54 protein-coding genes and 1 pseudogene (2 of these 55 only partly in view) are annotated in these 57,671 nt (G+C 38.5%); 26 read left to right on the forward strand and 29 right to left on the reverse strand.

What is annotated here, in order from left to right; all coding sequences use genetic code 11:
- Together CIK86_RS17705 and CIK86_RS17710 are read right to left on the reverse strand one after the other, a co-directional pair.
- Window positions 1-1,780, reverse strand: a pseudogene (locus CIK86_RS17705) (EAL domain-containing protein); it reaches 305 nt to the left of the window's first position.
- Window positions 1,781-1,945: 165 nt separating this feature from the next.
- Window positions 1,946-3,733, reverse strand: a complete 1,788-nt coding sequence (locus tag CIK86_RS17710; RefSeq protein ID WP_086997437.1) for a PDZ domain-containing protein — start codon at window positions 3,731-3,733, stop codon at window positions 1,946-1,948.
- Window positions 3,734-3,959: 226 nt separating this feature from the next.
- On the opposite strand from CIK86_RS17710, the gene CIK86_RS17715 reads away from it, so the two are divergent.
- From CIK86_RS17715 to ilvN, 8 genes are all read left to right on the forward strand, one after another.
- Window positions 3,960-5,474 (forward strand): GGDEF domain-containing protein, encoded by a 1,515-nt coding sequence (locus tag CIK86_RS17715; RefSeq protein WP_086997440.1) that lies wholly within the window; start codon window positions 3,960-3,962, stop codon window positions 5,472-5,474.
- Between the two features lie 216 nt (window positions 5,475-5,690).
- Window positions 5,691-7,034, forward strand: a complete 1,344-nt coding sequence (gene ppnN, locus CIK86_RS17720; protein WP_011330093.1) for a nucleotide 5'-monophosphate nucleosidase PpnN — start codon at window positions 5,691-5,693, stop codon at window positions 7,032-7,034.
- 8 nt (window positions 7,035-7,042) lie between these two features.
- Entirely contained in the window at window positions 7,043-7,816 is a 774-nt protein-coding gene (gene xni / locus CIK86_RS17725; protein WP_086997443.1) for a flap endonuclease Xni, read from the forward strand.
- 69 nt (window positions 7,817-7,885) lie between these two features.
- Window positions 7,886-8,269: a DUF3192 domain-containing protein gene (locus CIK86_RS17730; protein ID WP_011330091.1), complete on the forward strand. Its 384-nt coding sequence runs from the start codon at window positions 7,886-7,888 to the stop codon at window positions 8,267-8,269.
- A gap of 12 nt (window positions 8,270-8,281) precedes the next feature.
- On the forward strand, window positions 8,282-9,964 hold the full coding sequence (locus tag CIK86_RS17735) for a hypothetical protein (protein WP_086997446.1): 1,683 nt from the start codon (window positions 8,282-8,284) through the stop codon (window positions 9,962-9,964).
- Window positions 9,965-10,151: 187 nt separating this feature from the next.
- A complete protein-coding gene (locus CIK86_RS17740; protein WP_011330089.1) occupies window positions 10,152-11,159 on the forward strand; it encodes an isocitrate dehydrogenase in 1,008 nt (335 codons plus the stop codon).
- 438 nt (window positions 11,160-11,597) lie between these two features.
- Complete coding sequence (locus tag CIK86_RS17745) at window positions 11,598-13,322, forward strand: acetolactate synthase 3 large subunit (protein WP_086997449.1); 1,725 nt, start codon at window positions 11,598-11,600, stop codon at window positions 13,320-13,322.
- Entirely contained in the window at window positions 13,322-13,822 is a 501-nt protein-coding gene (gene ilvN, locus CIK86_RS17750) for an acetolactate synthase small subunit (protein WP_011330087.1), read from the forward strand. Before CIK86_RS17745 ends, ilvN begins: the two co-directional genes overlap by 1 nt.
- 152 nt (window positions 13,823-13,974) lie before the next feature.
- Here the strand turns inward: ilvN and CIK86_RS17755 are convergent, their stop codons facing one another.
- The 16 genes from CIK86_RS17755 to CIK86_RS17830 form a co-directional block, all read right to left on the reverse strand.
- The gene (locus tag CIK86_RS17755; protein ID WP_008166804.1) at window positions 13,975-14,250 is read right to left on the reverse strand and encodes an HU family DNA-binding protein; all 276 of its coding nucleotides are present in this window, start codon (window positions 14,248-14,250) and stop codon (window positions 13,975-13,977) included.
- 209 nt (window positions 14,251-14,459) lie between these two features.
- A complete protein-coding gene (locus CIK86_RS17760; protein ID WP_011330086.1) occupies window positions 14,460-14,999 on the reverse strand; it encodes a DUF3833 domain-containing protein in 540 nt (179 codons plus the stop codon).
- 1 nt (window position 15,000) lies between these two features.
- Entirely contained in the window at window positions 15,001-15,492 is a 492-nt protein-coding gene (locus tag CIK86_RS17765; protein WP_254910750.1) for a chalcone isomerase family protein, read from the reverse strand.
- 53 nt (window positions 15,493-15,545) lie between these two features.
- Complete coding sequence (locus tag CIK86_RS17770; protein WP_011330084.1) at window positions 15,546-16,046, reverse strand: DUF2878 domain-containing protein; 501 nt, start codon at window positions 16,044-16,046, stop codon at window positions 15,546-15,548.
- A complete protein-coding gene (locus tag CIK86_RS17775; RefSeq protein WP_086997509.1) occupies window positions 16,024-17,286 on the reverse strand; it encodes a cyclopropane-fatty-acyl-phospholipid synthase family protein in 1,263 nt (420 codons plus the stop codon). The genes CIK86_RS17770 and CIK86_RS17775 overlap by 23 nt, the downstream gene beginning before the upstream one ends.
- Window positions 17,287-17,330: 44 nt before the next feature.
- The gene (locus CIK86_RS17780; protein WP_086997452.1) at window positions 17,331-18,068 is read right to left on the reverse strand and encodes a DUF1365 domain-containing protein; all 738 of its coding nucleotides are present in this window, start codon (window positions 18,066-18,068) and stop codon (window positions 17,331-17,333) included.
- Entirely contained in the window at window positions 18,061-19,317 is a 1,257-nt protein-coding gene (locus CIK86_RS17785; RefSeq protein WP_086997456.1) for an FAD-dependent oxidoreductase, read from the reverse strand. The genes CIK86_RS17780 and CIK86_RS17785 overlap by 8 nt, the downstream gene beginning before the upstream one ends.
- Window positions 19,314-20,024 (reverse strand): SDR family NAD(P)-dependent oxidoreductase, encoded by a 711-nt coding sequence (locus CIK86_RS17790; RefSeq protein ID WP_086997459.1) that lies wholly within the window; start codon window positions 20,022-20,024, stop codon window positions 19,314-19,316. Before CIK86_RS17790 ends, CIK86_RS17785 begins: the two co-directional genes overlap by 4 nt.
- A gap of 2 nt (window positions 20,025-20,026) precedes the next feature.
- Window positions 20,027-20,455 (reverse strand): nuclear transport factor 2 family protein, encoded by a 429-nt coding sequence (locus CIK86_RS17795; protein ID WP_086997462.1) that lies wholly within the window; start codon window positions 20,453-20,455, stop codon window positions 20,027-20,029.
- A gap of 1 nt (window position 20,456) precedes the next feature.
- Entirely contained in the window at window positions 20,457-21,863 is a 1,407-nt protein-coding gene (phrB, locus tag CIK86_RS17800; protein ID WP_086997465.1) for a deoxyribodipyrimidine photo-lyase, read from the reverse strand.
- On the reverse strand, window positions 21,863-22,816 hold the full coding sequence (locus CIK86_RS17805; RefSeq protein ID WP_086997468.1) for a DUF523 and DUF1722 domain-containing protein: 954 nt from the start codon (window positions 22,814-22,816) through the stop codon (window positions 21,863-21,865). Before CIK86_RS17805 ends, phrB begins: the two co-directional genes overlap by 1 nt.
- A gap of 24 nt (window positions 22,817-22,840) precedes the next feature.
- Window positions 22,841-23,515, reverse strand: a complete 675-nt coding sequence (locus CIK86_RS17810; protein ID WP_086997471.1) for a ChrR family anti-sigma-E factor — start codon at window positions 23,513-23,515, stop codon at window positions 22,841-22,843.
- The gene (locus tag CIK86_RS17815; protein ID WP_011330075.1) at window positions 23,508-24,131 is read right to left on the reverse strand and encodes a sigma-70 family RNA polymerase sigma factor; all 624 of its coding nucleotides are present in this window, start codon (window positions 24,129-24,131) and stop codon (window positions 23,508-23,510) included. Before CIK86_RS17815 ends, CIK86_RS17810 begins: the two co-directional genes overlap by 8 nt.
- Before the next feature lie 69 nt (window positions 24,132-24,200).
- The gene (locus CIK86_RS17820; protein ID WP_011330074.1) at window positions 24,201-24,779 is read right to left on the reverse strand and encodes an LON peptidase substrate-binding domain-containing protein; all 579 of its coding nucleotides are present in this window, start codon (window positions 24,777-24,779) and stop codon (window positions 24,201-24,203) included.
- 219 nt (window positions 24,780-24,998) lie between these two features.
- Window positions 24,999-25,271, reverse strand: a complete 273-nt coding sequence (locus CIK86_RS17825; RefSeq protein ID WP_086997473.1) for a hypothetical protein — start codon at window positions 25,269-25,271, stop codon at window positions 24,999-25,001.
- Between the two features lie 216 nt (window positions 25,272-25,487).
- Window positions 25,488-25,829, reverse strand: coding sequence for a hypothetical protein (locus tag CIK86_RS17830; protein ID WP_086997476.1), 342 nt, complete (start codon window positions 25,827-25,829; stop codon window positions 25,488-25,490).
- Between the two features lie 169 nt (window positions 25,830-25,998).
- On the opposite strand from CIK86_RS17830, the gene CIK86_RS17835 reads away from it, so the two are divergent.
- Both CIK86_RS17835 and CIK86_RS17840 read left to right on the forward strand, forming a co-directional pair.
- Window positions 25,999-26,628, forward strand: coding sequence for a hemolysin III family protein (locus tag CIK86_RS17835; protein ID WP_086997479.1), 630 nt, complete (start codon window positions 25,999-26,001; stop codon window positions 26,626-26,628).
- A 283-nt stretch (window positions 26,629-26,911) separates the two neighbouring features.
- Window positions 26,912-27,541, forward strand: coding sequence for a trimeric intracellular cation channel family protein (locus CIK86_RS17840; protein ID WP_011330070.1), 630 nt, complete (start codon window positions 26,912-26,914; stop codon window positions 27,539-27,541).
- Between the two features lie 287 nt (window positions 27,542-27,828).
- On the opposite strand, the gene CIK86_RS17845 is transcribed toward CIK86_RS17840, so the two are convergent.
- Window positions 27,829-28,311, reverse strand: a complete 483-nt coding sequence (locus CIK86_RS17845) for a thioesterase family protein (RefSeq protein ID WP_086997482.1) — start codon at window positions 28,309-28,311, stop codon at window positions 27,829-27,831.
- Between the two features lie 231 nt (window positions 28,312-28,542).
- Between CIK86_RS17845 and CIK86_RS17850 the strand changes: the two genes are divergently transcribed.
- Entirely contained in the window at window positions 28,543-29,319 is a 777-nt protein-coding gene (locus tag CIK86_RS17850) for a hypothetical protein (protein ID WP_217896491.1), read from the forward strand.
- A gap of 9 nt (window positions 29,320-29,328) precedes the next feature.
- Complete coding sequence (locus CIK86_RS19315) at window positions 29,329-29,460, forward strand: putative transporter small subunit (protein ID WP_011330067.1); 132 nt, start codon at window positions 29,329-29,331, stop codon at window positions 29,458-29,460.
- 158 nt (window positions 29,461-29,618) lie between these two features.
- Here CIK86_RS19315 and CIK86_RS17855 read toward each other — a convergent pair whose 3' ends face one another.
- Complete coding sequence (locus CIK86_RS17855; protein ID WP_086997486.1) at window positions 29,619-29,924, reverse strand: MGMT family protein; 306 nt, start codon at window positions 29,922-29,924, stop codon at window positions 29,619-29,621.
- Entirely contained in the window at window positions 29,914-30,816 is a 903-nt protein-coding gene (locus CIK86_RS17860) for a LysR family transcriptional regulator (RefSeq protein WP_086997489.1), read from the reverse strand. The genes CIK86_RS17855 and CIK86_RS17860 overlap by 11 nt, the downstream gene beginning before the upstream one ends.
- Window positions 30,817-30,940: 124 nt before the next feature.
- Here CIK86_RS17860 and CIK86_RS17865 point away from each other — a divergent pair, with 124 nt between their 5' ends.
- From CIK86_RS17865 to CIK86_RS17875, 3 genes are all read left to right on the forward strand, one after another.
- Entirely contained in the window at window positions 30,941-32,023 is a 1,083-nt protein-coding gene (locus CIK86_RS17865) for an efflux RND transporter periplasmic adaptor subunit (RefSeq protein WP_086997493.1), read from the forward strand.
- Window positions 32,024-32,025: 2 nt separating this feature from the next.
- The gene (locus CIK86_RS17870) at window positions 32,026-35,118 is read left to right on the forward strand and encodes an efflux RND transporter permease subunit (RefSeq protein ID WP_086997495.1); all 3,093 of its coding nucleotides are present in this window, start codon (window positions 32,026-32,028) and stop codon (window positions 35,116-35,118) included.
- A gap of 231 nt (window positions 35,119-35,349) precedes the next feature.
- Window positions 35,350-37,887 (forward strand): bifunctional diguanylate cyclase/phosphodiesterase, encoded by a 2,538-nt coding sequence (locus CIK86_RS17875; protein WP_254910751.1) that lies wholly within the window; start codon window positions 35,350-35,352, stop codon window positions 37,885-37,887.
- A gap of 71 nt (window positions 37,888-37,958) precedes the next feature.
- Here the strand turns inward: CIK86_RS17875 and rluF are convergent, their stop codons facing one another.
- The 4 genes from rluF to CIK86_RS17895 form a co-directional block, all read right to left on the reverse strand.
- On the reverse strand, window positions 37,959-38,942 hold the full coding sequence (rluF, locus tag CIK86_RS17880; protein WP_086997498.1) for a 23S rRNA pseudouridine(2604) synthase RluF: 984 nt from the start codon (window positions 38,940-38,942) through the stop codon (window positions 37,959-37,961).
- An 85-nt stretch (window positions 38,943-39,027) separates the two neighbouring features.
- Window positions 39,028-40,122: a DUF418 domain-containing protein gene (locus tag CIK86_RS17885; protein WP_086997500.1), complete on the reverse strand. Its 1,095-nt coding sequence runs from the start codon at window positions 40,120-40,122 to the stop codon at window positions 39,028-39,030.
- 11 nt (window positions 40,123-40,133) lie between these two features.
- Window positions 40,134-41,348 (reverse strand): HDOD domain-containing protein, encoded by a 1,215-nt coding sequence (locus CIK86_RS17890; protein ID WP_086997503.1) that lies wholly within the window; start codon window positions 41,346-41,348, stop codon window positions 40,134-40,136.
- Window positions 41,349-41,471: 123 nt separating this feature from the next.
- Entirely contained in the window at window positions 41,472-42,440 is a 969-nt protein-coding gene (locus CIK86_RS17895; protein WP_096317079.1) for an IS30 family transposase, read from the reverse strand.
- Between the two features lie 219 nt (window positions 42,441-42,659).
- On the opposite strand from CIK86_RS17895, the gene CIK86_RS17900 reads away from it, so the two are divergent.
- The gene (locus tag CIK86_RS17900; RefSeq protein WP_086995870.1) at window positions 42,660-43,580 is read left to right on the forward strand and encodes a hypothetical protein; all 921 of its coding nucleotides are present in this window, start codon (window positions 42,660-42,662) and stop codon (window positions 43,578-43,580) included.
- 77 nt (window positions 43,581-43,657) lie between these two features.
- On the opposite strand, the gene CIK86_RS17905 is transcribed toward CIK86_RS17900, so the two are convergent.
- From CIK86_RS17905 to CIK86_RS17915, 3 genes are all read right to left on the reverse strand, one after another.
- Window positions 43,658-44,086 (reverse strand): Replicative DNA helicase, encoded by a 429-nt coding sequence (locus tag CIK86_RS17905; RefSeq protein WP_086995867.1) that lies wholly within the window; start codon window positions 44,084-44,086, stop codon window positions 43,658-43,660.
- Window positions 44,087-44,306: 220 nt separating this feature from the next.
- Window positions 44,307-44,729 carry a hypothetical protein gene (locus CIK86_RS17910; protein WP_254910733.1) on the reverse strand — a complete coding sequence of 141 codons (423 nt, stop codon included), beginning with the start codon at window positions 44,727-44,729 and terminating at the stop codon, window positions 44,307-44,309.
- 250 nt (window positions 44,730-44,979) lie between these two features.
- Window positions 44,980-45,408 carry an Lrp/AsnC family transcriptional regulator gene (locus tag CIK86_RS17915; protein ID WP_086995864.1) on the reverse strand — a complete coding sequence of 143 codons (429 nt, stop codon included), beginning with the start codon at window positions 45,406-45,408 and terminating at the stop codon, window positions 44,980-44,982.
- 191 nt (window positions 45,409-45,599) lie between these two features.
- Between CIK86_RS17915 and CIK86_RS17920 the strand changes: the two genes are divergently transcribed.
- The 4 genes from CIK86_RS17920 to CIK86_RS17935 are packed head-to-tail and all read left to right on the forward strand — an operon-like array spanning window position 45,600 to window position 50,215.
- On the forward strand, window positions 45,600-46,805 hold the full coding sequence (locus CIK86_RS17920) for an aspartate aminotransferase family protein (protein WP_011330053.1): 1,206 nt from the start codon (window positions 45,600-45,602) through the stop codon (window positions 46,803-46,805).
- Window positions 46,806-46,854: 49 nt separating this feature from the next.
- Window positions 46,855-47,889, forward strand: a complete 1,035-nt coding sequence (gene astA / locus CIK86_RS17925) for an arginine N-succinyltransferase (RefSeq protein ID WP_011330052.1) — start codon at window positions 46,855-46,857, stop codon at window positions 47,887-47,889.
- Window positions 47,890-47,895: 6 nt separating this feature from the next.
- Window positions 47,896-49,362: a succinylglutamate-semialdehyde dehydrogenase gene (gene astD, locus CIK86_RS17930; RefSeq protein WP_086995861.1), complete on the forward strand. Its 1,467-nt coding sequence runs from the start codon at window positions 47,896-47,898 to the stop codon at window positions 49,360-49,362.
- A 49-nt stretch (window positions 49,363-49,411) separates the two neighbouring features.
- Complete coding sequence (locus tag CIK86_RS17935; protein WP_086995857.1) at window positions 49,412-50,215, forward strand: DUF1338 domain-containing protein; 804 nt, start codon at window positions 49,412-49,414, stop codon at window positions 50,213-50,215.
- A 440-nt stretch (window positions 50,216-50,655) separates the two neighbouring features.
- On the opposite strand, the gene CIK86_RS17940 is transcribed toward CIK86_RS17935, so the two are convergent.
- Window positions 50,656-51,936 (reverse strand): flavohemoglobin expression-modulating QEGLA motif protein, encoded by a 1,281-nt coding sequence (locus tag CIK86_RS17940; protein WP_011330049.1) that lies wholly within the window; start codon window positions 51,934-51,936, stop codon window positions 50,656-50,658.
- Between the two features lie 144 nt (window positions 51,937-52,080).
- Between CIK86_RS17940 and CIK86_RS17945 the strand changes: the two genes are divergently transcribed.
- The 6 genes from CIK86_RS17945 to CIK86_RS17975 form a co-directional block, all read left to right on the forward strand.
- Window positions 52,081-52,338: a DUF3081 domain-containing protein gene (locus tag CIK86_RS17945; protein WP_086995854.1), complete on the forward strand. Its 258-nt coding sequence runs from the start codon at window positions 52,081-52,083 to the stop codon at window positions 52,336-52,338.
- Window positions 52,338-52,640, forward strand: a complete 303-nt coding sequence (locus tag CIK86_RS17950; protein ID WP_086995851.1) for a hypothetical protein — start codon at window positions 52,338-52,340, stop codon at window positions 52,638-52,640. Before CIK86_RS17945 ends, CIK86_RS17950 begins: the two co-directional genes overlap by 1 nt.
- Window positions 52,641-53,078: 438 nt before the next feature.
- Window positions 53,079-53,654: a transcriptional regulator BetI gene (gene betI, locus CIK86_RS17960; protein ID WP_086995886.1), complete on the forward strand. Its 576-nt coding sequence runs from the start codon at window positions 53,079-53,081 to the stop codon at window positions 53,652-53,654.
- Between the two features lies 1 nt (window position 53,655).
- A complete protein-coding gene (gene betB / locus CIK86_RS17965; RefSeq protein WP_086995889.1) occupies window positions 53,656-55,119 on the forward strand; it encodes a betaine-aldehyde dehydrogenase in 1,464 nt (487 codons plus the stop codon).
- A gap of 12 nt (window positions 55,120-55,131) precedes the next feature.
- The gene (gene betA / locus CIK86_RS17970; protein ID WP_086995844.1) at window positions 55,132-56,799 is read left to right on the forward strand and encodes a choline dehydrogenase; all 1,668 of its coding nucleotides are present in this window, start codon (window positions 55,132-55,134) and stop codon (window positions 56,797-56,799) included.
- A 156-nt stretch (window positions 56,800-56,955) separates the two neighbouring features.
- On the forward strand, window positions 56,956-57,671 hold the 5' portion of the coding sequence (locus tag CIK86_RS17975) for a BCCT family transporter (protein WP_086995841.1). Its footprint extends 502 nt past the window's final position; the window shows 716 of its 1,218 coding nt (coding positions 1-716); the start codon lies at window positions 56,956-56,958; its stop codon lies off the right edge, out of view.

The raw sequence follows: 57,671 nt of genomic DNA on the forward strand, positions 1-57,671 counted from the left end.
ATAGCTTTATGCCCAATTTAGTTATTTCTTGCAAGGTGTCACTTATATTCAATTTAGCATTCATTAACACCCCTTCGGTAATTTCTAACTCTAAATATTTAGCCTTTACATCTAGCTCGCTTAGAGTGTCTTTTATAAAACTAAGTAGCGCTGTGTCTCTAAATTGACTTGGGGATAAATTAACAGCCATAGTATATTTATGGTGTTGCCCTTTATTTAGCTGCTTATTTTGCCATTTTTTTAAAAGCTGTAAGGCTTGCTTAATAACAAACTTCCCAATGGGGATAATCAACCCATTATGCTCGGCTATTGGAATAAATTCATCGGGCGGTATATTCCCCAGCACTGGGTTATACCAACGTAGCAAAGCTTCCGCGCCGGTAACATGTTTATTTTTAACATCTAACTGCGGTTGGTAATATAGTTCAAATTCATTACGCTGTAACGCACCTTGCATCTGCTCCTCTATCGCAAGGCGGCGCTGAATTACTACATTCATTTGTGGAGTAAAAAACGAGTAACTGTTACGTCCCAAGGCTTTTGCTTGATACATTGCCGTATCTTCATTGCGTAAAAGATCAGACGCTGTATCGCCATTTTCGGGTACATAGCAACCCCAATACTCATGGTGAGTACAAGTTCTCTCCCTTCAATTTTAAATGGCGAGGTAAAACTTTTCAGTAGCTTTTCTGCAATATCTATTGCGTTATTATAACTATTAATACCCCGCAATAGTACAATAAATTCATCTCCTCCTAAACGCCCTATGGTGTCTTCTTTGCGAATGACTTGCTGTAATCTTGCAGCTGATTTAACCAGTAGCTTATCGCCTAGTTCATGGCCAAACGAGTCATTTACTTTTTTAAAGTTATCTAAATCAATAAAAAGTACAGCCACATGCCCCTTGTTTCTTTGTGCTTCAAAAAGCATATGCGATAGTCGGTCAAGTGCTAAAAAGCGGTTAGGTAATGAGGTTAAATTATCATAATAAGCTTGTTTACGGATCAGCTCTTCTGCCTTGTGCTGCTCGGTAATATCTCGAATAATAACCATAACTTGCTGATATTGAGAAACATGGTTAATTCTTGCCTCAAAGTACACAACTCCCAATGGCATGGTTAGTTCATATTAAAAGCTCGCCATCTGTTTTTGGCTTAAGGCTTGGGAAATATTCTTTCTAAACTTACTGCTAACATCGTCTGGTAATAAATCAAACATACTGCTACCAATAAATTGCTGAGGTAAAGCATAAAGATTACTGCTACTGGCTTGATAATCAGGGATTTTGCCATCTTCTTGCATTACAAAAAATAGATCAGGAATAGCCTCAAATATTGTTTCCAACATTTTCTCTCTGAACATAGCCTGTTCTTGCGCCTGTTTAACATCGGTTAAGTCAATATCAATACATTTGTTTAATGCCATATTGATTTATAAACATTACATGGCTTGAAAACACCGAAACATCATTATTATTTTTATCACGAAGAGTTAGCTCTGCTGCAGGAATTTCTATGCCATTATTAATCCAATTTCCGTGGCCAGCAACCACGGCCTCTCGTAAATCACTTGGTATAATTAAATCTTCAAGCTTTTTACCTGTTGCTTCAACATTCGTATAACCATAAAGCACTTCGCTGCCTTTATTCCAATAAATAACACGGCGTTGTTCATCATACCCCTGTACAGAAATAGCATTCACAGCATCAAATAATTGATGTAATGGGTCATTAACAACATATTGGTGAGCTAAAGTATGTATATTATTTTTAGATTTCATTCTGATCAATTAATAAATAATACTTAATATTTATAATAGAACGAAATAATTAAATTAACACTTAAAGGAGCGAATAAATGCTTTTAGGTAATGCGGCAATATAAGAGTGTAAAAATAAAAAGGAGCCGTTGCTCCTTTTAGTTATTAGTTTTTAACTCATTAATGTTAATCTTTTTTAGCGTTATTAGGATGCTCAACACCTATCCATGCTTTAAACAACGCCTTTTGTTCACTCGATGCTTGCTTATTAGCAATCACCTTTTTAGGTTTATCAAAATCTTCTGATAAAACTAAACTGGTGCTAGCAAGTGCATCGCGGCGAATATAATCAATTGTAATTTTATCCCCTACTTTATACATTTCTAGGCTGCTGGTTAAATCCTTACCAACGTGATGCTTATTAATAGCAACAATTTTATCATCTGTTGTTAAGCCTGCCTGCCATGCACTGCCACCGCGTTTAACATGCGAAAGCGTAAGGAGTTGGCCGGTATTTTTTGCCACAGCATCTATACTAGCTAAGGCTTTCGCTTTTTCTGGACGCTCAAATGTTAAACCTACTTTATTGAGTAACTCGTCAAAATTTAGTGAAACTGGCGAGTCGACATTAGTTTGCCACCAAGTGTTGTAATCACGCCCGGTTAGGTCTTTTAAAATATTGAGTACATCTAAAGAAGTAAAACCTGCAGGTAATTTATGTTGCTTATAAAGTGCCTTATGTACATCGCGATAACTTATTTTACCTTGGCTTTTTTCTAGTAAATCAATATCTAAAGCAAGTGATAACAATGAGCCTTCTGAATAAATGTTAGTAGAGTAATTACGCGCGTGATCCCCGCCTTGGTTTATCCACTTATCAAAGCTTGTTTCGCTGGCGCTTTGTACTTCGCGACCAGGTGTTTGTAAATGACGATTAATTGTTTTACTCAGTAGGTTAAAAAACTCATCAGTGCTTTGAATGCCTGAACGCACTAATAAATGATCTTCAAAATAGCTGGTTGAGCCCTCTGCTATCCAAAGTAATTTAGAGTAATTCATATTGGTGTAATCGTAAGGTGTTAGGCCCGCTGGGCGGTAGGCTTTAACGTTCCAAGTATGAATAAATTCATGCGCCGCAGTGCTTATAAAGGCTAAGTAATCTTCGCGTTTAGCGAATCGGTCTCGCGGACGCTGAATAATAGTCGAATTTAAATGCTCAGTAGCACCACCCGCTCCCGAGGTTGCATGCACCATAAATACATAACGTTCATACGGGTAGTCATCCCAAATAACATTGCCAGTAGCCACTAATTTTTTTAGATCCGTTAGCATGAGCTCTACATCATAATTACCGTCACCCCATATAACTAAATCGTATTCACGGCCATCAACTTTAAAGGTGTGTAATTGGTTAATACCTGTCTCGATTGGTGAATCTACAAGTACGTCATAATCTGCCGCCTTAAATGTATTTTTACCTTTGTTATTTTTCATTCCAGAAACAGAGCGCCACTGTTTAGGCACCTCTAAATTAACCGTAACGGGTTCTTGGCGAAATGAGTCACTAAACATAAAAAAGCCTGATGCATCAATAAATGCATGGCTGTCATCAATATGGCGCGCACGTTTGCCAAGCTCATTTGCGTATACTTGATATGCTAAGTTAACTTTAGTTGGCTTATTTAAATGTACACGCCAGGTGCTGTGATCAATTTTTTCCCACTTTAGGGGGTTACCCGTACTGTCTTTTGCATCAAAGTAACGCACCCCATTGGCTAAATTTAATATTTCGTAACGCCCAGTGCGCCATGCAGGTAATTTAATGTCTAAATGCGCTTGTGCCGTTTTGGGAAACTCTACCGTAACATTACCTAAGTGGTGCTGTGGCTGAGAAATGTTTAATGAATAATTTACATCAGCAAACGTAGGGGCAGAACATGCGGCTAAAATAGACAGCGCTAATAGCTTTTTCATAATGGCTCATAAAGATAACTTAGTGTGTAAAGAAGACTAACAAGGCGCTATTTAAAAGTGAATTAAAAGCGATAAATAGACTTTTAGATACGTTTATTGGCAATAACTCATTAAAAACACAAAGTTTTTAATGAGATAACTACACTTAATATAAATTTGTTGTAAACTTAACTTATACTAATTAACACAATGGCGGTATGTTTAGGTGCCTGTTAAATCTAATTCTATGGACAAAAAACTCAAACAAGCTATTGAACAACGAATAGTAATTGAGAGCGCAAGGAAAACCCAAGTAGACACTCTGTCAAATTTAGCAGCTAAATTGTCTTTAAGCTGTAAGGGTCTTGATATTGAATTAGATAATCGCCTAGCTAAATTTAGAAGCGCACTTAATAAAGGGGTTAGCTTTGAGCACTTATCGCCGTTAATTAATGATATTTTAGTACTTTTAAAAAGCCAAGAAGCCATTCAACTCGCTCATCAACGCGACTTATACACAAGTGTAAAAAATGCTGGCAAGCAATTACAAAAAACTAATGGCTTACCTGACGACACACGCAGAACACTGCGTAACTTGTTAGATAATGAGCTTAATAACGTTCAGTCAACCCATGGTTTTATACCGCTATTAAATCAATTAATTACTATTTATAACCAAGCGTTACACACTAAACGTACGCTAGTGCCAAATCAGCAAAGCGATGATATTTCAGCCGTAACTAAAAAATTATTAGAACTTGCCCACCAGCTGGTACTTGAAGATAAAGCAGGTGAGCAAATTCAATCGATAAGAACCACTATTTTACAAAGTAATACTGTAGATGACATACTCGCTGCCGCAATTGAAATTATTAGTATTATTGTAAAAAACATTAATAACGAGCGCCAATCAGCGCAAAGCTTTTTAGTGTCTTTAAATAAAACCTTAGAAGAGTTACACCATTCGATTTTTTCGACCAGTAAACATTCCGAATCTATGGGAATTGAGTTTGACGCATTAAATAAACGTATAAAAACTAAAATTAATAATCTTAATGAGCAAACTAAGAGTACCACCTCAATTTCATCGTTAAGAAAATTAGTTGATCATGAATTAAAGTCCCTCGGTGAAGATTTTATTGCCAAAGAAGAACTTGAACGCAAAGATCGAAAAATACTTATAACCAGCTTTGATGAAATAAATAATCGTATTGGCAGCTTAGAAAATAAACTCACTAAATATAAAAAGCGCCTTAACGATCAACGTTTTAAAAGCCTGCTCGATAGCCTAACTAAACTGCCAAATAGAGCCGCCTTCGATGAGCGCTATAATCACGAAATGCACTTATTTAATGTGCAAGCATCCGATGTTACTCTGGTGGTGATTGACGTAGATTATTTTAAGTCAATAAACGACAGGTTTGGTCATACTGCTGGAGATATTACGCTACAAGTTATTGCTAAAGCCTTGCAAAAGTCGATAGAAAAAACTGACTTTATAGCGCGTTATGGCGGCGAAGAATTTGTACTATTAATGCCAGGTACTTCTTTGGAGCATGCTATTCCCCAACTCGAAAAGCTTAAAAATAATATAAAAAAGATCCCGTTTAAGTTTAAAGATAAGCAAATAGAAATTACAGTGTCACTTGGCGCAACTCAGTTTAAACAAGGTGACACATTATTAAAGGCATTTGATAGAGCAGACGATGCTTTATACGAAGCCAAAAACGCAGGTCGGGATCGTCTGTGTATACGTAAATAATGTTATATAGCTCAATTGTTTTGAGTTTTATAACTAGCTAGTTTTTTACATTTTATACCAATTGTATTAAATGAGTCGTTAATTATAGCAACCACTCTAAAAAAGTACGGCGCCTTATATATTACTTATATAAGTTCAAGTGCCCAAAATGAGTTTAACCTGCTAGAACAATCAACGCTTGTATTCAATTGGTATTAAGCAGCAAGGAGAATGCCGATGTTAATACAGTTAAACCCAACTGGGGTTTTAGATTTACTGTCGCAATTAGAAGTTGATTTATTAGAGCAATCTTCCGCTAGTGAACGCTATCGATTATTTAGAAACTGCGCGCTTGCCGTCCTCAACGTAGGCAGCCATACAGATGAAAGTAGCGATATCTACGATAAATACCAAGACTTTGATATTCGTTTAGTTAGCCGTGAGCGTGGCATAAAAATAGAACTAATTAACGCACCTGATACCGCATTTGTTGATGGTGAAATTATTACCGGTATTCACGAACATATATTTTCTGTGATCCGCGATATTTTATTTATATGTCAAAAATACGAAAAAGATCTTAAAGAACAAAAAGCCATTACCCACATGGTTTTTGATATGCTCAGAAATGCCGATGCACTAAAAGTAAACAGCGAACCAAGCATGATTGTATGTTGGGGTGGGCATTCTATTAGTGAAGTTGAGTATAAATATACCAAACAAGTAGGCTATGAGCTGGGCCTGCGCGGCTTAAACATTTGTACCGGCTGTGGCCCTGGCGCTATGAAAGGCCCAATGAAAGGCGCTACTATTGGCCACGCTAAGCAGCGCATTAAAAACAATCGTTATTTAGGATTAACCGAGCCCAGCATTATTGCAGCAGAGCCGCCTAACCCAATTGTAAATGAATTAGTCATTTTACCCGACATAGAAAAACGTTTAGAAGCCTTTATACGCACAGCTCACGCTATCATTATTTTTCCTGGTGGCGCTGGTACTGCTGAAGAGTTTCTTTATTTATTAGGGATATTATTACACCCAGAAAATGACAAACAATGCCTACCGGTTATTTTAACAGGACCCAAACAAAGTGAAGCCTACTTTAAAGAGCTGTGCCACTTTATTGAAATGACACTGGGTGTAGAAGCACTCAGCAAATTTGAAGTTATTATAGATAACCCACAATTAGTAGCGCAAAAATTAAAGTCGACCATGGCTAATGTTCGCGACTATCGTAAAAGCCAAGGCGATGCATACTATTTTAACTGGACATTAAAAATAGAAAATGACTTTCAACAGCCATTTATACCATCGCATGAACAAATGGCGAACCTAGACTTGCACCTAGAACAACCAAAACAGTTATTAGCTGCAAATTTACGCCGCGCATTTTCGGGCATTGTTGCCGGTAATGTTAAAGAAGAAGGCGTAAAAGCAATTAAACAACATGGGCCTTATATTCTAAGTGGCGAGCCTAGTTTAATGAAAGCAATGGATAAGTTATTACAAGCTTATGTTGACGAGGGAAGAATGAAACTGCCCGGCAGTAAATATGTCCCCTGCTACACAATCAAGGCGTGAGTTCTGTATTGAAACCCCATTTATTACTTATTGATGCGCTTAATTTAATTAGGCGCATTTACGCGGTAGACGCGAATCAAAAACATCACAGTGATGAGCAAATGCTTAAAGCAAGCTGCGCACGTGTAGCGCATGCCTGCTCAAAACTTTTAAGCAGCACTAAAGCAACCCATGCCATTGCCGTATTTGATGGCGATAAAAGTTGGCGCTATCATTTTTATAAAGATTACAAACACTCCCGTGCTCCTATGCCACAAATACTTAAAGATGCATTAGTACAATTTAAAGCCGCCATTGAAGAAACCGGTATTGTAGTGTTTGAACCAATAAACGATGAAGCTGATGATATTATTGCAACCCTTGCAAATAAGGCATCACATAACAACATCAGCAGTGTGATTGTCTCAACTGATAAAGGCTTTTTACCTTTTTTAAATGAGCATATAGCTGTGTATGATTATTTTAAAAAACATTATTTAGATCAAGATAGTATTAAGCAACGCTTTGGCGTTGAGCAAAAAAAACTAGTAGAGTTTTGGGCATTTGCTGGCGATAAAACCAATGATATTCCGGGCGTAAAAGGCATAGGCACTAAATCGGCGCAGCTACTAGTTAATAACTATAGCTCTGTCAAGGATGCACTCAATGACGATGCTCTTAATGCCAGCTTACGTAAAAAGCTAACTGAGAATATGGATATGTATGTTATTTCAAAGCAACTGGTTAGTTTACGCACCGATATAAACTTAGGCTTTAGTTTAAAGCAGTTAAGGCTTAATTAGTCGCAAGTTAATAGCACTGCCGTACGACAATACGTATACTATTAGTAGTGATGGTTAGTAGAGTAAGTAATGTTCAAAAAGTTTTTTAGATATTTAATTTTAGGTTTAGGGCTGTATGCGCTAATAGCCACGTTAGTGATCGTTTTTTATAAAGATGATCCACAAGCTATGATTTGGCAAGACAGAGAAGCCTATAATAAACGCTATATCGAAAAGCTAAAAATAGAAGACACTGCAACCCTCAATAGTGTACTCGAATATTTAGGTAGCCCAGATCTTACCTTTGCTAAGCGTGATGAGGACCAAGTATGGCAAATTGTTTTTTATCGTACCCAGCATAAAACATCTGACGGCATTACTACTATAGATGAATGTACCGGCTTATTATTTAAAAACGGGCAGCTCATTTTATGGGGTCCCAGTGCTTACGATCAATATCTAAAACCAGGTTAGGGAAACGGCATAATGGATGAGCCTGTATCAATAAAGCTAAAAAGGTTGCTTGAGCATACGCAGCTATTTTTAGCTTCATACAATAATAAAAAACAATGGCCTACCTTTTATCCGCTAGTGTGCAAACTTGCAGAGCAATACCGAACCCTTTATAAGCAAAATCCGAGTGCTCTACAAGCGCAACTTATGCTTTATAAAACTCAGTACGACTTTGCTACCAACCTTGTAATTAACCAATGTATTTTAACAACCGCACTGTGCGTAAGCCAAAATTACGATGACGAACTAAGTGAGCTGTATATTAGTGCGTCATTAATTGAGCACTTGTGCGTAGGCGCTCAACTTAATAAACTGTCCAAACAAATAGCGTTTACCAGTACCGAAAGCCAAATATGGCAATTACGCCACAAACTTGCAGCGCGCGTATTACTAACCGCAAAGCAACCTGCTCATAGTATTACTCAAGTATTAGCTAAACTGAGTAAATATAAACACGCCTTAGTAAGCACCCCTAAAATAATGTTATACGATGGCGGCACAATAATTGTGGCGTTAGCTAATATTTTGGCAGTTAACCTCACGTGTAATGCAGCAAATCAGCAAATAAATTTTTATAAAGCGATAGCAGACTTATATTTGCGAACCCCAAATTTATTTGCTCAGCGACTCTTAAAATCATTAATTGCGCATATTGGCCCTTTGCTCCCCGGGAGCCGAGTTTTATATGCCGAACAAGCAATGATTTATTTAGCAACCGACGCCCAGCAGCGCCACATACTTATTAAAAACTTAAAGAACAAAATAGTTTGGTATAGGGTAAAAGCAACGCTTAACGATAACGCAGTACAATGGCTATGCGCTGATAAACGTATACTTTATAAAGTCTGGGATACTGAATATGTAAATATAAAAGCCGCAACTCCCAGTACCCAAAGCACATTATATGATCTAATTGGGCTTATTAAACTGCAACAAGAGTATAGCTTTAACAATATAAATACTTTATTAGCCCCACACCCTAATGTTATTAAAAGCTTATGCCAAGCAGTTAAACCATATAACAAAGAGCATCAAGCCGCTAAAGATTTAAAGCATAGTTTGTCTATGGTTGGCTACAATCACGCCCCAGCTATTATACAGCGCGTGGTATTTGAGCAACTAGTTTTTACTATTCCTCACCCTTTACATGCTTTTTTAGTTAATCGACTCAAGTGTATGGTCGATATAATGACGCTATTGGTCTATAACAATAAGCAATATCAATTTGAGCATATTTGTTTACCTTTATATGCTTACGCGCATTACTTATTAATACATTGTAGTACGCAACTCTCAAGAAAAACGCCTATAGCGCACGCCCCCAATAAATCATCTGATACACCTATATGTGCATTTTTTGGTATAGAAAACATGGATAGTAAGCATTTAAACCAGCAGTTATCAGCGCTTTTAAGCGATAACCCATGGACCTTTGCATTATTAGACGCCGAACAAGTAGCTAAAAACGAGCTAACTGAGCAAAGTAAGCTATGGGTAGCATTTAAAGTAGTAGCACAAAGCGTGTTTAAGCCAAAAACAGCATTAACACCTTGGCAACAGCAAACACTTAAGCAGCAATTAATAGCCCAGGGCTGGGACAATCAAGCCGATTTTTATGACAAACTTCAAACATTAGCTTTGTTTGATAGTATTTAAGCTACTTATTTTAACTATAAACAGCGGTTATACCCAGTATTAATAGTATAAACTGGCAAAATGACTTAATAATTGGTATAAATGCGCCCTTGAATTCTCAAGCTCGTTCACATAAATTTTCTAACAAGCAGTTGCTCCCTCGGAGCCACAATTTATGTGCAAATCAAACTCTTTAAAGGATAAGTTAATGGCCAAACAAACCATAACAGTGATCAAAGGCGACGGCATCGGCCCTAGCATTATCGACTCAGCACTTGAAATACTAAAAGCCGCAGGATGCGATTTTGATTATGAATTTGTTGATGCTGGCCTAGCTGCACTTGAAAAAACAGGTGAGTTACTTCCGCAAGACACAATCGATACTATCGCTAAAAACAAAATCACCTTAAAAGGTCCTTTAACAACGCCAGTTGGTGAAGGCTTTACTTCTATAAACGTAACACTACGTAAGCAATTTGGTTTGTACGCAAACGTACGTCCTGTTAAATCGTTTGTAGGCACAAAAGCACGTTATGATGATATTGATATCATTACTATTCGTGAAAACACCCAAGGTATGTACTCTGGCGCTGGTCAAATTGTAAGTGAAGATGGTAACGAAGCAGAAGCAAAATCTGTTATTACTCGCGAAGGCGCAGAAAAAATCGTAACGTTTGCTTACGAGCTAGCAGTACGTGAAGGCCGTAAAAAAGTAACAGCGGTACATAAAGCAAATATTTTAAAATCTACATCAGGCCTATTTTTAAAAGTAGCGCGTGAAGTTGCAGAACGTTTCCCAGAAATTGAATCAACCGAAATGATTGTTGATGCAACCTGTATGAAACTAGTAATGACGCCAGAAGAGTTTGACGTAATAGTAACCACAAACTTATTTGGTGATATTTTATCAGACCTATGTGCTGGTTTAGTTGGCGGCTTAGGCATGGCACCAGGTGCTAACATTGGCGAAGATACTGCAATTTTTGAAGCAGTACACGGCAGTGCGCCTGATATTGCAGGTAAAAACCTAGCTAACCCTACTTCTGTAATTTTAGCGTCTATTCAAATGCTTGAGCATTTAAACATGGGCGACACCGCAGAGCGCATTAGAAGTGCAGTTGCTGATGTGATTAAGTCAGGCGATCGTACTACTCGCGATTTAGGCGGCAGCCACGGTACAACAGACTTTACTCAAGCTGTTATCGACCGTTTGTAATATAAAGTATAAAGTACATACATAAGTACTTGTAAGCGTACTGATATAAAAAGCCAGCAATTGCTGGCTTTTTAATATTCCAACTTATAAAACTGCATAAAACCTCCTTTTATCCACTTTCAAACTTCAAAAAACAACTAACTCCAGCACAAAAATAGCATGATGAGAAAAAACAATGCAAAAAAGCCATTTCGCGGTTGACATACTCCCTCAAAACCCTTAAAAATAACCACATACACAATTTTAGTTTAAAGCAGTATTAACGCTTTGTAATAGAGTAATTAATTATGAATACTACAATTCGCCTATTAGTCGTACTCGTACTGGTCTTAGTTATAAGCCCAGCGGGGATGTATTGAAAGGTGATACTGCTTTTTAAAAACCCCCGCCCCATGCGGGGGTTTTTTTATGCATAAAAATAACGGCAGAGGAATGAGGATGAGCAAACAACAATATAATGGTTCTGAACTAGTTGTTCAGGCATTAAAAGAATTAAAGGTTAAATACATATTTGGCTACCCCGGGGGGTCAGTATTAGATTTATACGATGCGCTTTTCCAGCAAGACGACATTGAACATATTTTAGTTCGTCATGAGCAAGCCGCCACACATATGGCCGATGGTTATGCGCGTGCTACTGGCGATGTAGGTGTAGTATTGGCAACTTCAGGCCCAGGTGCTACAAACTGTATTACCGGCATTGCTACAGCCTATATGGACTCCATTCCAATGGTCGTGCTTTCAGGGCAAGTACCTACCAACTTGATTGGTGATGATGCTTTTCAAGAAACCGATATCGTTGGTTGCTCGCGCCCTATAGTAAAGCACAGCTTTAACTGCAGAAGCGCAAAAGATATCCCAACTATTTTAGCTAAAGCTTTTTATATTGCCAGCACAGCCCGCCCAGGCCCAGTGGTAGTAGAGCTGCCAAAAGACATGCTAAACCCTGAGATAAAGTTTGATTATGAATTTCCTAAATCTACCGATTTAAGAACTTACAACCCAAACACTAAAGGCCACTCAAAACAAATACGCAAAGCCGTTACCGCCATACTAGAAGCAAAAAAACTGGTAGTGTACTCTGGCGGCGGAATTGTAATTTCAAACACTTCTGAGCAATTAACTCACTTGGTAGAGTCACTAAATGCGCCAATTACCAATACCCTTATGGGGCTAGGTGGCATTTCAGGCGTGCATCCAAACTTTGTAGGCATGCTAGGTATGCATGGCACCCTTGAAGCCAATAAAGCCATGGCTAATGCCGATGTAATATTAGCATTAGGGGCGCGTTTTGATGATCGGGTCACCAATAATGTGCAAAAATTTTGTCCCAACGCCACTATAGTGCATGTAGATGTTGATCCAACGTCTATTTCTAAAACAATTAAAGCTCACATTCCGGTAGTTGGCTGTCTTGCAACCGTACTAGAGCAGCTACAAGCTGGTATTGATAAGAGCCCTATTCAAATTGATCGCAGCGCCCAAGAAGATTGGTGGCGTCAAATTATCAGCTGGCGCGAACAAAAGTGCTTAAACTATAACACCGATGGCGATGCAATTAAACCGCAAGCCGTAATTGAAGCGGTTTATAAAGCCACCAATGGCGACGCTTATGTAAGCTCCGATGTTGGCCAACATCAAATGTTTGCAGCCCAGTATTACCCGTTTAAACATCCGCGTCAGTGGATCAACTCAGGCGGCCTTGGCACTATGGGCTTTGGCTTACCTGCAGCCATGGGTGTAAAACTTGCTTTTCCGGATAAAGAATCGGTATGTATTACTGGCGACGGCTCTATTCAAATGAATATTCAAGAGCTAGCTACGTGTTTACAATATAACTTAGCGGTAAAAGTCGTGTCATTAAATAACCGCTCTTTAGGCATGGTACGCCAATGGCAAGATATGGTGTATGGCGGGCGTCATTCATCATCTTACATGGAGTCTTTGCCTGATTTTGTTAAATTAGTAGAAAGCTACGGCCATGTAGGTATTAAAGTAAACACCCTAGATGAGTTACAACCGGCTATCGACAAAGCCATGTCGATTAACGATCGTTTAGTATTTTTAGACATTCTTGTAGACGAAAAAGAACATGTATACCCAATGCAAATTAAGTTTGGTGGCATTGATGAGATGTGGCTACGTAAAGGAGTAAAAGCATAATGCGTCGTATTTTATCTATATTATTAGAAAACGAACCAGGAGCACTGTCGCGTATTGTAGGATTATTTTCGCAGCGTGCTTATAACATCGACAGCCTAACAGTTGGCACAACGGATGATCAGTCTTTATCGCGCATTACTATTACCACTATGGGTGATGACCGTGTAGTAGAGCAAATTACCAAACAGGTAAACAAGCTTGTTGATGTACTAAAAATTATTGATTTAACCGAAATGAGTCATATTGAGCGTGAACTATTATTGGTTAAAGTATTTGCCCAAGACGAAACAACACGCGCAGCGGTTACCCGCGTAGCAGATGTATTCCAAGGGACTATTTTAGATATGGGCCGGCTAAGTTATAGCCTACAGTTAGTGAGTAGCACAGATAAAATTGAATCATTTTTAGATACGCTACGCCACGAAACCGACATTATTGAGGTAGTGCGCTCTGGGGCAGTTGGCATTGGCCGTGGCGATAAAGCCCTAAAAGCCAAATAAATAACTAAAAAGTTAATCCACCTTAATAAAGGTGGATTAACTTTATTACAATTATTAAATGTAACTATAATGTTAACAAGGTTGGCAAATATTTTAGGCATAAAAAAAAGGGCTAAAAGGCCCTCTTTTCATTTAATTAGATAAACCTACAATTAAAGGTTTACTTGATCTTTAAGACCTTTACCTGCTTTAAAGCTTGGGATAGTTGCCGCTGCGATTTGGATCTCAGCACCCGTTTGAGGGTTACGGCCAGTACGTGCTGCACGTTCTTTAACCGAAAAAGTACCAAAACCAACTAACGCTACTGAATCACCTTCTTTTAAAGAAGAAGTTACAGCGCCAGTAAACGCGTCAAGAGCGCGTGTAGCAGCGGCTTTAGAGATTTCTGCATCAGTAGCAATTTTTTCAACTAATTGAGCTTTATTCATTATTTGATTCCTATTCGTTATTATTTTGCCTTCGCAAAACCTATCTTTATGCATTTTTGAAGAGTTAGCAACAGCAAATTGCATTTTTTGCTTAAAATCTTATAAAATGCGTAAAATTAAAATAATTATCGGTAAAATACAGCGTGTTGAGTTAACAAAGACTTAATTTAAGTGCAATTTTAACGCAAGTTAAACCACAAAGTCATAAGCTATATTTTTTCGATAACCAAGGTAACTTCCCCAACTTCGATACCAAACTTAACAATAGACGTACGGTTTATCAAGCGAGTTTGTGTTACCAAGTACATCCAATCATCAAAGTTTACCGTTAAAGTGCTGCCATCGTACGGCAGTTCAACATCGTAATTCCAATGAAATACACTGCCATCACTTTTCCCTTTAGCTGTGCCTAAAACATCATCTGCAGTGCCGGTTAAACTCTTGTCATCATTGAGTGTTACTTTCCAAATACGTTTTTGAGTTTCACCATCATCATAAATAAAATCTTCTTCTATAACGCCTTGGTTGCCCTCCCAGCTTGCATGCATGTCAACCACGAGCTTGCGGGTTAATTCACCTTTATAGTCTTGTACAACGCCATAGGCTTTTAAATTTCCGCTAAAAAACGTTTTAAAGTCAAATTCTGGGGAGGTGTTATTGTAATGTTCGACATTGGGGGCAGAGCAACTTACCAATAACAGCGCACATATAGCGGCAAAGGTTACTTTTGCATAATTTAAAATCGTCATATTAATTTCCTAATAATTGCTTTCGAAGTGCGGGCTCAGAGGTATTTTCGCTCAGCCAAATCGCCAAAAAGTCAGCGGCAAAGCCAGGCTCATTAATTTCACCAATGTGTTTATCATTATGATAAAAAACACTAAGCCCTTGCTTGTCTGTTACGAGCGTTAACGACTCGCCTTTTTTTATATTTGGCCACATCGCTAATAATTTATCGCTATATTGCGTTGTTAGCTGTTTTTTACCTAAATGTTGCCACTGCTCGTTGGTCACTTTTACTATGTCTTTAGCAGCAAAGTCACGCAAATAAGTCAGCTTAAATTTAATCGGATTATCGCCTAACTTATACTCTCCCGTTGTAGTAAATAATGTAGCGTCGTATACATCCCAAAATAAATACTCCATCCGCGCATCCCCTACCTTCGTTAAGCTAATTTGTGCCACAGCAACACAACTCGTTGTGAGTAAACAAATACACAGTACTTTAAATATAGCGTTCATGGTAAATCCCTTCAGGTAAGTGAATAATTATACGGGAGCTGCAAGGGCGAGGATCAGCGAGTAATAAGTAATTTAAGTTTTAAATTAGCTAAAATAATTAAAGTAAATACAGCAGCCCAAAGAGCACCGTATACCAGCCAAAACTCCAATAGTGGCAGGCCTAAATTTAGCACTTCAAAGCGCGCGCCGGCCCAGTAACTTGCAGGGGAAAACACAAGGCAAATAATAAATACTTGCCAAAGTTTTAGTGAGATTAAAAAGCGCATTGAGGTGTTTATGCTAAGCAGTAATGCAAACCACAATAAGGCAAGCCAAACAGGAAATGGGGATACTTTAAACTCTAATAAGCCACTTTTAACGGCAATAAACTCGCTCAATAAAGCCAAGGGCAAAGCCACTAAAACCAGTAATGCGTCGTGCTTCTTTTGTTTTGATAAATAAAACATCAACGCAATAATAGCGCTACTAAACACAACAGAGCTTGATTCAAGCAGTAAGGATAAAAACCACACTGCTTGAAATAACACAAAATTAATAACCGAGTGCAATTTCATCATCAGTACTGATAAAACGTGGTTTACGCGCCATTAAATGCACGGTACTAGTTGCACGTGCTCTAAATGCACCTTCGCAGTAAGCAAAGTAAAATAACCACAAACGATAAAAGCGCTCATCAAATTTAGAGCTGTCTAAGTCTGGCCAGCTTTGTATAAAGCGCGTACGCCAATCGGCAAGTGTACGTGCATAATGGGCACCAATATCGTTTACGGTATGAATAACCATATCGGTATTATTTTTAATTTGTTCACTCATTTCATTTAACGATGGCAAACAACCACCAGGAAAAATATATTGCTGAATAAAATCTGAATTTTTTAAATAATGTTTATAACGCTGATCGCCAATAGTAATCGCCTGAATAAGCATAGCGCCATCATCTTTTAATAACGCACTACATTGAGTAAAAAAGCTTGGTAGGTAATCGTGCCCTACCGCTTCAATCATCTCAATTGAAACCAGTTTATCGTATTGCCCTTTAAGTGAACGGTAGTCTAATTTAAGCAAAGTTATTTTATGTTCAAGCCCAAGTTGCTTCACTTTTTGTTCAACATAGTCGTGCTGCTCATCAGATATAGTCGTGGTAGTAACATAGCAGTCGTAATGAGTAGCTGCATAAATTGCGAATGCCCCCCATCCGGTGCCTATCTCTATTACCGAGTCGCCTTTTTGTAGTTCAACTTGTTCACAAATTCGTTGTAACTTATATTGTTGAGCTTGCTCTAAGGTTGCTTCTTTTTCGGGATAGACTGCACACGAATAGAGCATTTCTTTGCTTAAAAACGATTCGTATAAATCATTCCCTAAATCATAATGAGCAATAATATTTTTTTTCGAACCCGATTCTGAGTTTTTGTTTTTTAAGTGATTTAAGCGATTGACAATATTACTGAAAAAAGAAAATTTTTTTTCAAAAGCATCTAATTGATTTTGATTAATCGCAAATATTTCGATCAGCTGAGTTAAGTTATCGCAAGACCATTGTCCTAAAATATAAGACTCGCCTGCGCCCACACTACCCGACAAACAAAATGCTTTGTACATTGCTTTTTTATTAACAGTAATCGTTACTTTTGCAGCTGACGATAAATCGCCAAAAGTACTGCGTTCGTTATTATCAACTAACGTTATTTGCCCTGTTTGAATCGATGAAAAGGCTTTAAATACTATTTTTTTATATAAATTAGTAAGCCAGCTTCGATTATTTTGACAACGTAAATGCGTCGCTTTTTCCATAAAATCACCTATATTATTACTCTTAAACAACATAACAACTTGCTTTATGGCTTACCTGAGTGGCCTAAAAAAGGCACTCTTTTAATAAACAACTTTAATGCTTGATAATAAATACCCTTAAAAATTGACCAAGTCATCGCCGGAAAACGTTTAAGCAACCTACTTACTTGTTGCTCAGTTAATTCGTGGCGTTTTAACCTTAGTGTAGCGTCGAATAATACCTGCTCGTCGCGTATATTTTTAATCTGTATTAATGCTTTATCCTGCGTTTGTCGAATATGCCAGTGGTAGTTCATGTCCAAGTCCATAAAAGGTGATACGGAAAAGGTTTTCTTAAAGTTCACTTTTTTTTCTAACGGAACTAAATAATAGTGGCGTTCATTCCAAGGTGTGTTGCTAACCTCTGCGATCATGTAACTAAATTTTGTATCGTTATCGCCAAAAAAATAAAAATTTACTGGGCTAAAGTAAATACCTAAACAGCGTAATTGCCCCAGCATATAAACATGGCTAAAGGTTTGTTTAACACCTAGCTTTGCAAGGTGTTTGCGCGCGCGCTCTACTAACGAAAAGGTATTTAATTGAGGGTCTTTATTTAGATAGTCTGCTTGGTTAAATTTAAGAGCTTTAAAACCTGAACTGCCCAATTGGCTATGCACACCGTTTAATTGCTGTGGGTTATTTAAATCAACCCATATCATGTACAATGGGTAACTAAAGCTATGGCTTTTAACCGCAAAACGGCGATGTTTTACATCGCCTAAATATACAGCGCTAGTCAAATTCAACCCCAAACTGTTTGGCAACGTCTACGCCACTATGCACCCCATCTTCGTGAAAACCGTTATACCAATACGCACCACAAAAATAGCTATTATTTTTCCCGTCAATGCTATGCTTTTGTTGCTGCGCGGCTATCGATTCTTGGTTAAATACTGGGTGATGGTAAGTAAATTCACGTAATATCTTACTCTTTTCTATTCCTTGTAGATGGTTCAATGTTACACAAAACTGCGTATCTGACTGTAACCCTTGAAGTATATTCATTTGATACGTAACAACAGCCGCTTTATCGGTATTATTATTGAGTAAATAATTCCAACTAGCCCAGGCTGCTTTTCTGTCGGGTAATAAATTAGTATCGGTATGAAGCACCACTGAATTTTCGGTATAAGGAATAGCGCCCAACACTGACTTTTCTTGCTCGCTGGCATCGCCCAATAACGCTAACGCCTGATTTGAATGACAAGCAAATATCACTTTATCAAACTCGCTTTGCTCACCATTAGCAAACTCTATGGTTACTTTATCGGCAGCTCTAGTTACTGATTTAATATCTGTATTGAGTTTAATTTTGTCGGCAAAGCCTCTAATTAGCGGGTTAATATATTGACGAGAACCACCGGGTATTACATACCATTGCGGCCTGTTTACTACATCTAATAAGCCATGATTAAAAAAGAATTTAACAAAAAATTCAACGCCTACATTTTGCATTTCTTTAATGCTGGTAGACCAAATAGCAGCGCCCATAGGTAAAATATAATGATATTTAAAAAAGTCGTTAAAATTATGCTCACTTAGTAGCTCACCTAATGAGTGATCGGCTTTATAGCTGCCTTGCTCGTGTATTGTTTTACATAATTTATTAAACCTAACTATGTCGTACAGTAAACGCCAAAATTTTGGTCTAAAAATATTACGACGCTGTGCAAATAAACTCGTAAAGGTATGGCCGTTGTATTCAAAACCTGTTGCATCGTTATGTACACTAAAACTCATTTCTGTTTCTTGCTTATCAACGCCAATACGCGCTAATAGCTTTTCAAAATAAGGGTAGGTTCTGTTATTAAATACAATAAAACCAGTATCAATAGCGTGTTCAATACCATCAACTTTCACATCAACCGTAGCCGTGTGGCCACCAATGTAATTGTTTTTTTCAAATAGCGTTACATCATAGTGCTTATGCAATAAATGCCCACAGGTTAAACCTGAAACGCCAGTGCCAATTATAGCTATTTTTTTCAACGCGCTAGTCCTTTTGCAATTTTGAGCCACAGCGGCAATGGTAATATGCGCAGTGCTTTTAATATTAGTGTAAAACGATACGGAAAATGCACTTCTTTACTACGCTTGTGTATGCCTTTTATCATGTAGTCTGCCGCTTTTTGCGCTGTAACGGCCATAGGCATAGGAAAGTCATTTTTATTAGTTAGAGGGGTTTTAACAAAACCAGGATGCACTAAGGTTACATCAACGTCATTTAAATCAATTGCTAAGCTTTTAGCCAAGTAGCTTACACCCGCTTTAGAAGCGCCATACGCCTCTGAGCGCGGTAGTGCTAAATAGGTTACACTTGAGCTGACTAACACCAGCTGGCCACCACTATTTATTTTAGGTAATAAAGCTTCTAAGCAATACCCCATAGCCAGTAAATTAACGCTAAGGACCCGCTCAAATAAGGCGCTGTCAAAATTTCGTGCATCGTCAACGTATTCGCAGTTACCAGCATTGAGTATGACCCGATCAAAATGAGCAAAGCCAATGGTAGCCGACTTTATTTGTTGTAAATTTGTGGCATCAAATTGGCAGGTTTGAATGTTGTTATGCTTAGCAAGCTCAGCTAACTTTTCGCTGTTACGACCGCAAGCAATAACAGTATCGCCTTGCTCGGCATATTTTATTGCTAATTGTTCGCCAATACCTGAGGTAGCACCGGTAATAAGTGTGATCATAATTAGCCCGCCCTTTTATCTATAAGCTTAATAATACGGCCTAATAAAGGAATATGCTTATACAGTAGCTCGCCTACGTTAAAATAGTCGCGGTGCTCAATTATTTTGTCACCGTTAAATGTAAGCTTACTGTGCCCCTGCACCGTAATGGTGTTTCCTGAGGCTAATTTAGGATGCACATAATGCATACTCCAATACACAAAGGCGTTATTGGCAACACTGAAGGAATCAGTTATATCAAACTGGCAATACGTAACATTGCTATACAAATTAGCAAAGTATTTGCGCAGCTCAACAATGCCATTAATGTTGTGCATTGGGTCGGTAAATTGTATATCGTCGCAGTAAATTTCACTTAATAAATCAAGGTTACTATTATTAAGTTTTTGATATATATCTACAAACTTATCTACTGGTAACTGGTTATCCATATCATACCTTAAATGCTGCTAGGGCACGCTCTCGCGCCGCTTTATGATCAACAATTGCTGGCCAATAACACGAATCACTTTGCCCCAATGAGGCTAAATAGCTATGTGGAAAGTGAATGTGTTTATCTGGCACGTTTTCAAGCTCTGGTATGTATTTACGAATAAATTCGCCGTTTGGATCAAAGCGTTCACTTTGTCTTATAGGATTAAAAACTCTAAAGTAAGGCTGTGCATCACACCCGGTACTGGCCGCCCACTGCCAACCACCATTATTAGAGGCCAAATCGCCATCTATAAGATGTTGCATAAAAAAACGCTCGCCTTTGCGCCAATCTATAAGTAGGTGTTTAGTTAAAAAGCTAGCAACCACCATGCGTAAACGGTTATGCATCCACCCGGTTTGCAAGAGTTGCCTCATCGCAGCGTCAACAAGCGGGTAACCTGTGCGGCCTTCGCACCATGCTTTAAATTCGTCATCGCTGCTACGCCAAACTACCGCGTTATACTTTTCGTTAAAATTATCGCCACGCGAAAGCTTTGGAAATTGCGCAATTAAATGCCGATAAAATTCACGCCAAATAAGCTCATTAACCCAAGTAAAGGTTTTGCTTTTTGAAGTGCTTAAAATATCCGGGTAGCGCTGCTGTATATTTATTAATAATTGCTTAGTACTAATAATACCTAGCGCTAAATAAGGGCTAAGGCCTGAGGTGCCTTTAATACTGGGAATATCACGGTGATCGTCGTAACTTGTTAGTTTATCGCAAATAAAGTTATCGACCACAGTGGCCAATGTTTTATCATCAACGGGCCATTTTTCAGAGCTGCTATCGCCTTTGAGTAAATTTGTTTCGTTTTTGCTTAACTGCGCACCGCCGCTAACGTGCTCTACAGGCCACTGCGGCAAAGAAAAATGCACCTCAATGTACTGTTTTAACCAAGCGCGCTTAAATGGCGTAAATACTTTGTACATTTCGTTGCTTTGGTTTTTAAAGCTGCCTACCGGGGCAATTAAATCGCCTTCGTACAAGGTAAACGTAATAGAAAGCTCATCGCACTTTGCTAAAATGGCTTTATCGCGGTTTACTTCGTTTAGTTCATACTCGGTATTGGCAATCACATGCTTAACATTATTAGCCTTACAAAAATCAATGAGTTGAGTTTCGCAATCAGCAAAGTCTGGCGCATCAATAATGTGTAAGGTAATGCCGTGATCAGCAAGTTGCTGGTGCAGGTAAGTAATGCGACGTTTAAGTAAGTCAATTTGTATTGGCGCTGCTTGATGCTGCTGCCATTGTTTTTCGCAGATAAAAAAAATAGCGTGGTTAGCGCCATTATTAAGCGCTTGAATTAGCGCCTCATTAGAAAAAAGGCGCAAATCGCGCCTAAACCAAAATAATGTGTTCATTAAATACCGTAGCGTAGTTTTAATTCATTAGGATAAGGATTAAAAAATACTTGTTTTTCAAGATACTCGTTTGGGTGCACCTTTAAATGATGCTTTAGCAAAGTAAGTGGCACGTAAAGAGGCACTAAACCATCGCTGTATTCATCAATTGCTTCTCGCATTTCTTGTTTTTCGACTGACGATAAATCTTTTTTAAAGTAGCCCTGTAAATGCATTAAGGTATTACAATTATTTTTGCGTGAGGCTGGCTTTTTAAGTCCATTCATCAAACCTAAAATGTACTTATCAGCAAGCTCGATTACGTCATCACCTAAAAACGTGCCTAACAAATGACCTAGATCGCGGTAAGCTTGGTAATTATGCGCCATTAACAAGTATTTATATTGCGCATGAAACTGGGTTAAGCGATGAACGTTCAGTGGCTGCTGTATTAATTTTTGCCAATTTTTAAACGTATACACTCGCATTACAAAGTTTTCACGCAAGTGCATGTCGTTTAAACGGCCATTTTCTTCGCACGGTAATAATGGATTGTGCTTCATTATTTGCTCTGCAAAAAAGCCAACGCCTTCTGATGTATTACCAGTTCCCGCTTCATTGTATATTTTAATGCGCTCCATGCCACAGCTTGGGCTTTTAGCACAAAACACAAAACCGCTTAGCTCTTTCGCTTGTTCGGTTGCTACTTTAATACCGTAAGCAGTAAGTTGTGGGCCAACGTCGCCAGAACCATCAGGGCGACACACTTTAATAGTATCGCCTACTCGTACTTGGCGAATAGTAGGCCTTGGAATAGGTAAACCTACCGCAACCTCTGGGCAAAAGCGCGTATATTCAACATGCTTTGCAAACTCATCCATACAAAAGTTTGAGCGTTTATGGCCTGTGTCAAAACGCACTTTTTCGCCTGCTAGGCATGCACTAATGCCTATTTTAATTGTATCAGCTTGCATAATATCCCTAATAAACTGTTTATATTAGTAAATTAAATTACCAATTGGGTTAAGTAACTTACTCAGCCCTTTATTAAAATGTAGCGCACTACTGACTACTGTAAAGCATAAACAGCCTTCTTTTGTTACCGGTGTGTGCAGATGGCTGCCATCTTGCCAAATAAAATCACCCGGTACGTAGTTACCTTCTTCGTCGCTAAACTCGCCGTTTAGTAACAAAGTAATCTCAAATCCGGTATGAGTATGCTCTGGTATTTCTCCACCCGCAGCAATGTGCAATAAGCTGGTACGTAATGGGCCATCATCTAGGGCAACGCGCGAGCGGGCTAGTTTGCCAACTTGAGTAAATTTGCTGTGCGAAATACGTGTTAAAGCACGCGGCAGTTGATAGTTTTGCTGGTTTATTTCAACAGCAATTGGTTCAACTTCGTATACTTCATCAATACTGGTATCGCTGGTTATTAAATCAAATAAGCTTGAGCTTTCTTGCTCAAAATAACCACTAGTATCATCCTTAGCCTCTGAAGGTAATGCATCGTTAAACACTTCAGCTGCATTATCAGCTTCAAGCTTTGTTACTTTTTCTTGGCATACTGGGCACATATCTACGTGTATAGACACAGCTAAACTTAACGATGCGCTAAGTGATGCACTGCAATATTGTGTCAGTAAAGTATCACTCGGGTGATGTTTAATCATGCTGATCTCCCATTTCATTACGTAATTTTTGCAAGGCTAAACGTAACCGTGATTTTACCGTGCCTACTGGAATATTAAGTTGTTGTGCAAGTTGCTCTTGCGACATATCTTGAAAATAAACACCTCTTACTACTTCCCGCTGAGCTACTGGTAGCTTTTCAAGGTAGCGTTTAATTTGCTTATCTTCTAAATGATCTGTGTATTCGTGATGCGTATTTTGCGATTCGTTCAATAACGGCCAAATATCTTCGCTGATGTTTTCTTCTTTATTGCTTTTCATTTTGCGCAGCATATCAAACGAAGCATTTCGCATTACCGTGTAAACCCAAGTAGTCGCAGCCCCTTTGTCACTATTGTACAAATGTGCTTTACGCCAAACCGATGTTAGTGTTTCTTGCACTAACTCCATTGCTTGAGCTTCAATACCAAATTGCTTGATACCAAAACGTTTAATTTTTGGCGAAAAATATTCAAATAAATAAGCAAATGCTTTTTTATCGCGGCTTTGTGCAACATCAATTAATGCTTGCATCAATTCCTTACTTGGCGTTTCTGGCATGGCAGTGTACTTACCTGTATTAGGTTCACAACGTAGTGATTGTTGTTGACTTACCATAGTAATTTATCCCGTTATTGTTTTAGTACATGTAAATACGGGCAATAATTAAATAAGGATCAAATTAAATTAGGCAAATTCGTTATTAATCACAGTATGGAGGAAACTTAGTAAGTTATCAAAGTTAGTTTCAAACGCAAGTTGCTGTTTTTTCTCAATAGATATAGGTAACAGCTCAAGCCATCGAGCAGCAACCCAAGTAAGCTTGTCAAAATAGGTTTGTTTATATAACGAACTAAGCTCTGGGTTATTAGTGAACACTTCACGCAGCGTATCTTGTAGGCGTTTATGCTCGCCAATATTATTGTTTGCCTCTGTGTACCAATAAGGCGTATTACAGTTCGACATTAAACCGTAGCGCAGTTCTTGCTCGTCTTGAAACACATCGTTTATTTGCACACTTTGAGTAGCACATACATCTATAAGTAGCATGCCATTATCATCTTGATCAAAGTCAATAATGTTCATTAGGCAACCTTGGGCGCTGATATTAAATGGCGTGTCGTGCTCAAAACTACAAAGCACAAAGCCAATGTTTTCTTTTAATGCGCTTTTAACCATATTTAAATAGCGAGGTTCAAATATGCGTAAACGCGTATAACCGTCAGGGAGGATAAATAAGGGTAATGGAAAAATCGCACGTTTCATAAAGTCTACTTGTTTAAAACATTCTGCCTTCATTTACGTGCGCTTTAACTAAGTCGATCAGCTTTTATTAAACCAATGTTAAATATTAAACCACGCTCCCATACTTTTAAGTAATTGCACCGAATAATAAGCGCTGATCATACTTACAACCGGCGCCAGCATTAAAGCAAATAATCCAAATTCACTGCTCATAGGGTTATTCCTTATAATTGACGTATATTATTGCACTGGTTTAACGGTATTTTCGGTTTTAATTTCAGCTTGAATATCGGTAATTAATGGCTCACTTAACCAGCTATTAAGCATAGTTTCGGTATTAAAAGTAAGCGTGTCTTTTATTGATTTTTCAAGCTCTATGGTGGTTTGCGATATATAGCTGGTAATTGTTTGTGTGAGCATATCAGTTACATCAAGGTCAACTTCAGTTGCGTTTGCTTGCAATGAACCTAATACTAATAAACTTGCCATAGCGATTTTAATTGAATGTTTCATAATGGATTTCCTTGTTTGTGTATTGTTTCGACTCAATTACATATTCAAGGGATGTGCCACACTAAATTAAAAATATAACCCATTGTTTATAAAATACATTTAAACAGTAGTAGCCGAAAATGAAATTCAGCGTTGGTTAATATAACTAATTAATTTAACTTTTCAGCTAAATTTTAGTTAATATAACACGCTTTATTTATGCGCCAATACCGCTGTTTATTTAACCGCCTTTCTACCTAACCTGTAAGCATCTACTATGCTCAAAAACCAAATAACCAACATTAAGTAAATATACTGGTATTGCCCTAATGCTGCACAGTGCGCTGATGGATGCTTTACTGCAGCCAAAATATCATCAAAGCTAGCACCGCCCCTTGTGTTTACTATGTCATTAGCTATGCATTGCGCCATTGCATACACCTCTTGTAAAGTTAACAGTAATAAAACCGAAAATACTCCCGCAAAAATAGCGCCTATTAAATGCTTTTTTAACGCAAAGTGCCCAGCACTTGGGTAAATTAAAGCGCTAAGTAATGCTGCTTTAAAGCTTTTTTGCATAATTTTCCTTTAAGTAACAGTTGAGTGTTCAGCCTATTTTGTAGTAAAACATATTGAATTAATGAGCCTTTAAAGCAAGCGAAAGTTTGCCCTTATGTTTGCTTATAATAATTGAAAGATTCAGCGTACACACGTACACTGAAAACAATTAAAAGTGGTAGGATCAGTTATGTCATCGAATGCGCCCTATTCGCGTAAAGAAGAACAGCTCAATGTAATTAGCCATGCAATAGGTGTGTTATTTGCTTTCTGGGTAATGTGGGATCTGTTTAATCAATCAAGCAGCACCAAAGCCTATATAAGTGCAATGATTTATAGCGCCAGCATCTTTATTTTGTTTTTATCATCTACTTTATATCACGCCAGTGTACAACCTAGGCTCAGGGCATTTTATAAAAAGTGCGACCACTGCGCTATTTATATTCTTATTGCCGGTACTTACACTCCCTTTTTACACCTGTCGTTAACAGGTGTTTGGTCTTGGGCAACCCTCACCTTTATTTGGTCAGTAGCACTTGCTGGCGTAGCGTATAAAGTTTTAGTTCACAATGGTAATAAAAAAGTTTCCCTTGCCACCTACTTACTCATGGGATGGTTTGCACTCGCCATTATTTATCCGCTTTACTTAGCAATTGATGTAAACGCATTATATTGGCTACTCGCCGGCGGCATTTTTTACAGCCTAGGCACAGTATTTTACAGCGCCAAAAACACCCAATTTAGCCACGCCATTTGGCACTTATTTGTTATTGCCGGCTGCGTTTGCCACTATGTGGGCATTAGTCGTTATGTGTATTGAAGGGGAAGCGTCCTCTGATAAAGCCGATAAAATCGTGAATAAGGTTTATTTTATTTATTAAATTGATGCTTAGTTTAGCCAATTATTTAAGCCAATCTATAATGCAAAACGCCTAGATTAATTGATGCTGCCTTTTTTCGTTGGGTTCACTGCGCTCAAACCAACCTACGTAATTTCATATTAAAGCTATTGTTGTGGGGGAGTGTTCAGCAAAAATAAATTTTAAATACGCTGCACTGTTTATTAATTCTACCTCTCCTAATAATGGTAAGGAAACCACACCATGGCGTTTGAATACTTTCATTTTATGAGTTTAATTGGGGTGGCCTTTTTTGCTATATCGGGCACTTTATTAGGCCACGAAAAAAACATTGGGGGTTTTGGTGTTGTAGTTGTAGGCTCAGTTACTGCGCTTGGCGGCGGTACATTGCGTGATATATTATTAAATCAGCCAGTGTTTTGGATTGCAGAGCCCGATTATTTATACGCCACCTATGGCGCAATATTTATTGCGGTGGTGTTTATTCGCCATTTACCGCACGTATCTAATTATTACATGCTGCTAGTTGATGTATTAGGCATGGCTATATTTAATATTGTTGGCATTGAAAAGTCGTTAATTGAAGGCACTACCATGATAGTTGCCATTACCATGGGTATGACTACCGGTATATTTGGCGGGCTAATGCGCGATGTAATTTGCAGAGAAATTCCGCTAGTAATGCGCGAAGAGCTGTATTCTACTGCGTGTCTGTCGGGCGGTTTAACTTATGCAGCGTTGTTTTTACTCGGAGTGTCTTATATATGGTGTATTTTAGGCTCCTTGTTTATTACCGTATTTTTACGTTTGGGCGCACTGCATTGGGGTTGGCAGCCAAACATATTTAGAAAAAGAACGGTTAAAAATAAATAACGCTAAAAACTAACTGTTTTGTGTTTCATTTTAGCGCCAGTTTATACTCGCCTGCCGCTAAAATAAAATCACCATGAAATATAACTAATAACATTATGTAACATGAACTCTGGTTAAGAGGTTTACTTACGTGTTGAGTCATAGTTATATTTAAATTTATTTTTTCTAGCCAGAGGTTTCCAGTGAAAATAAGGCGAATTTACGCGTCAATAGCTGGCCTATTGCAAGCAAATTCAACGTAGTTAGCGCTAAAAATAGCTGCTTGAGATAGATTTATTATCCAAGGTTCAAGTTATGCCGGGTATTTTAATTTTACTGCCTACTTTAGCGGGCTTGGGTAATTGGCTAAATTGCTGCTCTATTACCTTTAAACGCTCTAGTACCTCACTTGGAAATGGCGATACTCGCCTGGTTGCTAAATCAATATGCAAATCTAAGTGCTCGCCCGCAGCGGCGCGATACCCTTTATTGGTGCAATATATTTCATGAAATGTATGAATACGTTTTTCATCAACGTACAACAGCCAAGACACAACCTCAATTTCATCGCCTTCGCACAACTCTCTTTCAAAAATACAATGGCTCTCTACTAATGCTTTGCTGCAGTTATTTGCATAACGGTAACGCTCACTTAAATCCAGGTGTTCGGTAAAATCTATATGCGCATCGTAAATAACTAAACCATAATATTTTGTATTCATATGGCCGTTAAAATCAACCCACTGGGTGGGCACTGTGGCTGAATATTTTTTAAATGGGTAGAGCGACATTTCACTTCCTTTTAGGGTAACGATAAGGCTTAAGTTGCTATTGCTGTATTAACCAAACACTGAAAACTGGCTGTGTAATTACATTAAATAGCCGTCCTGTTGGTTGTTATTCGTTAGCGGAAAATTGATTTATATTAAATATTGAGCAGCACTAATTTCAGCATTTAATACTGTAAACCAAGCTTTATTACAGCAACCATAGGTTATGGCTCTATTGTTATAGGTTTAGGTATGCTGGGGTTACTGGCGTTACTAGCCGGCGTGCAACCTATAAACGGTGATTTAAATAACCTCATTCCGCAAATGGCTGCAACCTACCTGTCGCCTATTATGGTGTTAGTATTATTTGTGATGATTATTGGCTCGCTTTCATCCACCGCCGATTCTGACTTGTCAGCCTTATCGGCAATTATAATGACCGACGTATACGGTAAACATTTAAGTAAAAACAATCCTAACCCTAAAAAAATGCTTTGGGTTGGCCGCTTTACCATGGTTGTTGCCACCATGTTAGGCGTTATATTTGCAAGCCTTAAACTCGATATTCTCTCAATGCTAATTTTTGTTGGCGCACTGTGGGGCGCAATTGTGTTTCCGGTTATTTCTAGCTTATATTGGAATAAGGTGACAAATCTGGCGTTTACTACCGCGGTAACCGGCGCGTTTTTACTCTTTATTGTCGCACGCTTTGAGTGGCTGGAATTAACTGGCGCTGTCGCGTTGTTTTTTGAGGTAATAGCAAGCGTAGGCGGCGGTGTTGTTATTGGCTTAATGTGTTTTGGTTTTTTTGGCCGCACTGCGGGGTTAATTTTGGGCGCAATAACAGCCGTAATACTACTGTTTTTTACTTTAGGTTTTTTACGCGACTATATTGTATTGCTAAGCTCACTGACCGCTTACGGTGCCAGCGCTATTATTTGTGTAGTGCTTACCTTAACCAGCAACAAAAGCGCGTTTGATTTTGCTTTAATTAAGCAACGTGTTGTTGAATTTAGTGACAATAAATAAGGAGAGATTATGTCTACAACATTACTTACTATTTATGTATTAATTTGGCCTGTGATTGCCTTTGGTGTATTTGTTATTTTACTTTGCTCACTTATAAAAGATCTTAAAAATGCGAAACAAAAAGGCAAAAACTTAGTGTAAAGCATGCACTTTACACGCAAACTAGGGCAAGCATTTAACTTGCCCTTTTTTATTGCGTTAAGCACTTAGTTATAAACACTTTAACGCTAGCACTATTTTAACAGCGCACTCATTGAGCAAGTGGCTAAGTAAACAGCAGGCAGATTAAACTTGTTATATTACTGCCATTGGTACACACGCATATTCACTCGCTCATTTTTAAATGCAATACCTTCTAATAACAGCTTTTGTCGCTGCTCATGATATTTATTACTGCCTATAGGAAACGATATTTTACCTTGGCTGCTTACTACTCTATGCCAAGGTATTGTTGAGTCGTTGGGCATTAGCTTTAATAACCGCCCCACTAAACGCGCATTTTGCGGGTACCCCGCAATAGCGGCTACTTGCCCATAACTTGCAACTTGCCCTTTAGGAATGCTACCAATAACGGTATAAATAAGCGTTTCTTTATCAATTTCCATGTTTTTTCAAATACGCCTGGCTAAGTTGAGTAAACTGCTGCCAAATAGTACGTGCTACTGGCCCATGATGGCTAGAGTGCTGCCTAAAAGCGCGAATTTGCGTGCTAAATTCATGCTCGCGATCAGTTATGGTGACTTTTTGTAATAACCCCGATTTAATTTCTTCAGCGCAATGCTCTAAGCTGATCATAGCCCAACCAGCGCCCGATAATAAAAACGATTTTAAGCTCGATATATCGTCAATTTTCATCATTGCTGGGCCTTTAGAATAAGACAACCTATCACTGTCTATACTCAGGCCGCTTTCAAACATGGCTAAACACGGGTACGACTGTAATTCACTGTAGCTAAGTATGTTAGGTATAATATTTTTTGCGCTAACAATACCAATGTCGAGCTTGCCTATGGGCAAGCTTTCTAAATCGCCGGTAGCATGAAACAAGTCAAACCAAGGGCCTATGCCAAGCTCTGCTTGGCCATTATTAACCTGCTCCAACGAAATAAAGCGTTTACCACTGGTTAAACTAAACTCAGTGCTATTAAATACTCTAAAAGTATTACTTATGATCTCATTGTAGCTTTGCACATGGCATATTTGTTCATAACAAATTCTAAATTGCGCTTCATTGCCTAGTGCTAGCTCTTTTGCAAGTTGTGCAAGCTCTTCGTTGTTATTGAGTAGTTGTTTAGCTTGGCGATGAAAAATCCGCCCTTTTTCGGTTAATTGTAAACGGTATTGCGAACGGTCGAGTAGCGCAAAGCCTATTTTTGTCTCTAAACTTTTAATTGCTAACGTAAGCGCTGGCTGCGTTTTGTGTAGTTTAAGTGCCGCTGCACTTAAGCTTGCGCTTTGTACAATGGCGTCTAATATTTGTAGCTGGTTGAGTTTCATAGCACTGCCAATAACAATATAAGTAAAACTTATTGAGTTTTTAAAATTTAATGAATTTTATTTTATATGTTTGCGGAGTATGCTGCACTGACTTTATTTAGCTTTTAATTTTCATGGAGAAAATATGCACCTCTTACGTCTATGTGTAGTAACGACGACTTTACTTGGTTTAATAGCCTGCTCTGAGCCTGAGCCGCAAGTAAAAGAAGAGCCAATACGCCCGGTAAAGTTATTTAATATTGGTCACGATTCGCAAGTTAGCATTCGCAGTTTTCCTGCTGAAGTAGTTGCAAATCAAGGCTCTTACCTTGCATTTAGAGTAAGCGGTGAGCTGGTTGAGTTTCCGGTATTAGCGGGTCAGCATGTAAAAAAAGGACAACTATTAGCTAAATTAGACCCTGAAGATTTTCAGCTGCAATATAATGAGCGTAAAGCCCGCTACGAGTTGGCTAAATCACAATTAGGGCGTATTGAACAACTTTTCGAAAAGCGCATTACCAGCCAATCAGAGCTTGATCAGGCTATTGCTAACAAGCAAGTTGCCGAATCGGCCTTTAAAATTGCACAAACGAATGTGGAATATAGCCAACTTAGAGCGCCGTTTGCGGGTACTGTTGCAAAAGTGTTTGTAAAAAACTTTGAAAGTGTACAAACAAAGCAAAATATATTGCGTTTAGAAACCCGCGATTTAATGGATGTTGAAATTCAAGTACCTGAAAGAATTGTGGCGCGCTTTATTAAAGGAACTCAATACCAACCAACGGTTATTTTTGACGGTTATCACGATAAAAAATACACACTCACACTTAAAGAGTGGGACACCCAAGCAGATCCTGCCACATTAACGTATAAAGTTGTGTTTTCGCTACCAGTACCAGAAGATTTTAACTTACTTGCCGGTATGACTGGCCGCGTACTTATCGATTTAAGTAAAGTAACGCAATCACAAACCGCGTACACTATTTTGCCCAACGAGGCGGTGTTTTCCGATCCGCAGCAATCTATTAGCAACAACGCTTACGTATGGTTATATAACGAGCAAACCGGCCAAATACATAAACAAGCAGTAAAAGTGGGCCAATTACACCGCGACGGCATTGAAGTACTCAGTGGGATTAAAGAAGGACAGCAAATTGTTTCTGCCGGTGTACATTCACTAAAAGAAGGCATGCAAGTACGCCCGTGGAATAAAGAGCGAGGCCTGTAATTATGAGCTTTGCACAACTATCTATAGAGAAAAAAGTTATTAGTTGGATGTTTACTCTATTGCTACTTATTGGCGGTGGTGTTTCTTACTTTGACTTAGGGCAATTAGAAGATCCTGAATTTACGTTAAAAAAAGCCATGGTTATCACCATGTATCCTGGCGCGTCGCCACAGCAAGTAGAGGAAGAAGTTACTTTCCCTATCGAAAATGCGATTCAGCAATTACCTTACGTTGATTATGTTACCTCTATTTCATCAAATGGTAAGTCGCAAATTACCGTAGAAATGAAAAGTAGCTATCGAAAACAAGAGCTAAGACAAATTTGGGATGAAATGCGGCGTAAAATTAACGACCTCAATCCATCTTTGCCCAGTGGTGTATACGCCAGTAAAATTATTGATGACTTTGCTGATGTTTACGGCGTAATGTATTCCGTAACCGGCGATGGCTATTCGTATGACGAGCTTAAAGACTACGTAGACTACCTTAAACGCGAACTTGTATTGGTTAAAGGCGTAAGTAAAGTAACTATTGCAGGAGAGCAACAAGCGCAAGTAATGGTTGAAATTTCTACGCAAAAACTTGCTCAATTAGGCATAGCGCCCAGTCATATTTATCAATTATTACAATCGCAAAATACGGTTTCTAACGCGGGTAAAATTAGGGTCGGCAGTGAGTCTATTCGCTTGCACCCTACTGGCGAGTTTAAAGATGTAAAAGAGTTAGAAACCCTGCTTATTTCTAAATCGGGTGCCAGCGAGCTAATTTATTTAGGTGATGTAGCTAAGGTATACCGCGAGTACGCCGAAGTGCCCAGCAATATTATTCGTTACAACCAACAGCAAGCATTGTTAATTGGCGTATCGTTTATGTCGGGCGTTAATGTGGTTGATATAGGTAACGACATTGACGCACACCTTGCGTCATTAGAGTACCAGCGCCCACACGGAATTAAAATTAATGCCGTTTATAATCAACCAAACGAAGTAGAAAAATCGGTAAACGGCTTTATTGTTAGCCTAGTTGAAGCGATTGCCATTGTAATTATAGTGCTATTGCTGTTTATGGGGGTTAAAAGCGGGCTGTTAATTGGTGGTATTTTACTGCTTACCGTTTTAGGTACTTTTATTTTTATGAAGTTATTTGCTATTGATTTGCAAAGAATTTCGTTAGGTGCGCTAATAATCGCACTTGGTATGCTTGTTGATAATGCCATTGTTGTTACCGAAGGCATTTTGATTAACCTCAAACGTGGGCAAACTAAACTAAGAGCCTCTATTAATATTGTTGAACAAACTAAGTGGCCATTACTTGGGGCAACTGTGATTGCTATTACTGCATTTGCGCCGATCGGTTTAAGCTTCGATGCCAGCGGTGAGTTTGCCGGTAGTTTATTTTGGGTATTGCTAATCTCCCTTTTATTAAGCTGGATCACTGCCATTACCCTCACACCATTTTTTGCCAATTTAATGTTTAAAGAAACGCAATTAAACGCTGATGGCGAGCAAGAGTATGACGACCCATATCAAGGTTTTATATTTACCAGTTACAAAACCAGTTTAAACCTTGCTATGCGCTTTAGAAAAAGTACCTTAGTTTTAATGTTAGTACTGCTGTGCAGTGCTGTTGTTGGTTTTGGCGCTGTAAAGCAATCATTTTTTCCGGCATCTAATACGCCAATGTTTTATGTAGATTATTGGCAAGAACAAGGCGCTGATATTCGCTCAACGCTTGAGGGGATTAAAAAGTTAGAAGCGTTTTTACAGCAAAACCCATTGGTTACTGAAATAACCAGTACTGTTGGCCAAGGTGCTCCGCGCTTTATGCTTACTTATGCACCTGAAAAGTCATACCCTGCGTACGGGCAATTGATTATTCGTGTAACTGACCGCGAAGCGGTTGCTACTGTTATGCAAAAAGTACGAGATTTCGCACAGCACAATCCGGTTGCCGCACAGCTTAAAGTTAAACCTATGGAAATAGGCCCTTCAACAGATGCAAAAATAGAAGCGCGTTTTTCTGGCCCAGATCCAGTTGTACTTAGAAAACTATCTGCTCAAGCCAAACATATCATAGCGCAAGATACAGGTTCGCATAATATTCGTGATGATTGGCGGGCACGTACCAAAATGATCCGCCCACAGTTTAACGAACAAAAAGCGCGTCGTTTAGGTATTAGTAAATCAGACCTTGATCAAGTATTGCTTACTAACTTGTCGGGTAAGCAAGTAGGTGTATATCGTGATGGCACCCAATTACTGCCTATTATTGCGCGCTCTCCTGCTAACGAGCGCTTAAACGTAGAAAGTGTACACGACCTACAAATTTTCAGCCCAGTATTGGGGGTGTTTATACCGGTTACTCAAGTTGTTGATGAGTTTGTAGTTGAATGGGAAGACAGCTTGATTATGCGCCGCGATCGTAAGCGCACTATTACCGTTATGGCTGACCATGATGTACTAAGTGACGAAACGCCGGCTAAACTATTTGCACGCATTCGCACCGATATCGAAAACATTGAGCTGCCACGCGGTTATGAAATGCAATGGGGTGGCGAATACGAGTCATCGAGTAAAGCTAAAAAAGCTATCTTTGGCTCATTGCCGATTGGTTACTTAGCTATGTTTGCAATTACAGTATTGCTGTTTAACTCTGTTAAGCAGCCTTTAGTTATTTGGGCTACAGTACCACTTGCAATTATTGGAGTAAGCGCAGGGTTATTGGTTATGAATGCGCCGTTTAGCTTTATGGCATTATTAGGATTACTAAGCTTAAGCGGTATGTTAATAAAAAATGGCATAGTACTAGTGGATCAAATAAATCTTGAATTATCTGAAGGTAAATCGCCATATCAGGCGGTATTTGATTCAGGAGTGAGCCGTGTACGCCCTGTAGCTATGGCGGCAATAACCACTATATTGGGGATGATCCCTCTGTTATTTGATGTGTTTTTTCAATCAATGGCGGTTACTATTATGTTTGGCTTAGGTTTTGCTACCATATTAACTTTAATTGTAGTGCCTGTGCTTTATACCATTATATATAAAATTGAATATCAGCCTCTTAGAACTCAAATTCGAGAAGAGAAAAAATAAACTCTTTTTAAATTAATAAACGCAGCTAAGGCTGCGTTTATTTTATATTGCACTCTAAACCTGCCTTATAAACTGCCTACCCCTAGTAATAAAGTACCATTATGATTATACCGCTCAAATAACGTCGTTTTTCTTATATTTTATATACATAAAAACATTTTAAATATCTGGTATTTTGTTTTAATAATGCTAATGTAACCTAGAGGTTAATCATTTTAAGGACTTGAGAAAATGATGAGACTATCTCTAACTCAATCAGCAGCAAGTATATTGTATTTAGGTTTTATCCAATTTTTTCTTGTTGTTGCATTTTTGGGGGCTTTAGAAAGTGTTGTTGTTACGCAAAGCTTAATGCCGGTTATTTCTCTGCAACTTTCTTTGACTGCGTTAGGCTTAGCTATTTTATTGGCTTTTTTACCTAAGGTTTTACCTACAAAAAAAATTAAATATCTCATACCTATATTACTCATTACCGGCGCTATATTGTTTATTAACTTTGAGCTAAGTTTGTGGCGACACGATAGCAGTAGCTGGTTTTGGGACAGCCATAACCCTTTTATCTTATCTTTTAGTGCTGTAATGGTATTTGTGTTTTTTTTAGCTTTAATTATAAAAATTAAAAACCCAATTACTACCGTTAAAGGTTCTATAACCGCTAAAGTAATTACGTTTTTTGCTATTTTTATTGGCATAACACTTTGGCAAGTTACCGCGGTTAAAACGGTAACTAATGTAGCTGTAGATGCACAAAATAAAATTAAATTTGTTGAAACTATACTCAATAAAAACCTCGAAAGTCATATCACATCACTTACTCGCATAAAAACACGTTTAGAAGCAGTGAATGCCGACGACTTTATAAAAATGGTTAATATAGACTTAAAAATTTATACCCAAGACTTTGAAATTATTAGCAGTATGCTTCTTCTCGATGAAGATTTGAATTACATAAGCGGCACAACATACTCTGAGCAATTTACTAATGACGGATTAATTGCAACCAGCCCTATTACTAACTGGTTAAAAGCAGCTGAAAATAAAGTGAGATTTGCGGCTAACTCTGCAACCTTAGATACAGATACGCCCATTATAATGTTCTCAATTCCGATAACGGCAAGCAATGGTAAAAAATACCAAGTGCTGGCACTGTTAAATTTAAACTTGTTAATTGAAAACAGATACATAGATTATCTCAGCTCGTTTGATACTTTTATTGAGTTAACACCTAAAATTTATTTCGCAATCGACAAAAACCAAAAAAATGTTCAAGACTTAAATAGCTTATTAAGCCGTTATAGCAAGCATTATATAGTTAACGAAATTGTTGTAAGAGAGGTAATTAAGCACAACGTTTATAGCTTTATTAAAGACTATTCAAAGCTTAAAGAAGCGGCACAAATTGAGCAAATGATCATATGGCTTACTTTTGCGTTTATTTATATTTTGATATTAGCCACTGACTCTACTTTTTTGCTCAGACAACAGTCTATTGTGTTACATAAAATGGCTAAATACGACGAGTTAACCGGCCTGCTGCGCCGTGATGCATTAAATGCAGAAATAGAGGCTAAGCAAGTTAACTGTGTCGATGTAAATTGTGCGATGGTGTTTTTTAATTTAGATGGCTTTAGCGCAGTAAACAATAGTTTAGGCCATAAATTAGGTGACATGGTTTTGCAATTAGTCGCTAAAAGGCTTAAGAAAAATGCTGTTGGGGCAGGCGCCATATCGCGTTTTGGCAATGATGAGTTTGTATTGCATTACTGTAATATATCTAAGCAGCAGCTATCGGATGAAATTACACTCGTAATAAAATCGCTAGCCGATATATATAACTTAGGTGAGGTTGATATCCACCTTACTGTGAGTGTTGGCATAGCTATGTCTGATGGAGAGGTCATTAGCCCTGCATTACTACTACAACAAGCTGATATAGCAATGGATAACGCTAAAGCTTTAGGCGGCAATCAATTTTGCTTTTACCATAAGCTTATGGATGAGAGCCATAATTCTATGGTTACAATTAGAAGTGAGCTACAAAAAGCGATTAAAAATGAGGCATTAGAGGTTTATTATCAACCCATTTATAACTTAACTACTCAGTGTATTGTTGCTGTAGAAGCTCTAGTTCGCTGGAAAAATAATGGCAGTTACATTTCTCCTGCTGTTTTTATTCCTATTGCAGAACAAACAGGGCAAATACTACAAGTGGGCGAACAAGTCCTTACTCAAGTACTAAATGATATAAGTACTATAGCTGAATTACAAAATATTTGTGTTGCGGTTAATTTTTCACCGCAACAAATACAACAGCGAAACTTTACCGAAAAGCTGTATAAGTTAACGTCTGAAAAAAACATACAGCCTAAGTTACTCACCATCGAAGTGACCGAAATGATTATGTCGGAAAAAGGCGCTATTGAAGAAGTGCTTAAAGCGCTAATGAATAAAGGTTTTAATGTAGCAATTGATGACTTTGGGACGGGTTACTCAAGCTTGTCTTATTTATCGCGTCAGCCGGCAAATATAATAAAAATAGATCGTGAATTTACCATTGGCGCCGAATTAGCTGGGCAAAAAAGAGCATTGCTAGAAGGCATTATTAATATTTGCACGCAGTTAAATAAAACAGTGGTAGTAGAGGGTGTAGAAAGTCCTGAGCTGATCGGTTATTTATCTAAGTTTAACAACATTAGAATACAAGGCTTTTATTACTGTAAACCTATGCCTCTGGATAAACTTATAGAATATATACATAACAACAAATAGCGATTTTGATAATAAATTATTAAAATCGCAGGTTAATTAAGTTGTTGTACTGTACCTAATATTATATCGCTTTATTTTTTAAGGCTCAATATTCCTTTTGAGTCGGATGATTTATTTGCTTTTATACTTTTAGGTTTACCAACATAAGTGGTTGAGCGCTTTTGATAAGGCGTTTTACTACGCTCTTTTTTACGTTCTTCAGTGCGCTCACCTTGATTAAAACGTTTAGGGTTTTCGCCCTGAAAATCACGTTTTTTATCACTTGTTTTTTGCGGCTTAGCTACAGCTTGCAGGCTTTGTTGCTGTAAAGCGTTTGCTTCATCGTATACTGAATGCTCTTGGGTTTTTCCTGAGTCAGAGATAGAGTTGTTTATAATCGCCATTTCTTGTTCAGTTAAGTGACGCCATTGCCCTACTTTTAAACCTTTAAGCGTCACATTCATAATACGTACGCGTTTGAGTGTGACCACTTCGTAACCTAAATATTCACACATTCTACGTATTTGACGATTTAACCCTTGGGTTAAAATAATAGTAAACTGCTGCGCACCGGTTTGGGTTACTTTACATTTTTTAGTGATGGTATCGAGTATGGGCACACCATTACCCATTTTAGCTACAAACTGACGATTTAATGGTTTATCTACAGTAACTACATATTCTTTTTCGTGATTATTGCCAGCGCGCAAAATTTTATTAACAATGTCGCCTTCGTTAGTTAAAAATATTAGCCCTTCAGATGGGCGATCTAAGCGCCCTATTGGAAAGATTCTATCGGGGTAATTAACTGCTTTAACAATATTACTTTGAATTTTTCGCTCTGTAGTACAGGTAATACCAACGGGTTTGTTATAGGCAATATAAACGCGTTTAGGGATTGCTTTAAGTGTTTTGCCATCTACCAATACAACATCAGTAGATGAAACTTTTACGCCCATTTCCGGGCGAATACCATTAACAGTAACACGACCGTCTTCAATATATTTATCAGCCTCGCGTCGCGAACAAAAGCCAGTATCGCTAATAAATTTATTTAATCGTTTTAAGTCTGTCATGGAAGCAATTCACCTTAATTTTAAAGGCTGCTAGTTTAAACCACCCACAATAATTTTTCGCCCTTAATTTAACCTTTGTAGCCGTTTAAGCAGTGATTTTTGCGTAGGTTAATTTTCGCCATATGTATTCTAAAGGGCCTTGTTGAAAATAACGGCTATAAATGGCGGTAATAATAAGCTGAATAACGATTAGTAAGGTAGCAACTAAACAATAGTCAATACGATTAAAACTGAGCGCCCACTGCTTAAAAAACACTTTAAACAACACAAGTTGCATTAACGTTTGGCTTATATATAAACTAAATGCTAAACGCCCTACTTGTTGAATTAATTTTCCTGTGTTGGCATTGTTACTACACAACTTAACTGCAATGTGAATATAAATAACCGCCATACATAATGCTGCCACACTGTTAATTAATTCTTGCAGCGCATAAAATATACCACTGCTATATTGCTCTGTAGTTAGCCGTAAACTGGTAAATAGTAGCGCACTACTAATTACTAAAATGAGTTGCTTTGCCGATAAGCCACTAGCAAACACCTGTTGCTTATACAGATATATACCTAATAACATTAGCGCTGTCGTTACCCACATAGTAAGTATAGGCACCATAAACACCATTAAGGCGTTCATAGTTATGTTAGATAACAAGTGATCGCCATATGATTGAAAGTATTGGCTATACAAAGCATTAAACTCTGGCGAATCACGGTATATTAATGTCTCTGGTACGCTATACATAACTAAAGCGGTTGCCAAACCCGAGAGTAGAATAAACCCATAGGCGTGCTTTAAAAGTTGCTCATTGGTACTGCTTAAGTACCTTATAGCAAGCAACCCCGACACCCCATACAAAAATAGAATATCGCCGGCCCAAAGTAAAAAACCATGTAATAAACCAAAAACTAGTAACCAATATAGGCGGCTTTTAAGTGGTAAAACCAAGTTATAGCGTTGCCATTGTATGTATAAAGCCGCCCCAAACAGTATGCTAAATATGCTCCTAAAACGCCCCTCTATAAATATTAGGTTTAATGTTTGAATCAGGCTATCACTGCTTGGTGGGGTTGTTAGGGGCGTATAACCGAGTTCAAATACTCCAAAGGTGTATATATTCATAAACACCAAGCCAAGTACGGCAATACCACGAATGAAGTCTAAATTATAATTACGCATTACCTATTCCATTACGTGGTATTTTTATAGCTATCGGCCCAGTTTACCGCTTGCTTATAAATGTTAGGTAGTAATTTGCTATCTATATTTATTAATAAAACGGCTTGCTCTAATGTCCACCAGCTTCCTGATTCATATGCTTTTACGGTTTCAAGAATATAATGCAAGGTGTTTTTTTCGCCTTGTAATGCTGCTTTAATGTCATCTGGAAATGGTAGTTTATTAACTAATAAACTCATAGGTTGATCTAATATGGCATCGAGTAACGAAAATAGCCCGGTTAAAAAAGCTTCACCTTTTTGCTGTTTACTTATTTGCGCGGCAATTAGTTCGCAAAAGCGAGCACGAACTACGCATATTTGCATTAACTCGGCAGGCTTAGACTTAGCGGTATGAGCGGTCACAATCAAACTTACAAACTTTTTTAACCGTTCCTGACCTAAGTATACTAATGCTTGTTTAAGGGAAGATATTTGGCTTTTAATAGGAAACACACCACTATTAATTAAGCGTAATAGTTTGTATGCCAGCGCAGCATCAAGCTCAAATAAACCAGAAATTACGCTTATATCTGGATTGGGTTTCATAACTTCTGCATAAATTGCAATTACTAGCGCGTAATTATAGTCAATATCGTTTTGTTTAAGCATGGTTGGCTTTGCAAAATAATAACCTTGAAAGTAATCAAAGCCCATTTTGTAGGCAAGTTCAAACTCCTCGGGCGTTTCTATTTTTTCGGCAAGTATTTTTATTCTTTTATGTTTTTTTAGTTTTTTAACAACCTGGGCAATTTCCGGTAATGGGGTTTGACGTATATCAAACTTAATCAGATTTACCAGCTTTAAAAATCGCTCCCACTGTGGGGTGTACACAAAATCATCTAACGCTAGTTTATAATTACTATGAAATAAATCACGGCATAACTCATAATTATCGTCTGTGGGCTCTATGGTTTCGAGTAACTCAATCACCACATCTTTATAGGGTAAAAATGCACATAAATCGAGCTTTAACGACTCTGGGCCTATATTAATCAGCGCTTTTTTACCTGACGTTATATGACGGGTTCCTAAGTTAAGCTGATTTTCCATGATCAACCTTGCCGTTGCTTGGCCATCAGATATTTCTGGAAAATAGTTTTTATCACTATCACGAAATAATAGCTCATAAGCAACCACATTCTGGCGACGATTTAATATTGCTTGCCTTGCAACAAATACAGACACATTACCTACTTCTTAGTTTTTATATAGTACTTAGCTATTAATAGCCTAATCAGCAATAATTGTCACTTTTCTTCGACAAAATCATATTATTTAAACCTCGAATTCAAGTATTAAGTGCAATCATTATGCAGCCACCAGTATTTCTGATTGCCCCGTAAATAATTCATGAGGGGTTTTATACCCTCTTGTTTTTCTTGGCCGATGGTTGAGCTTATCAACTGCCGCCTGTATCTCTGCTTCACTTAGCGCCATAAAGTCAGTTCCCTTGGGGAAGAAGCGTCTAAGTAAGCCGTTGGTATTCTCATTTATGCCCCGCTCCCATGATGAATAGGGATGAGCGAAATACACATCAGCTTCTAATGCTTGTGCAACATGCTCATGGTGAGCAAACTCTTTTCCATTATCTAACGTCACGGTAATAACCCTATCTTTATATGGTGTCATACACTTGATCAGCGCATCGGCTGTTATTTTCGCATGCTTGCTTTCAATTCTGTGAACGACTGTATATAACGTTTTACGTTCAACCATTGTGACAAGCGCATTTTTACGCCCTTTACCTATCACTGTATCGCCCTCCCAATCACCAATCCTAGACTTTGAATCCACAATACTTGGGCGTTCATCAATGCTGACTCGATTAACTATCTGTCCACGTTTATCATAGCTTCCATAGCGTTTTTTATACTTTTTACATGCACGAGTGAGTGTCTTATGTAGCTTGCCACCACGAGCCTTGTCTCTGTAAATATATTGATAAATTGTTTCATGATGTAAAACGACCTGTTTCTCTAAAGCTAAGCGGCCTGCCACTTGCTCAGGGGAAAGTCCGTCATGCAACAATTTATTAATCCAGTGAGTGACGTCCTCTGTTAACTTACTTGCTTTGAAAGATGACTTACGTCTTTGTTCAGCAAAGTTATTGGCTTGGTTAGGCCGATAGCCTTTAAGTCCTTTATTGCGTTTTAGCTCTCTAGAAATAGATGACGGTGAACGAGTTAGTTCTTCAGCTATCTGCTTTTGGTTATTTCCTGCTTTTATTAACGCGTAAATCTGGTATCTTTCTTCTTGTGTCAGCTGTTTATATTTCATTAAAGCAATTTCCTTTGGCGAGAAAATGGCCGAATTATAACAGCTGGCCATCTAATCTGAGAAATTGCACTTATTATCCGAATTTAGGAACCGTTTAGTTTAAAATACATGCAATTTTAAGCAACCGTTAATAAACGCTACAAGATAAGTCTTTAGTTCTCTTCTACCATCAGCGATAATAACGATATATTAATTAACATTCTGAAATATATTAATTTGATGTTGAAAAAAAGCATTCTACTTTCTATTGCTGTTCTGTTTATTTTTAGTGCCATATATATAGGCTCTGCTATTTATACCTTGTATAGCAAAAAAATGATTTCTGTTGACCCTAGGCTCAAAGAAGTATCTGGTATTGAGTATGATAAGCATAAACGCTTATGGGCTATTAACGATAGCGGCGACGAGCCTAAACTTTACCGACTCAATGATGATGGCTCAATAGCTAAAGAAATATTAGTGACTAACGCTAAAAATATAGATTGGGAAGATATGACCCAAAATAAATTTGGTCACTTTTTTTTAGGTGATTTTGGTAATAACACCAATGAGCGCCGCTGGCTTACTATTTATAAAATAGAAAACCCCATTGATATTAAAACCGATACCACCGAAGCTGAAATAATTAAGTTTACCTACCCCGAGTTAGACGGTACACCGGTTGCTCCAGATAACCGCAATTATGACTTAGAGGCGTTTGTAGCATTAGGTAGGCACTTATATTTATTTACCAAAAATCGTACTGAACCCTTTGATGGCATTACAAATGTATATAAAGTGGGTGATCATGCGGCTAATTTTAACGCAGAACTAATCGACTCATTTAAAACCTGCACCACCATGGAAAAGCTCTGCTGGATAACCTCTGCTGCACTGAGCCCTGATCGGAAAAAACTAGTGTTATTAGACTCAACTAGCCTTTGGTTATTTGAGAATTTTAAAGGGGATAAGTTTTTCTCTGGTGATGTATCGCGAATAGACCTAGGCATTGTTACCCAAAAAGAAGCGGTTACTTTTTACGACGACAACACCATAGTATTTACCGATGAAGAGTTTAAAGGTATCGGCGGTAATGCCTATGTTATAAAACTCCACGAAGCCAAAAAGCAAATCATTAGAAAAGCACCTTTAAAACCATAATAACTAATGGTGCTTAATGTATTACTTTAAAGTGCTGAGCTTGTAGCTCAGCAAAATAAATATCAATAAAAAAGGCTCTAGCCTTCTTCTTCAACCAGCGACTCTAGAAGGTCATGTATTTCTGCTTTAAGCTCTTTATCCGAAATTTTATTAGCGCTGATTTTAGCATCTTGAAGGTTTTTAATTGCAGCCTCTTTTTGGCCTAATTCTAGCTGCAAAGTTGCCATAGAAAATGCAACCGACGACATATGATCTTTAGAGTTAATGGCTATCGATTTTTTTAAGGCTTTTTCGTAGCCTTCAATTGCTTCTTCTAATTCTTCGGTAAAATCAGCCAGCGTTTCCCATTGCACGGGGTGATCTTTGCTGGTGTTTTCGTTTTCAATACAAATTGCTTTAAGTTGCGCGTAAAGTAACTCAAATTTTTTTGTATCGTTTCTATTTGCAGCCGCCATTAGCTCTTCAGCTAAGTCGTGTACTGCTTTATATACTTTGGTGTTCATCATTGCTAATTACCTTTTGCTACCACTAAATAGTGGGTAAATTAATCATTCTCTCTTTAATAAACTTATTTTAGCAAATTAAGAAATATAAGCTGCAATGAAGTGCACTTTATCAGGATTAATACCATTGATTAAGAGAGCTATTTAAATGACGAGAAAGCCACTAAATTATTAGTGACAAGTTTAACGCATTTACCCGAGCAAAAGATAAGTAATTAAAATATTACGAACTTACGTAGTCAATAAACTTTTCTGCGACTAAGCTAACCGATGTTTTTTTATCATAAAATGCTGCGTTATGCGCCGTTAAAAACTGTGCGCATTTTGCTTTTGATTGATGAAACTTAAGTTTGCAAGAGTCAACCGTTTTCCCTAAAACCTGCTGATAAACTGTATCATCACACATTGAAAGTGCAAATTGTGAAGCCCCAGCAATAATTTCATTTATGCTCACTGTTCCAGGACCTGAATCTGAGCCTAATTTGTAAAAAATATCACTGTAAACTTTAACTTCAATAGTTTTTTTTGTATTAAAAATAGCGGCATGCGCACTAAAGTAATAGCCACTCGCTATAATTGATAAAACAATAATACTAATAATAACTTTAACACTATTCCCCATCATATCAGTAAAAAACTGACTCATTGGCAGCGCACCTAATAAAAGTTTGATTAGAAGGTGTACTAGGTGAATTGTTTTGAATTAAATATTATTTAGGAGGAATATATAGTTTAATTCCCTTATTTATATTAAAACAATCCTTGTTTTATAAAAGCATAAGCTAATGTGTAAACTTTACCACACTAAAACCTGTACTTAACTATACAAAAATACTATAAACATAGTGTTTTATCAACACTCAAACACCTTCTGTTTACATTTTTATACAACAAACCTAGCGTTTAAATTTGGTTTCTAAAATAACAGATGAAGTAGTGCGTTCTACACCATCTAAGTTGCCAATATCATCGAGTAAGTGGCTAAGTTGTTCTAAGTTTTGTGCTTGCACAACTGCAATTAAGTCAAACTCGCCACTAATAGCATAAAGCTGCGATATAGCATTAATATGCTTTAGCTCTAAATTGGTTTTTGTCGTCAGTTTTTGCCTTACTTTAATAGACACATGAGCGGCTACCATACTATTTAAAAAGTCATCGCCGTAATCAACGCTATAACCTTTAATTACGCCACTTTCCTCTAGCTTTAACATGCGGCTTTGTACAGTTGAGCGTGATAAATTAAGGTGCCTAGCTAAATCTGAAATACTCGCTCTGGCATTAGTTTTTAAAATAGATAATAGCTTTTCGTCTTGTGGAGTTATCATAATGCACAAACCCTTCGTTAATTTGACTTTTATTCTAATCATTTTTCACAAAATAGCACTGCAAATTTCATTCACAACCTTCGATAATGACACTTATAACAAAAAACACAGTGTTTACTGAAGAATACAGGCTAAGTTCTTCTTTGTTTTAGCAACACTTTTTTAAGTAGCCACATAATTTAGGTGTAAAAATGCAAGTAACTAGAGACTTATTTAACGATGTAATGGTGCCAAATTACAATCCTTCAGCAGTTATTCCGGTACGCGGCGTAGGTTCGCGTGTATGGGATCAAGATAATAACGAGTTTATTGATTTTGCCGGTGGTATTGCGGTTAACTGTTTAGGACATTGTCATCCGGCTTTAGTTAATGCACTAAAAGAGCAAGGTGAAAAAATTTGGCATTTATCAAACGTAATGACTAATGAGCCTGCTTTGCGTTTAGCTAAAAAAATGGTTGATGCTACATTTGCTGAAAAAGTGTACTTTGCCAACTCAGGTGCCGAAGCTAACGAAGCAGCGCTAAAATTAGCGCGTCGTTTTGCTCTTGACGTACACGGCGCTGAAAAAACGCAAATTATTGCTTTTAATAAAGGCTTCCACGGTCGTACCTTTTTTACCGTAACGGTTGGTGGTCAAGCAGCTTATTCAGATGGTTTTGGCCCTAAGCCTGCCGATATTGTGCATTGCGATTTTAACGACATTAGCGCATTTGAAGCCCTTATTAGCGATAAAACCTGTGCGGTAATGATGGAGCCACTACAAGGTGAAGGCGGTATTATTTCACCCACTGACGATTTTGCACACAAAGTACGCGAGCTATGTACTAAGCACAACGCGCTGCTTATTTTTGATGAAGTCCAAACGGGTGTTGGCCGTACTGGCGATTTATACGCGTATCAGGGCTTAAACGTAGTACCTGATATTTTAACTACAGCAAAAGCGTTAGGTGGAGGCTTTCCTATCGGTGCCATGATCACCACCACGGCAATAGCAGCGCATTTAAAAGTTGGCACACATGGCTCTACATACGGTGGAAATCCATTAGCCTGCGCCGTAGCCGAAGCCGCTTTTGATACAGTAAATACCCCAAAAGTACTTAGCGGCGTAAAAGAGCGCGAACAGCTGTTTCGTGATGGCCTAAATGCGATTAACGAAAAATATAATGTATTTAGTGAAATTCGCGGTAAAGGTTTATTAATTGGTGCTGCACTAAACGACAAGTTTGCTGGGCGTGCACGCGACTTTTTAATAGCCAGTGCTAACAATGGTTTAATGAACTTAGTAGCCGGTGCGGATGTTATTCGTTTTACTCCGTCTTTAGTTATTCCGTTAGAAGATATTAAAGAAGGCCTAGAGCGCTTTGATAAAGCCGTAAGCGATGTAGTTAACGGTTAATAATAGTAAACCAGCACGCCTTTGGGCGTGCTATTGGAGCAAGTAATTAATGCAAGTATTACGTCCTATTACAGCCAACGACTTTGATGCGCTTAAGCAAATAGCAATAGAGTCTGGGCATGGGTTTACCTCTTTGCCCGTAGATGACACCCAGCTAAAAGAAAAAATTGACCGCGCTGAAAAAAGCTTTGCTAAAAACATTAATAAACCATTGGACGAGAGCTATTTATTTGTTTTAGAAGACAGTGAAACAGGTAAAGTGATTGGCACAACCGCAATAGAAGCCGCTGTAGGCTTAACTGTGCCGCTATATCATTATCACTTAGGTAAAACAGTGCATCACTCGCCTACATTAAATGTATACAACACTGTTGATATTTTGAGCATGTGTAACGACTACACGGGTTGCTCTGAAATATGCACTTTGTTTTTACGTGAAGACAGCCGTACAGGCTTAACTGGGCGCTTTTTATCGCGCTCGCGCTTTTTGTTTATGGCGCAGCACAGTGAACGCTTTGCCGATACCGTCATTGCCGAAATGCGCGGTGTAAGCGACGAGCACGGCCATTCGCCATTTTGGCAATGGCTACAAGAGCACTTTTTTAGTATTGAGTTTCCACAAGCAGATCATTTAGTCGGTTTAGGCGACAAGGTATTTATTAGCGAGCTCATGCCTAAGTACCCTATTTACGTAAATTTACTGAGTAAAAAAGCCCAAGCTGTGATCGGTCATGTTCATGAAAAAACCAAACCCGCGCTTAAACTCCTCGAAAAAGAAGGTTTTGAGCATCGCGGCTATGTTGACTTATTTGATGCCGGCCCCACTGTAGAAGCTAAGCTAGGTAATATTCGCAGTATTCGCGAGTCTCAAGTGTGCCCTATTACCATAGGTGAACTTGAGCACATAACACAAAACAGTTCCGACACGCTCGCTATTTGTAATCATGGTGTGAGTGACTTTAGAGCTACATTTACTAAACACGCGCATTATAATCATGCAAAGCATACGTTAATCATTAGCCAAGCAGTGGCTGATGCACTTAAGTTAAGCCAAGGAGATGCAGCACGATTCTTTCGTCTGTAAATATATATGAATACACAACTTATAAATAACCAATGGCAAGCAGGCCAAGGCCCCGCGTTTGCCTCAATTAATCCAAGCAATGGCGAAACAATTTGGCAAGGTAATGGCGCCAGTGCTGAGCAAGTAAATAGCGCAATAAAAGCAGCAAGAGCAGCGCAGTTACAATGGGCCGATACCCCGCTTGAGCAGCGCATTACTATACTAGAAAACTTTGCTGCACAACTAAAAGAACACAGCGAAGAGTTTGCCGTTATTATTGCCCAAGAAACCGGGAAACCTTTATGGGAAACCCGTACTGAAGTAGGTGCGATGACAGGTAAAGTCGCTATTTCGGTAAAAGCATATAATGAGCGCACCGGCACCACAGAAAACCCAATGCCAGGTGCTAAAGCATTTATTAGGCATAAACCGCACGGTGTAGTGGCTATTTTTGGCCCTTATAACTTCCCGGGGCACTTGCCTAACGGGCATATTGTGCCAGCTATTTTAGCGGGTAACACTGTGGTATTTAAACCCTCAGAGCTTACTCCTCATGTAGCACAATTTACTTTATCGCTGTGGTTAAAGGCGGGCTTACCTGCTGGTGTAATTAACCTAGTACAAGGCGAAATTGAAACAGGTAAGGCATTGGCCGCTCACCAAGATATAGATGGCTTATTTTTTACCGGTAGTTCTAATACAGGTCATTTATTACATAAACAGTTTGCTGGCCACCCGGGTAAAATTTTAGCGCTTGAAATGGGCGGCAATAACCCGCTTATAATTAAAGACGTAAACGATGTTAGCGCCGCAGTACACGACATTATTCAGTCGGGCTTTATTACTTCTGGCCAACGCTGTACCTGTGCACGCCGAGTATTTATTGAAAACTCGAGTAATGGCGATGCCATTCTAGCTAAGCTTATTAGCGCCACTAAAAATATCGTAGTTGATGACAGTTTTGCAACAGAGCAGCCATTTATGGGTGCTATGATCAGCGAAAAAGCAGCATTAGGTATGGTGGCTGCGCAAAATGAACTTGTCGCTAAAGGCGCTGAGATTTTAGTTGAACTTAAGCAATTAAAACCAGGTACTGGTTTTGTTAGCCCAGGTATTATCGATGTGACTAATGTAAATGATATGCCAGATGAAGAGCATTTTGGGCCATTAATTAAAATATATCGCTACAGCGATTTTGACAGCGCCATTAATGAAGCAAATAACACCAGCTTTGGTTTATCTGCCGGCTTACTCGCCGATAGTGAAAACGATTATAACCACTTTTTAAAGCGTATTCGTGCTGGCATTGTTAACTGGAATCGCCCCATTACCGGTGCGTCTAGCGCTGCACCATTTGGTGGCATTGGCGCCAGTGGTAATCACAGAGCAAGCGCCTATTACGCTGCCGATTATTGCGCCTACCCGGTAGCTTCTGTTGAATCAGATAAAGTAACTTTACCGCAAACCCTCGCGCCGGGCTTAATAATTGAATAAATACAACTTAACTAGCGTTAAGCTATATAACAAAATTTAAGGATTTAAAATGCATACTGATGTAAATACATTATTTGATAACCTATGGCAAAACTACTTAAACGTAACGCCATCGGCAGACAAAATTCATGATCTATTAGGTTCAACGCAAAAAGATGACATTATTAACGATCATATTGCTCTGCGTACCTTTAACATTGAAAAAGTGGGCTTAGAAAAGCTGGCAGCACACTTTTTAGCTTTAGGTTATAAAGAATGCGGTGAGTATCACTTTGAAGCTAAAAAACTATACGCAAAGCACTACGAGCATAGCGATTTAACACAGCCAAAAGTATTTATTTCTGAGTTGTTGGTCGATAAATGCTCTCCTGAGTTACAAGCAATTGTAAATGATATGGTAAGCCAAATTGACGAAAGCGCAGTGACTGCCGATAACTTTTTATACTCAGGCACGCACTGGCAAGTAAGCACAGACACTTATAAACAACTTCTTGCCGAGAGCGAATATGCAGCGTGGATGTCGGCATGGGGTTATCGAGCTAATCACTTTACGGTAAATATTAATACCCTTGATAAGTTTGATAATATTGAAGATGTTAACCAAGCACTAAAAGATGCAGGCTTTACACTTAACAGCTCAGGCGGCGAAGTAAAAGGCTCGCCAGAGGTATTACTTGAGCAATCGTCAACCCTTGCTGATGAGTACTCAGTGAGCTTTAGCGATGGTGAAATGAGCATTCCTAGCTGTTTTTATGAGTTTGCTATTCGCTATCCTAAAGCCGATGGCGAGCTTTACACCGGATTTGTGGCAGCTTCTGCAGATAAAATTTTTGAAAGTACCAATGCGCGCTAAATAGCCTGTATTTAGTTACTTTTAAAAAGCCCGTAAAGGGCTTTTTTTATGCCTATTTAACATCAACTCTGGTGAAGAGATTTACTAACGTAATGGCGCTTCGATTAATTTCACTTATCGATAAGATGATTTAAATTAACAACCCAAACTACTGTTTTATATTAACTTAAATTAATTCCAAGCTATTTAAAATTAACTATTGCACAAATTAAAAACACGTTTTATTATTTCGCTGCTTCTTGATTATAATCAATCTGAGTAGATTACAAACCTAGTTTGTAGCAAGGCAAATCAGCAACTATACAGCCAAGTTTTACCTGGCTAATTACTAGCAAACTTTCCTCAACTATAGTTACGTTGGCTTGTAACTATATACTTAAACGCAGTTGCTCATTCCAACTGCGTTTTTTTGCTTTAAGGGGACAAACTCCCTGTAGTTATTATAAAAACAGCGGCTTATAATCGTTTTCTAATTGTTCAAACGACAAGTCTCCAATAAAGCGCCCAAAGCTGAGCCAAGTTGCTAAACCGCGTAAGTCTTTAAAGTGTGGCGGTACAAACTTAGGCGATTCGATTACTCCTAAACTATGCAGTTGCGTAATCAGCCTAAAGTCATCAATCGATATTTTTCCAACCAGTAATAAAGGCAGTTGATCAATTCGGCCCAGTTGTATGGCAACCCGAATCAAGTTGTACACCAAAACAAAGCCTTTAATGTAGGCAATATCTTTAGTAAACGGCAAACCTGTGGGTGTACTGCCCCTAAATACACGCTGAGCTAAAGTATAGCTTTCATCTTGCGATAATCCTTGCGCTACATAATCGCGGTAAATGTCAACAAATTCAGCACCATCAATTACCTTGGTTACCGCTTGAATACGGTTAACTAATTTAGATAAGCGCCGTGGTGTTGATTTTAAGGTGATAATTTCGGTTAATACCGCAAGGCCCTCTTGGGTCACTGTAGAGCTAGGCGTGCCTTTACTTAAACAGGTTAAGTAAGGTTGCGCTAGGCCATTTTGCGTCGTGCCTACATGTATCCAGCCTTCGTGCACTTCTAGAATATCGAGTTCACGCTGCGAAAACTTCACATCTTTATTTAGCTTAATATTATTAGCCCCAGCTGCTGCATCGCTCACTATGCCATCGCTTAGCATTACCTCTACGTTGATCCCTACCATACTGGCATTAACTTGCTCAGATAAAATACGCACAGCATCGCTTGCTGCTATATTTTTAGGATCGTCTGGCAGTATATCGGCAATTAATAAGTTTTTAAGCGGCCGCTCTAACATGTTTGCCAGCTCAGTAAGTGAAGGCTCACCAGCATGAAACAAATCTTTAGGGTGCCCAAATAGCTCTACTGATAGGTCATGAAATTCAGGCGTTCCTCGATATTCCAGCATGCTTAATACGGTTTTATACTCGCTGCACATTTTTCCCATATATTGAGCTATTGGGTTTAGCTGTCCTAACTGGTTAATAATGTTACGCTGCAAAGTAGAAAACGCTTGGCGTAGTTCGCTGGGCACAAATCCTAAATCGCGCTGCTGATAATATGCACGATCGATAACTGGATTTTTTTGACATTTTTGTCTAAAAAATTCTTCTTTAATTTGTTTATCCCAATTAATCGCATCCAGTATTCTTATTGGTGTTTGCAGGGCAACTAATTGATCTGATAATTCACGAGTTTTAAGTAGTAACGCCTTGTCTATCATGTGTAAGCTCAACAAATAATGAACCGTGAGCATAATTTAAAATAACCAAATTACAAAGTAATATCATCATTTTTTAACCATTGTTTTTAAGATGATCGGGCCACATATCTAATACGTATACACTTGCAAATTAAGGATTAATTAATGAAAAATGAAATCGACAACAAGCAAATTTTAGCTGTGTATGAACGCATAATACAACGCGGCGAAATGCAGGATGATGCTAAGCATTATCAAGGCGTTACCGCGTATTCAGACGCAGACGGTTATACCATTTATTTACAAGGCAGCGGGGTAGAACTGCGCTTTGGTTTTCATAATACGTATCATCTTGATTACGAACATGAAAAACAAAAAGATGACTTTTTAAAAAAATTACACAATATTGCCAATGAAACCTAATGCTGCCACCCAGGCTTAAAAAACGCGCCACTAGCAAGCTCAATACTTCCTTTATTACGCAAGTAATTATTGAGCTTGAAGCTAATCCGCACAAGCTCGAAATTATTCGCCACAACCTAGCTTACTACCGCACCCAAACTCATTTAAAAAAAGGCTTTCTTCTCGCTATTGAGCGATTTGACTGGGTATTTGCAGCATGTAATAACGTGGATGAAATTTGCGCACAAATTATGGCCGATGACTACATTGGAAATCGTCTTAGGCGTTATCCTCTTTTGTTCAAAGGTATATTAACGCCTTAAATAAAGCTGTAACAATACCTCTGCTTTGTATATATATTAACCCTTCTTGCTTTGCTATATTTACATTAACTTTATAAAACCAGCCTGTTGTTATAATTATATCCATTGCAATTTTGGCTATATAAACAGCAATATATACCGTTAGTGCTCTAATGATTACCGTACTAAGCATATTATTTGAAATTATTTACATTTTATTTCTTAGTAAAAATACCCCTCATTTACCTCACTACAAAATAACGCATAAACTATTGTTTTTAAATAATATAAATTAAATTAATTGTTTGTTATTTACGTATGCTAGATTACCTTTTTTGTTAATATTTCATCTACATTTAGGCATCCGATCATTTACCTGCGCCTTGAATTGTTAGAGCTATTACCTTAAGCTTATGTTTATTGAACGGTCAATTAATAATAAATATGCCTAAAGTTGGAATGGAACCTATAAGACGTCAGCAGCTAATTGACGCAACAATTGAGTCGGTTGCACAGCGCGGTTTACAAGCAACCACTATTAACAGTATTAGTAAAAATGCGGGATTATCCTCTGGCATTATTAGTCATTACTTTGGTGGTAAGCAGGGATTAATTGAAGCAACGGTCAGGTATTTACTTACGAGTTTAAAACAGGAGCTTGTTTGCAAGCTTGAAGCAAATACCAACGCGACGCAGCGCTTAATGTTTATTATTGAAGCTAACTTTGCACTTGTGCAACAGCGCTCAGACACTACACGAACTTGGTTGAGCTTTTGGGCACAATCAATGCACGATGCCGAATTACACCGGCTACAAAATGTAAACAGCAAACGCTTGCAAAGTAATTTAGCATTTTCATTTAAGCAATTAATGCCCACTGAGCAAGCAAAACAAGCTGCCGAACTTAGCGCCGCCATGATCGACGGCCTATGGTTACGAGCAGTACTTAGTAAATCAAACGAACATCAGTTTAATCACAGTGAAAAGCTAGCAAAAAGTTATGTGCATTCACTCATCAAGCAATATGGAGCCTAGCGTGACAACACCTGTCTATCAAAATTTTATTAACGGCCATTTCCTTGCAAATAAAAGCGGCAAAACATTTGATGTAACTAACCCTGCTACGGGTGAAGTTATTTATGCAGTAGAAATTGCTGACGAGTTTATTCAAAACGCTGCCATTGCAAGTGCAAAGCAAGGTTTTGCTCAGTGGTCGGCCATGTCGCCTATTGAGCGCAGTCGCATTTTACTCAAGGCCGTAGCAATTTTACGCGAGCGCAATGATGAGCTAGCGCTGGTAGAGGTACTTGATACCGGCAAACCAATGCAAGAAGCAAACTGTGTAGATATTGAAACAGGCGCTGATGTTATTGAATTCTTTGCTGGTTTAGCACCGGCACAAGTTGGCCAACAACAAATGGTTGGCAGCGACTTTTACTATACCCGTAAAGAGCCTTTAGGTATTTGCGCTGGTATTGGTGCGTGGAACTACCCGCTACAAATTGCCTGTTGGAAATCGGGCCCTGCTCTTGCCGCTGGTAATGCGTTTATTTTTAAACCATCGGAAGAAACACCACTTGGCGCAATTAAGCTAGCTGAAATTTTTGTAGAAGCTGGCGTACCCGCAGGTGTATTTAATGTAGTACAAGGCGCAGGCGATGTAGGCCAATGGCTAACACAGCATACTGATATAGATAAAGTGTCGTTTACTGGCGAAGTGGGTACAGGTAAAAAGGTAGTTGCGAGCGCTGCGGGATCTTTAAAAGATGTCACCATGGAGCTTGGTGGTAAGTCGCCATTAATTGTATTTGATGATGCCAATATTGAACAAGCAGTAAGTGCTGCAATGTTAGGCAACTTCTATACTCAAGGCGAAGTGTGTACTAATTGTACCCGTATTTATGTTCATAAAAATGTATATCAACAATTTATTGATGAGCTTAAAACCCGTACTGAACAAAATATTATTGCCGGCGATCCTCAAGATTTAAATACTAACTTTGGCGCGCTAATTTCTAAAAAGCATCAAGACTTAGTAATGAGCTACGTTAATAAAGGTATTGCAGAGGGCGCAACGCTACTAACAGGTGGTACAACACTTTCACCTGCATCTGCACCTAACGGCTACTTTGTTGCCCCTACTGTGTTTATTGATTGCAACGATGACATGACCATAGTCAAAGAAGAAATATTTGGCCCAGTAATGAGCGTGCTGGTATTTGATGACGAAGACGATGTGATTAAACGTGCAAACGGCACTCACCTTGGTCTAGCTGCAGGTGTATTTACTAGCGACATTAAGCGTGCACACCGTGTTATTCATCAACTACAAGCGGGTATTTGTTGGATTAACGCGTATGGTAACTCGCCTGCAGAAATGCCAGTGGGTGGTTACAAGCAATCGGGCATTGGCCGCGAAAACGGCATAGAAACCCTCGATACTTATACCCAAACTAAATCTGTTTATGTTGGTATGACCGACATAGAAAGCCCATTTTAAAGGATACTGATTATGAGTAATTCGTATGACTATATTATTGTGGGCGCAGGCTCTGCAGGTTGCGTGTTAGCAAATCGCTTATCGGCCGATAAAAACACCCGTGTATTACTACTAGAAACGGGTGGCAGTGATAAAAGCATTTTTATAAAAATGCCTACCGCGCTTTCTATTCCAATGAATAGCGATAAGTACGCGTGGCAGTTTCATACCCAACCTGAGCCGCATTTAGACAACCGAGAAATGCATTGTCCGCGCGGTAAAGTACTCGGTGGTTCGTCATCTATTAATGGCATGGTGTATGTACGCGGCCATGCAAAAGACTTTGACGAATGGCAACACAATGGCGCAAACGGCTGGGATTATCAGTCTTGTTTACCGTATTTTCAAAAAGCAGAAAGCTTTTACTTAGGTGAAAATAAGTACCGTGGCGGTAAAGGCCCGCTGGGCGTTAATAACGGTAACGAAATGAAAAACCCTTTGTACAGCACCTTTATTAAAGCGGGCATTGAAGCGGGTTACGCACACACTTACGACTACAATGCCTCGCAGCAAGAAGGCTTTGGGCCAATGCACATGACGGTAAAAGACGGTGTACGTAGCTCAGCCGCGCGTGAATATTTAGACCCTGTTAAATCGCGTAGTAATTTAACTATTGTTACCGATGCACTTGCCCAGCGCGTTGTTTTAGAGGGCAAAAAAGCCACTGGTATTGAATACAAAGTAAATGGCGAAGTTAAAACCGCTGTTGCTGCAAAAGAAGTGATATTAAGCGCCGGCTCTATTGGCTCGCCACATATTTTACAGCTATCGGGTATTGGCGATAGCGAGGTGCTTAAAAAAGCAGGCATTGAGGTAAAACACCATTTACCCGGTGTAGGGCAAAACTTACAAGATCATCTTGAGTTTTACTTTCAATATAAGTGCAAACAACCTATTACCTTAAACGGTAAATTAGGGTTAATTTCAAAAGGTTTAATTGGTGCACGTTGGTTATTAACCCGCAAGGGACTGGGCGCTACAAATCACTTTGAATCATGTGCTTTTATTCGCTCTAAGCCTGGAGTTGAATGGCCGGATTTGCAATACCATTTTTTACCTGCCGCAATGCGCTACGACGGACGCAGTGCCTTTGACGGCCATGGCTTTCAAGTACATGTAGGTCATAACAAGCCAAAAAGCCGCGGCAGCGTTACTATTGCATCGGCTGATCCTGAGCAACCACCTAAAATTGTGTTTAATTACCTACAACATCAAGATGACATTGAAGGCTTTAGAGCCTGTGTACGCCTAACTCGTGAAATTATTGAGCAAAGTGCCTTTGATGATTATCGCGATGAAGAAATTCAGCCAGGTAAGCATATTCAAACCGATGCAGAAATAGATGCCTTTGTACGTCAAACGGTTGAAAGCGCTTATCACCCTTCTTGCTCTTGCAAAATGGGTGAAGATGAACTGGCAGTCGTTAATTCAAACACTCAAGTACATGGGATTGCAGGTTTACGTGTAGTTGACTCATCTATATTTCCAACCATACCAAACGGTAACTTAAACGGCCCTACCATTATGGTGGCCGAAAAAGCCGCTGATATTATTTTAGGTAATAAGCCACTAGCAAAACTCAATGCATCTGTAGCAATGAGCGCTAACTGGCAAACAACACAACGTAATAGCAAGATATAAATTAAGCCACTGGCAAAGGTTTAGCTACTTAGGTAGTTAACCCTTTGTGAGGCTCGCCGTGGCTCACGATATAAATTGGTTATGTTGTGTTAACGCGAGAAAAAACAATAAACGGAGTATTTATGAATTACTTTTATTTATTTTGGGAGGGCGATAATGACTATTTGGCTTAGTGCTGGGATTATTTTCACCTTATTAGCTGTAATCGCTATTTTATTTAAATGGGGCAATGTACGTGTTGTAGGCGTAACGCCAGTTAGAACATTTACCTTTATAGCCATATTATTTACCTCAGGCCTAGATGTTGGCCTTATTATGTTTCCGTTAACCGAATTTGCCGGTTATGCAGACATAAAAGCAAGCCCAGAGTACGCATTTGCAAATCCGCTAGCTATTGAGTTTGGCTATTGGGGATTTTTAATCTGGGGATTTTACTTTCTTACGTGCTTTTATTTCTGTGTAATAGAACCTAAAGTTAAATTTTTCGAAATTCCTTGGGTTAAGTTTATTAATAACGTTGTCATCATTGGCACCTGTGCATTTACTGCTTACTTACTACTGACTAACTTACCTTGGTACTTACCCGACTTCGGTGATGGCTCAAGTGTTATTCCGGTGTTTTATTTAATTGTGCTGGCTGCAATAGCGTTTGCTGCCTATTCGAGTACCGACATTAAGTATGTACGTATTTTAAGTATTTCTACTACTTGGATGTTTTTAGCGCTCATTGCCTTTATGTGGGCGGGTGCATTTGTATTTGGTGACAGTGAATTGTCTGCCTTTTCGAATAACTTAGGCGCTATTGGTACTTATTTTGCTAATATTAATGAATTTGTTTTACCGCTAAATGACTACCATGAGTTTTATTTATT

Source organism: Pseudoalteromonas sp. JB197 (assembly GCF_002332205.1).
Lineage (GTDB): Bacteria > Pseudomonadota > Gammaproteobacteria > Enterobacterales > Alteromonadaceae > Pseudoalteromonas > Pseudoalteromonas nigrifaciens.

Coding starts and splice junctions, on each gene's coding strand:
- CIK86_RS17745 (WP_086997449.1), top strand. CDS start 11,598: ATGAGCAAACAACAATATAATGGTTCTGAACTAGTTGTTCAGGCATTA.
- CIK86_RS17830 (WP_086997476.1), bottom strand. CDS start 25,829: ATGCAAAAAAGCTTTAAAGCAGCATTACTTAGCGCTTTAATTTACCCA.
- CIK86_RS17870 (WP_086997495.1), top strand. CDS start 32,026: ATGAGCTTTGCACAACTATCTATAGAGAAAAAAGTTATTAGTTGGATG.
- astD (WP_086995861.1), top strand. CDS start 47,896: ATGAATACACAACTTATAAATAACCAATGGCAAGCAGGCCAAGGCCCC.
- CIK86_RS17795 (WP_086997462.1), bottom strand. CDS start 20,455: ATGGATAACCAGTTACCAGTAGATAAGTTTGTAGATATATATCAAAAA.
- CIK86_RS17775 (WP_086997509.1), bottom strand. CDS start 17,286: ATGGAAAAAGCGACGCATTTACGTTGTCAAAATAATCGAAGCTGGCTT.
- CIK86_RS17875 (WP_254910751.1), top strand. CDS start 35,350: ATGATGAGACTATCTCTAACTCAATCAGCAGCAAGTATATTGTATTTA.
- CIK86_RS17760 (WP_011330086.1), bottom strand. CDS start 14,999: ATGACGATTTTAAATTATGCAAAAGTAACCTTTGCCGCTATATGTGCG.
- CIK86_RS17790 (WP_086997459.1), bottom strand. CDS start 20,024: ATGATCACACTTATTACCGGTGCTACCTCAGGTATTGGCGAACAATTA.
- CIK86_RS17850 (WP_217896491.1), top strand. CDS start 28,543: ATGCTGGGGTTACTGGCGTTACTAGCCGGCGTGCAACCTATAAACGGT.
- rluF (WP_086997498.1), bottom strand. CDS start 38,942: ATGACAGACTTAAAACGATTAAATAAATTTATTAGCGATACTGGCTTT.
- CIK86_RS17805 (WP_086997468.1), bottom strand. CDS start 22,816: ATGCAAGCTGATACAATTAAAATAGGCATTAGTGCATGCCTAGCAGGC.
- phrB (WP_086997465.1), bottom strand. CDS start 21,863: ATGAACACATTATTTTGGTTTAGGCGCGATTTGCGCCTTTTTTCTAAT.
- CIK86_RS17885 (WP_086997500.1), bottom strand. CDS start 40,122: ATGCGTAATTATAATTTAGACTTCATTCGTGGTATTGCCGTACTTGGC.
- CIK86_RS17845 (WP_086997482.1), bottom strand. CDS start 28,311: ATGTCGCTCTACCCATTTAAAAAATATTCAGCCACAGTGCCCACCCAG.
- CIK86_RS17835 (WP_086997479.1), top strand. CDS start 25,999: ATGTCATCGAATGCGCCCTATTCGCGTAAAGAAGAACAGCTCAATGTA.
- CIK86_RS17900 (WP_086995870.1), top strand. CDS start 42,660: ATGTTGAAAAAAAGCATTCTACTTTCTATTGCTGTTCTGTTTATTTTT.
- ppnN (WP_011330093.1), top strand. CDS start 5,691: ATGTTAATACAGTTAAACCCAACTGGGGTTTTAGATTTACTGTCGCAA.
- CIK86_RS17740 (WP_011330089.1), top strand. CDS start 10,152: ATGGCCAAACAAACCATAACAGTGATCAAAGGCGACGGCATCGGCCCT.
- betA (WP_086995844.1), top strand. CDS start 55,132: ATGAGTAATTCGTATGACTATATTATTGTGGGCGCAGGCTCTGCAGGT.
- CIK86_RS17905 (WP_086995867.1), bottom strand. CDS start 44,086: ATGATGAACACCAAAGTATATAAAGCAGTACACGACTTAGCTGAAGAG.
- CIK86_RS17840 (WP_011330070.1), top strand. CDS start 26,912: ATGGCGTTTGAATACTTTCATTTTATGAGTTTAATTGGGGTGGCCTTT.
- CIK86_RS17735 (WP_086997446.1), top strand. CDS start 8,282: ATGGATGAGCCTGTATCAATAAAGCTAAAAAGGTTGCTTGAGCATACG.
- CIK86_RS17770 (WP_011330084.1), bottom strand. CDS start 16,046: ATGAAATTGCACTCGGTTATTAATTTTGTGTTATTTCAAGCAGTGTGG.
- CIK86_RS17940 (WP_011330049.1), bottom strand. CDS start 51,936: ATGATAGACAAGGCGTTACTACTTAAAACTCGTGAATTATCAGATCAA.
- CIK86_RS17910 (WP_254910733.1), bottom strand. CDS start 44,729: ATGAGTCAGTTTTTTACTGATATGATGGGGAATAGTGTTAAAGTTATT.
- CIK86_RS17710 (WP_086997437.1), bottom strand. CDS start 3,733: ATGAAAAAGCTATTAGCGCTGTCTATTTTAGCCGCATGTTCTGCCCCT.
- CIK86_RS17815 (WP_011330075.1), bottom strand. CDS start 24,131: ATGGTAAGTCAACAACAATCACTACGTTGTGAACCTAATACAGGTAAG.
- CIK86_RS17895 (WP_096317079.1), bottom strand. CDS start 42,440: ATGAAATATAAACAGCTGACACAAGAAGAAAGATACCAGATTTACGCG.
- betI (WP_086995886.1), top strand. CDS start 53,079: ATGGAACCTATAAGACGTCAGCAGCTAATTGACGCAACAATTGAGTCG.
- ilvN (WP_011330087.1), top strand. CDS start 13,322: ATGCGTCGTATTTTATCTATATTATTAGAAAACGAACCAGGAGCACTG.
- CIK86_RS19315 (WP_011330067.1), top strand. CDS start 29,329: ATGTCTACAACATTACTTACTATTTATGTATTAATTTGGCCTGTGATT.
- CIK86_RS17945 (WP_086995854.1), top strand. CDS start 52,081: ATGAAAAATGAAATCGACAACAAGCAAATTTTAGCTGTGTATGAACGC.
- astA (WP_011330052.1), top strand. CDS start 46,855: ATGCAAGTATTACGTCCTATTACAGCCAACGACTTTGATGCGCTTAAG.
- CIK86_RS17825 (WP_086997473.1), bottom strand. CDS start 25,271: ATGAAACATTCAATTAAAATCGCTATGGCAAGTTTATTAGTATTAGGT.
- CIK86_RS17730 (WP_011330091.1), top strand. CDS start 7,886: ATGTTCAAAAAGTTTTTTAGATATTTAATTTTAGGTTTAGGGCTGTAT.
- CIK86_RS17820 (WP_011330074.1), bottom strand. CDS start 24,779: ATGAAACGTGCGATTTTTCCATTACCCTTATTTATCCTCCCTGACGGT.
- CIK86_RS17865 (WP_086997493.1), top strand. CDS start 30,941: ATGCACCTCTTACGTCTATGTGTAGTAACGACGACTTTACTTGGTTTA.
- CIK86_RS17810 (WP_086997471.1), bottom strand. CDS start 23,515: ATGATTAAACATCACCCGAGTGATACTTTACTGACACAATATTGCAGT.
- CIK86_RS17755 (WP_008166804.1), bottom strand. CDS start 14,250: ATGAATAAAGCTCAATTAGTTGAAAAAATTGCTACTGATGCAGAAATC.
- CIK86_RS17715 (WP_086997440.1), top strand. CDS start 3,960: ATGGACAAAAAACTCAAACAAGCTATTGAACAACGAATAGTAATTGAG.
- CIK86_RS17855 (WP_086997486.1), bottom strand. CDS start 29,924: ATGGAAATTGATAAAGAAACGCTTATTTATACCGTTATTGGTAGCATT.
- CIK86_RS17860 (WP_086997489.1), bottom strand. CDS start 30,816: ATGAAACTCAACCAGCTACAAATATTAGACGCCATTGTACAAAGCGCA.
- CIK86_RS17765 (WP_254910750.1), bottom strand. CDS start 15,492: ATGAACGCTATATTTAAAGTACTGTGTATTTGTTTACTCACAACGAGT.
- CIK86_RS17920 (WP_011330053.1), top strand. CDS start 45,600: ATGCAAGTAACTAGAGACTTATTTAACGATGTAATGGTGCCAAATTAC.
- CIK86_RS17935 (WP_086995857.1), top strand. CDS start 49,412: ATGCATACTGATGTAAATACATTATTTGATAACCTATGGCAAAACTAC.
- CIK86_RS17950 (WP_086995851.1), top strand. CDS start 52,338: ATGCTGCCACCCAGGCTTAAAAAACGCGCCACTAGCAAGCTCAATACT.
- CIK86_RS17915 (WP_086995864.1), bottom strand. CDS start 45,408: ATGATAACTCCACAAGACGAAAAGCTATTATCTATTTTAAAAACTAAT.